At 71.5% G+C, this 57,671-nt stretch carries 49 protein-coding genes and 1 riboswitch (2 of these 50 only partly in view); of the genes, 13 read left to right on the top strand and 36 right to left on the bottom strand.

What is annotated here, in order from left to right; genetic code table 11:
* The 4 genes from ACFFRH_RS02260 to mraZ form a co-directional block, all read right to left on the bottom strand.
* Positions 1 to 445 carry the beginning of a peptidoglycan D,D-transpeptidase FtsI family protein gene (locus ACFFRH_RS02260; protein WP_446697418.1) on the bottom strand. 1,286 nt of this gene lie to the left of the window's left edge, so the window shows 445 of its 1,731 coding nt (coding positions 1-445); its start codon is at positions 443 to 445; the stop codon falls past the left edge of the window.
* Between the two features lie 1,100 nt (positions 446 to 1,545).
* Positions 1,546 to 1,995 carry a cell division protein FtsL gene (ftsL, locus tag ACFFRH_RS02255; RefSeq protein WP_344747385.1) on the bottom strand — a complete coding sequence of 150 codons (450 nt, stop codon included), beginning with the start codon at positions 1,993 to 1,995 and terminating at the stop codon, positions 1,546 to 1,548.
* A gap of 43 nt (positions 1,996 to 2,038) precedes the next feature.
* Positions 2,039 to 3,031, bottom strand: coding sequence for a 16S rRNA (cytosine(1402)-N(4))-methyltransferase RsmH (rsmH, locus tag ACFFRH_RS02250; RefSeq protein ID WP_344747393.1), 993 nt, complete (start codon positions 3,029 to 3,031; stop codon positions 2,039 to 2,041).
* Positions 3,032 to 3,256: 225 nt separating this feature from the next.
* The gene (gene mraZ, locus ACFFRH_RS02245) at positions 3,257 to 3,688 is read right to left on the bottom strand and encodes a division/cell wall cluster transcriptional repressor MraZ (RefSeq protein WP_344747384.1); all 432 of its coding nucleotides are present in this window, start codon (positions 3,686 to 3,688) and stop codon (positions 3,257 to 3,259) included.
* 488 nt (positions 3,689 to 4,176) lie between these two features.
* Between mraZ and ACFFRH_RS02240 the strand changes: the two genes are divergently transcribed.
* Genes ACFFRH_RS02240 through ACFFRH_RS02230 form a run of 3 tightly spaced genes read left to right on the top strand, consistent with a single transcriptional unit; the run spans position 4,177 to position 8,833 of the window.
* Entirely contained in the window at positions 4,177 to 5,154 is a 978-nt protein-coding gene (locus tag ACFFRH_RS02240) for an AAA family ATPase (protein WP_344747382.1), read from the top strand.
* Positions 5,151 to 6,407, top strand: a complete 1,257-nt coding sequence (locus ACFFRH_RS02235) for a DUF58 domain-containing protein (protein WP_344747381.1) — start codon at positions 5,151 to 5,153, stop codon at positions 6,405 to 6,407. The genes ACFFRH_RS02240 and ACFFRH_RS02235 overlap by 4 nt, the downstream gene beginning before the upstream one ends.
* Positions 6,404 to 8,833 carry a transglutaminase TgpA family protein gene (locus ACFFRH_RS02230; protein ID WP_386153693.1) on the top strand — a complete coding sequence of 810 codons (2,430 nt, stop codon included), beginning with the start codon at positions 6,404 to 6,406 and terminating at the stop codon, positions 8,831 to 8,833. The genes ACFFRH_RS02235 and ACFFRH_RS02230 overlap by 4 nt, the downstream gene beginning before the upstream one ends.
* Before the next feature lie 224 nt (positions 8,834 to 9,057).
* Here ACFFRH_RS02230 and ACFFRH_RS02225 read toward each other — a convergent pair whose 3' ends face one another.
* The 7 genes from ACFFRH_RS02225 to ACFFRH_RS02195 all read right to left on the bottom strand — a co-directional run bounded on the left by ACFFRH_RS02225 (position 9,058) and on the right by ACFFRH_RS02195 (position 15,605).
* Positions 9,058 to 9,471, bottom strand: coding sequence for an SCO2097 family morphological protein (locus ACFFRH_RS02225; protein WP_344747391.1), 414 nt, complete (start codon positions 9,469 to 9,471; stop codon positions 9,058 to 9,060).
* Positions 9,472 to 9,618: 147 nt separating this feature from the next.
* Positions 9,619 to 10,857 (bottom strand): DNA polymerase IV, encoded by a 1,239-nt coding sequence (locus ACFFRH_RS02220; protein WP_386153690.1) that lies wholly within the window; start codon positions 10,855 to 10,857, stop codon positions 9,619 to 9,621.
* A 37-nt stretch (positions 10,858 to 10,894) separates the two neighbouring features.
* The gene (locus ACFFRH_RS02215; protein ID WP_344747380.1) at positions 10,895 to 11,653 is read right to left on the bottom strand and encodes a class I SAM-dependent methyltransferase; all 759 of its coding nucleotides are present in this window, start codon (positions 11,651 to 11,653) and stop codon (positions 10,895 to 10,897) included.
* Positions 11,654 to 12,160: 507 nt separating this feature from the next.
* Complete coding sequence (gene nusB / locus ACFFRH_RS02210; protein ID WP_344747379.1) at positions 12,161 to 12,571, bottom strand: transcription antitermination factor NusB; 411 nt, start codon at positions 12,569 to 12,571, stop codon at positions 12,161 to 12,163.
* Positions 12,571 to 13,131: an elongation factor P gene (gene efp, locus ACFFRH_RS02205; RefSeq protein ID WP_344747378.1), complete on the bottom strand. Its 561-nt coding sequence runs from the start codon at positions 13,129 to 13,131 to the stop codon at positions 12,571 to 12,573. Before efp ends, nusB begins: the two co-directional genes overlap by 1 nt.
* A 25-nt stretch (positions 13,132 to 13,156) precedes the next feature.
* Positions 13,157 to 14,293 carry a M24 family metallopeptidase gene (locus ACFFRH_RS02200; protein ID WP_344747377.1) on the bottom strand — a complete coding sequence of 379 codons (1,137 nt, stop codon included), beginning with the start codon at positions 14,291 to 14,293 and terminating at the stop codon, positions 13,157 to 13,159.
* Between the two features lie 271 nt (positions 14,294 to 14,564).
* A complete protein-coding gene (locus tag ACFFRH_RS02195; protein ID WP_344747376.1) occupies positions 14,565 to 15,605 on the bottom strand; it encodes an LLM class F420-dependent oxidoreductase in 1,041 nt (346 codons plus the stop codon).
* 202 nt (positions 15,606 to 15,807) lie between these two features.
* On the opposite strand from ACFFRH_RS02195, the gene ACFFRH_RS02190 reads away from it, so the two are divergent.
* Complete coding sequence (locus ACFFRH_RS02190; protein WP_386153681.1) at positions 15,808 to 16,701, top strand: endonuclease/exonuclease/phosphatase family protein; 894 nt, start codon at positions 15,808 to 15,810, stop codon at positions 16,699 to 16,701.
* Between the two features lie 15 nt (positions 16,702 to 16,716).
* Here ACFFRH_RS02190 and ACFFRH_RS02185 read toward each other — a convergent pair whose 3' ends face one another.
* From ACFFRH_RS02185 to ACFFRH_RS02170, 4 genes are all read right to left on the bottom strand, one after another.
* The gene (locus tag ACFFRH_RS02185) at positions 16,717 to 17,283 is read right to left on the bottom strand and encodes a nucleotidyltransferase family protein (RefSeq protein ID WP_344747390.1); all 567 of its coding nucleotides are present in this window, start codon (positions 17,281 to 17,283) and stop codon (positions 16,717 to 16,719) included.
* A 137-nt stretch (positions 17,284 to 17,420) separates the two neighbouring features.
* Complete coding sequence (locus ACFFRH_RS02180) at positions 17,421 to 18,530, bottom strand: XdhC family protein (protein WP_344747374.1); 1,110 nt, start codon at positions 18,528 to 18,530, stop codon at positions 17,421 to 17,423.
* On the bottom strand, positions 18,523 to 19,794 hold the full coding sequence (locus ACFFRH_RS02175) for a vWA domain-containing protein (protein WP_344747373.1): 1,272 nt from the start codon (positions 19,792 to 19,794) through the stop codon (positions 18,523 to 18,525). Before ACFFRH_RS02175 ends, ACFFRH_RS02180 begins: the two co-directional genes overlap by 8 nt.
* Positions 19,778 to 20,674: an AAA family ATPase gene (locus ACFFRH_RS02170; protein WP_344747371.1), complete on the bottom strand. Its 897-nt coding sequence runs from the start codon at positions 20,672 to 20,674 to the stop codon at positions 19,778 to 19,780. Before ACFFRH_RS02170 ends, ACFFRH_RS02175 begins: the two co-directional genes overlap by 17 nt.
* 319 nt (positions 20,675 to 20,993) lie before the next feature.
* Between ACFFRH_RS02170 and ACFFRH_RS02165 the strand changes: the two genes are divergently transcribed.
* Both ACFFRH_RS02165 and ACFFRH_RS02160 read left to right on the top strand, forming a co-directional pair.
* Positions 20,994 to 22,334, top strand: coding sequence for a TrkH family potassium uptake protein (locus ACFFRH_RS02165; RefSeq protein ID WP_386153677.1), 1,341 nt, complete (start codon positions 20,994 to 20,996; stop codon positions 22,332 to 22,334).
* Entirely contained in the window at positions 22,327 to 22,995 is a 669-nt protein-coding gene (locus tag ACFFRH_RS02160; RefSeq protein WP_344747369.1) for a potassium channel family protein, read from the top strand. The genes ACFFRH_RS02165 and ACFFRH_RS02160 overlap by 8 nt, the downstream gene beginning before the upstream one ends.
* A gap of 268 nt (positions 22,996 to 23,263) precedes the next feature.
* Here the strand turns inward: ACFFRH_RS02160 and ACFFRH_RS02155 are convergent, their stop codons facing one another.
* The 7 genes from ACFFRH_RS02155 to ACFFRH_RS02125 form a co-directional block, all read right to left on the bottom strand.
* Positions 23,264 to 25,522: a glycoside hydrolase family 9 protein gene (locus ACFFRH_RS02155; protein WP_386153673.1), complete on the bottom strand. Its 2,259-nt coding sequence runs from the start codon at positions 25,520 to 25,522 to the stop codon at positions 23,264 to 23,266.
* Positions 25,523 to 25,842: 320 nt separating this feature from the next.
* On the bottom strand, positions 25,843 to 26,301 hold the full coding sequence (locus ACFFRH_RS02150; RefSeq protein ID WP_386153670.1) for a PH domain-containing protein: 459 nt from the start codon (positions 26,299 to 26,301) through the stop codon (positions 25,843 to 25,845).
* Positions 26,302 to 26,434: 133 nt separating this feature from the next.
* On the bottom strand, positions 26,435 to 26,905 hold the full coding sequence (gene ribH / locus ACFFRH_RS02145) for a 6,7-dimethyl-8-ribityllumazine synthase (RefSeq protein WP_386153667.1): 471 nt from the start codon (positions 26,903 to 26,905) through the stop codon (positions 26,435 to 26,437).
* 58 nt (positions 26,906 to 26,963) lie between these two features.
* Positions 26,964 to 28,178 (bottom strand): bifunctional 3,4-dihydroxy-2-butanone-4-phosphate synthase/GTP cyclohydrolase II, encoded by a 1,215-nt coding sequence (locus tag ACFFRH_RS02140; RefSeq protein WP_386153664.1) that lies wholly within the window; start codon positions 28,176 to 28,178, stop codon positions 26,964 to 26,966.
* Between the two features lie 143 nt (positions 28,179 to 28,321).
* A complete protein-coding gene (locus ACFFRH_RS02135; RefSeq protein WP_386153661.1) occupies positions 28,322 to 28,996 on the bottom strand; it encodes a riboflavin synthase in 675 nt (224 codons plus the stop codon).
* A gap of 412 nt (positions 28,997 to 29,408) precedes the next feature.
* A riboswitch (FMN riboswitch) is annotated at positions 29,409 to 29,539 on the bottom strand.
* Positions 29,540 to 29,751: 212 nt separating this feature from the next.
* The gene (locus tag ACFFRH_RS02130) at positions 29,752 to 30,537 is read right to left on the bottom strand and encodes an oxygenase MpaB family protein (protein ID WP_386153658.1); all 786 of its coding nucleotides are present in this window, start codon (positions 30,535 to 30,537) and stop codon (positions 29,752 to 29,754) included.
* A gap of 243 nt (positions 30,538 to 30,780) precedes the next feature.
* Positions 30,781 to 30,927, bottom strand: coding sequence for a hypothetical protein (locus ACFFRH_RS02125; RefSeq protein ID WP_386153655.1), 147 nt, complete (start codon positions 30,925 to 30,927; stop codon positions 30,781 to 30,783).
* Between ACFFRH_RS02125 and ACFFRH_RS02120 the strand changes: the two genes are divergently transcribed.
* The 5 genes from ACFFRH_RS02120 (at position 30,920) to ACFFRH_RS02100 (ending at position 36,909) form a co-directional block, all read left to right on the top strand.
* Positions 30,920 to 31,921: an ABC transporter permease gene (locus tag ACFFRH_RS02120; RefSeq protein WP_386153653.1), complete on the top strand. Its 1,002-nt coding sequence runs from the start codon at positions 30,920 to 30,922 to the stop codon at positions 31,919 to 31,921. The genes ACFFRH_RS02125 and ACFFRH_RS02120 overlap by 8 nt on opposite strands.
* A gap of 18 nt (positions 31,922 to 31,939) precedes the next feature.
* The gene (locus ACFFRH_RS02115) at positions 31,940 to 33,733 is read left to right on the top strand and encodes an ABC transporter substrate-binding protein (protein WP_386153650.1); all 1,794 of its coding nucleotides are present in this window, start codon (positions 31,940 to 31,942) and stop codon (positions 33,731 to 33,733) included.
* 124 nt (positions 33,734 to 33,857) lie between these two features.
* On the top strand, positions 33,858 to 34,838 hold the full coding sequence (locus ACFFRH_RS02110; protein WP_386153647.1) for an ABC transporter permease: 981 nt from the start codon (positions 33,858 to 33,860) through the stop codon (positions 34,836 to 34,838).
* 14 nt (positions 34,839 to 34,852) lie between these two features.
* A complete protein-coding gene (locus ACFFRH_RS02105) occupies positions 34,853 to 35,854 on the top strand; it encodes an ABC transporter ATP-binding protein (RefSeq protein WP_386153644.1) in 1,002 nt (333 codons plus the stop codon).
* On the top strand, positions 35,851 to 36,909 hold the full coding sequence (locus ACFFRH_RS02100; protein ID WP_446697416.1) for an ABC transporter ATP-binding protein: 1,059 nt from the start codon (positions 35,851 to 35,853) through the stop codon (positions 36,907 to 36,909). The genes ACFFRH_RS02105 and ACFFRH_RS02100 overlap by 4 nt, the downstream gene beginning before the upstream one ends.
* A 334-nt stretch (positions 36,910 to 37,243) precedes the next feature.
* On the opposite strand, the gene rpe is transcribed toward ACFFRH_RS02100, so the two are convergent.
* The 10 genes from rpe to ACFFRH_RS02050 all read right to left on the bottom strand — a co-directional run bounded on the left by rpe (position 37,244) and on the right by ACFFRH_RS02050 (position 50,772).
* Positions 37,244 to 37,900 (bottom strand): ribulose-phosphate 3-epimerase, encoded by a 657-nt coding sequence (gene rpe / locus ACFFRH_RS02095; RefSeq protein ID WP_386153641.1) that lies wholly within the window; start codon positions 37,898 to 37,900, stop codon positions 37,244 to 37,246.
* A 23-nt stretch (positions 37,901 to 37,923) separates the two neighbouring features.
* On the bottom strand, positions 37,924 to 38,145 hold the full coding sequence (locus tag ACFFRH_RS02090; RefSeq protein WP_386153639.1) for a twin-arginine translocase TatA/TatE family subunit: 222 nt from the start codon (positions 38,143 to 38,145) through the stop codon (positions 37,924 to 37,926).
* Between the two features lie 96 nt (positions 38,146 to 38,241).
* Positions 38,242 to 40,095 carry an asparagine synthase (glutamine-hydrolyzing) gene (asnB, locus tag ACFFRH_RS02085; RefSeq protein ID WP_386153636.1) on the bottom strand — a complete coding sequence of 618 codons (1,854 nt, stop codon included), beginning with the start codon at positions 40,093 to 40,095 and terminating at the stop codon, positions 38,242 to 38,244.
* A 124-nt stretch (positions 40,096 to 40,219) separates the two neighbouring features.
* The gene (locus ACFFRH_RS02080; protein ID WP_386153633.1) at positions 40,220 to 41,797 is read right to left on the bottom strand and encodes an RsmB/NOP family class I SAM-dependent RNA methyltransferase; all 1,578 of its coding nucleotides are present in this window, start codon (positions 41,795 to 41,797) and stop codon (positions 40,220 to 40,222) included.
* A 5-nt stretch (positions 41,798 to 41,802) separates the two neighbouring features.
* Positions 41,803 to 42,732 carry a methionyl-tRNA formyltransferase gene (fmt, locus tag ACFFRH_RS02075; RefSeq protein ID WP_386153630.1) on the bottom strand — a complete coding sequence of 310 codons (930 nt, stop codon included), beginning with the start codon at positions 42,730 to 42,732 and terminating at the stop codon, positions 41,803 to 41,805.
* Positions 42,733 to 42,737: 5 nt separating this feature from the next.
* Positions 42,738 to 43,286, bottom strand: a complete 549-nt coding sequence (gene def, locus ACFFRH_RS02070; protein WP_386153627.1) for a peptide deformylase — start codon at positions 43,284 to 43,286, stop codon at positions 42,738 to 42,740.
* Positions 43,287 to 43,636: 350 nt separating this feature from the next.
* Entirely contained in the window at positions 43,637 to 45,013 is a 1,377-nt protein-coding gene (locus tag ACFFRH_RS02065) for a hypothetical protein (protein WP_386153624.1), read from the bottom strand.
* A gap of 40 nt (positions 45,014 to 45,053) precedes the next feature.
* Positions 45,054 to 46,712: a hypothetical protein gene (locus tag ACFFRH_RS02060; protein WP_386153621.1), complete on the bottom strand. Its 1,659-nt coding sequence runs from the start codon at positions 46,710 to 46,712 to the stop codon at positions 45,054 to 45,056.
* 49 nt (positions 46,713 to 46,761) lie between these two features.
* Positions 46,762 to 49,002: a primosomal protein N' gene (locus ACFFRH_RS02055; protein ID WP_386153618.1), complete on the bottom strand. Its 2,241-nt coding sequence runs from the start codon at positions 49,000 to 49,002 to the stop codon at positions 46,762 to 46,764.
* Positions 49,003 to 49,308: 306 nt separating this feature from the next.
* Entirely contained in the window at positions 49,309 to 50,772 is a 1,464-nt protein-coding gene (locus ACFFRH_RS02050; protein WP_386153615.1) for an amidohydrolase, read from the bottom strand.
* A gap of 289 nt (positions 50,773 to 51,061) precedes the next feature.
* Between ACFFRH_RS02050 and ACFFRH_RS02045 the strand changes: the two genes are divergently transcribed.
* A complete protein-coding gene (locus tag ACFFRH_RS02045; RefSeq protein WP_386153613.1) occupies positions 51,062 to 53,056 on the top strand; it encodes a hypothetical protein in 1,995 nt (664 codons plus the stop codon).
* Positions 53,057 to 53,064: 8 nt separating this feature from the next.
* Here the strand turns inward: ACFFRH_RS02045 and ACFFRH_RS02040 are convergent, their stop codons facing one another.
* Together ACFFRH_RS02040 and ACFFRH_RS02035 are read right to left on the bottom strand one after the other, a co-directional pair.
* On the bottom strand, positions 53,065 to 53,487 hold the full coding sequence (locus tag ACFFRH_RS02040) for a hypothetical protein (RefSeq protein WP_386153610.1): 423 nt from the start codon (positions 53,485 to 53,487) through the stop codon (positions 53,065 to 53,067).
* A 123-nt stretch (positions 53,488 to 53,610) separates the two neighbouring features.
* Positions 53,611 to 55,182: an NsdA family TPR-like regulatory protein gene (locus ACFFRH_RS02035; protein ID WP_386153608.1), complete on the bottom strand. Its 1,572-nt coding sequence runs from the start codon at positions 55,180 to 55,182 to the stop codon at positions 53,611 to 53,613.
* A 240-nt stretch (positions 55,183 to 55,422) separates the two neighbouring features.
* On the opposite strand from ACFFRH_RS02035, the gene ACFFRH_RS02030 reads away from it, so the two are divergent.
* The gene (locus tag ACFFRH_RS02030; protein WP_386153605.1) at positions 55,423 to 55,899 is read left to right on the top strand and encodes an ATP-binding protein; all 477 of its coding nucleotides are present in this window, start codon (positions 55,423 to 55,425) and stop codon (positions 55,897 to 55,899) included.
* Between the two features lie 295 nt (positions 55,900 to 56,194).
* Here ACFFRH_RS02030 and ACFFRH_RS02025 read toward each other — a convergent pair whose 3' ends face one another.
* Together ACFFRH_RS02025 and ACFFRH_RS02020 are read right to left on the bottom strand one after the other, a co-directional pair.
* Positions 56,195 to 57,112, bottom strand: coding sequence for a TIGR03619 family F420-dependent LLM class oxidoreductase (locus ACFFRH_RS02025; RefSeq protein WP_386153602.1), 918 nt, complete (start codon positions 57,110 to 57,112; stop codon positions 56,195 to 56,197).
* A 412-nt stretch (positions 57,113 to 57,524) separates the two neighbouring features.
* A protein-coding gene (locus ACFFRH_RS02020) for an SDR family oxidoreductase (RefSeq protein ID WP_386153599.1) crosses the window boundary here: on the bottom strand, positions 57,525 to 57,671 show its 3' end. It continues 738 nt past the right edge of the window; 147 of the gene's 885 nt are visible here — the last part of the coding sequence; its start codon lies beyond the right edge, outside the window; the stop codon is at positions 57,525 to 57,527.

Here is a 57,671-nt window from a genome sequence, read left to right as displayed (position 1 = left end):
GGTAGCGGTGCTTGCTGCCGACCCCCTTGAGGTCGTACGCCATGATCCGCTGGGCGAGCGCCGGGTCGACGGCCGCGGCGAGCTGCTGGTAGTGGCTGGTGCTCTGGGCCAGCTTGGCGACGATCGGCTCCTTGGGGGTGCCCAGCTCCTTGGCCAGGATCGTCGCCACCCGGTCGCGTTGCGTGGCGGAGACCTCCGACGGGTCCACGAAGACCTCGCGGGCCTCCAGGGTGAGCGCGAGCTCGTGGCCGTTGACGTCGGTGATCGACCCTCGCCTGGCGGGCAGCTTCTCGCCCTGCACGCGCTGCTTGGCCGCCTCCGCCGTGTAGACCTTCGAGTCGAGGCCCTGGAGCTGGATGAGCCGCCCCGCGAAGATGGACAGCACGAAGGTCATCGCCATCAGGCCGATGCCGATGCGCCTGCGGGGGTTGCCCAGGCGCAGCACCGAGGGCGGGCGCGCCGGAGGCCGCGGCGGCCTGCCACCGCCGCCGCGCGTCACCGTGCGGGTGTGCTCGTGGTCCCCCGGCCGCTCGCCACCACGCCTCGGCACGGACCGCACCCAGCCCAGCGGGTCGGGCGGCTCCTCCGACCGCGAGGACCGCACCGGCCCGCGCGGCGTCTCGGGACCCGGGGACCTGCGCGGCGTGCCGGGCCCCGGAGGCCCGCCCGGCCTGCCCGTCCGGGGACCGGAGGTCCTGCCGGCGGCCCCGGGGGCACCGGTGGAACCGCCCCTGGCGTCCGGCCGTCCGGCCCGGCCCGGCCCGTCGGAGGCGGGCGGTCGCGCGCCGGAACCGGACCTGCCCGCGGGACCCGGCCGGCCCGGGGAACCGGACCTGCCGGACGGGCCCGCGGCCGGCGGCCTCGCCGCGGAGCCCGGCCTGCCCGGCTTAGCCGATTTGTCGTATTTATCAGATTTATCGGATCTGCTGGAGCCTTCCGAGGCCGGTGGCCTGCCGGACGAGCCCGCCCTGCCGGAACCGCCGGAGGCGGACGCCCGGCCGGACCCGCCCTGGGCGGGCGGCCTGCCCGCGGAGCCGGGCCTGCCGGCCCCCCGCCCCCTGCCGGAACCGTCGGCCGGGGACGGCCGTCCCCTGGAGGCACCCGGCCTGGCCGGCCCGTCGCCTCCCTGCCCCCTGGCGGGAGAGCCTCCCCTGCCGGAACCCGCGGACGGCCTGCCCGGGGAGCCCGGCCCGTCGGGGGAACCCGCGCGGCCGGAACCGGGCGGCCGGCCCGGCGAACCGGACCTGCCCGGCCCGTCGGGCTCCCGGGCCCCGCCGGAGGAACCCGCGCGGCCGGAGCCGCCGGAACCGGGTTTCCCCGAGCCGGGAGACCTGCGCGGGGAGGGGGGCACGCCGGGAGCACCGGGAGCACCTGAGGACCCGGCGTCGCCGGAGCCCGGCCTGCCCGGCCTGCCGGGAACGTCCGGGGAGTCGCCGGGCCTGGCCGCACGGCCGGGACCGCCCGGAGAACGGCGGCCCGAACCTCCGGCCGGCCCTCCGGTGGAGCCGCCGCGCCCCTGTCCGGGACCCGGGCCGCCGGTCTCCCTCACCGGCCCGTGCCCGGCACTCGCTCCTGCCCAGCAGGCGTCTGGACGTCGCCGGCGACCCCGACGGCGGGCTTGTCGGGGTCGATGACACGCGCGGTGTCCCAGTCGGGCCCCAGCCCCTGGAGCTCGTTGTTCCTCGCCACCGCCTCGGGCATCTCCTGTCGCATGATGGCGCTCTTCTTGCTCTCCTTCTGGTTGCGCAGGTCGCTGATCTCGTTGCGCAGCCCGTTGGCCCTGAAGGAGTCCTGGGCGAGCACGGCGTTCAGCAGCAGCAGGCTGACCAGGCCGCCGCAGAGCAGGCCGACCACGAGCAGCAGGAAGGGAGTCCTCGGCGGCCGGGCGCGGCGGGGCGCCGCGGGCGCCTTGACCTGCGCGGCCGGAGCGGCGGCGGGTGCGGGCCCGACCGGCCTGGTCCCGTATCCCTGCGGCACCGCGCGGGGGACGCGCACAGGGCGCGCGCCGCGGCTGGGCGCGGCGCGACGGACGTCTGTCTCACTCCTCGTCAACTGCCTCACGGATCCTCTCTGCCGCCCGACACCGGGCGGAGGCCGCCCGCGGGTTGCGGGCCACCTCCTCTTCGCTCGGAAGCTCGGCCCCCCTCGTCAGGAGCGCGAACCGCGGCTGGTGAGCCGGCAGCGGGACCGGCAGGCCCGGAGGGCCGGTGTCCCTGGTCCGCGCGGTGATGACCTGCTTCGTCAGCCGGTCCTCAAGGGAGTGGTACGCGAGCACGACGACGCGCCCGCCCAGCGTCAATGCGTCGAGCGCGGCCGGGAGCGCGCGTTCCAGCGCCGTCAACTCCGCGTTCACCTCGATCCTCAACGCCTGAAAAGTCCTTTTGGCGGGGTTTCCCCCGGTCCTGCGAGTAGCGGCCGGGATCGCCGTCCTGACGATCTCCGCAAGCCGCTTGGTAGACGTTATGGCCTCTCTGGCCCTTTCCTTGATGATTAAGTGCGCGACACGCGGGGCGAATCGTTCTTCTCCGTAATCCCGCAGGATCCGGATCAGCTCGGCGGCCGGGTAGGTGTTGACCACGACCTCGGCCGTCAGCTCCTCGTCGCGGTCCATCCGCATGTCCAGCGGCGCGTCGTAGGAGTAGGCGAAACCCCGCTCGGCCTCGTCCAGTTGCGGGGAGGAGACGCCCAGGTCGAACAGGGCGGCGTCGACGCGGGGGTGCCCCACCTCGGCCAGCACCTCGGGAAGCTCGTCGGAGACCGCGCGGACCAGCGTGGTCCGGCCGGCGTACGGGGCGAGCCTGGCGGTGGAGCGCTCGATGGCGGTGGGGTCGCGGTCGATCCCGATCAGGTGGAGCGCGGGATGCGCGGCGAGCAGCGCCTCGGCGTGGCCGCCGAGGCCGAGGTTGGCGTCGACGAGGACGGGAGCGGGGCGGGCCAGCGCCGGAGCGAGCAACTCCAGCACCCGGTCGAGCATGACGGGGACGTGACCCCCAGGTGCTTGGAGATCATGGTTGTGGTTCTCGGCGCGCATGAAGCGCAACCCCCCTCTTTCCCGCCTCGTCCCGTGGACGCGCGGCGGACGCTCACCGGTGTCTTGAAACTGGCCCCCACCCCCGGGGCCGTCCGGCCAGGTCCCCATCCGCACCCGCGTGTCCGCCCCTCACCTGACACCGGGGAAGGTGCATCAGCTGACGGGCAGGTGGTTGCGGGTGGAGACCTCGCCGAACGACGTTTTACCGATGAGTCGACCGTGGAGTCACAGAATCCCTGGCAGCACCTCCTCCGACAGATCGGCAAAAGCCTGCTCTTGGTCGGCCAGATAGGCGCTCCAGGCGTCCGCGGCCCAGATCTCCAGCCGGGTGTTGGCCCCGATGACCACGCAGTCGCGGCGCAGGCTGGCGTACTCGCGCAGAGCCTGTGGAACGGTGATCCGGCCCTGCTTGTCGGCGACCTCGTCGGAGGCACTGGCGAAGAGGACGCGGCTGTAGTCACGGACCGCCTTGGCGGTGACCGGCGCGGTGCGCAGAGCCTCGGTTATGCGCTGGAACTCCTCTACGGGAAAGACGTAGAGGCAGCGCTCCTGGCCTTTGGTGATCACCAGACCCTCCGCCAGCTCCTCGCGGTACTTCGCCGGCAGGAACAGCCGTCCCTTGTCATCGAGACGCGGGTGGTGGGTGCCGAGGAACACCGGCCTCACCTCCCGTGCCCAGCGGAGCGCCAGGCGTCACAGCCCTGCCCTCCACTGCGCACCACCATACTCCACTTCTCTCCACCGTCAACTGATTCCACGCCTCTTCACGACGGGTTTCACCGCCATTTCCCCAGTTCAAATGGGGTGGTGCGGAGTGGAGGGGGTAAGCGGCCCCTCGTACGCCATGGGCGTGTCGGGCAAGGCCGCCGAATAGGCTAAAGATCATGAAATAAATCGCGGAGCGGTGAAGAATGAGGAAGACGAATCCCCGCCTCGTCACCGGATCGGCACGCCACCCGTACAGGACCGCGACAGCCGGCGCACACACTAGGGCTGTTTACCCGGAATCATCCCTGATGGCCGCATAAAGTCGCCGGGGAACGCACGGCGCCGTAGTGTCGGTAAGCAGAATGAGTAACGGGATCGCAAAGATTCCGCAACGGCAACCCCCCGGCGCGCAACCGCCGCACCCTCATGGAGGCCTGGTGGCAGTAACCCATGACGTCTCACCACAGCTCGATGATCTTGTTGTCACCGCGCACCGGATCCGCCAGTCGATCGAATCGGTGATCGAGGGCAAGAGCGACGTCGTCCGCCTGACCTTGACCGTACTCCTCGCCGAGGGGCACCTCCTCATCGAGGACGTGCCCGGAGTCGGCAAGACCATGCTCGCCAAGGCGCTGGCGCGGTCCATCGACTGCCCGGTGCGGCGCGTGCAGTTCACCCCCGACCTGCTGCCGAGCGACATCACCGGAGTGAGCGCCTACAACCAGCAGACCAGGGAGTTCGAGTTCAAGCCCGGCCCGGTCTTCGCCAACATCGTGGTGGGCGACGAGATCAACCGGGCGTCGCCGAAGACCCAGTCGGCGTTGCTGGAGTGCATGGAGGAGCACCAGGTCACCGTCGACGGCGCGACCTACCGGCTCGACTCCCCCTTCATGGTGATCGCGACGCAGAACCCGATCGAGATGGAGGGCACCTACCCCCTTCCCGAGGCGCAGCGCGACCGGTTCACCGCCCGGATCGCGATGGGCTACCCCGCGCCCTCCGCGGAGCTGGAGATGCTCGACGTGCACGGCGCCGCCTCCCCGCTGGACAAGCTGGAGCCGGTGGCCACCACCGAGGAGGTGAAGGCGCTGATCGAGGCGGTGCGCGGGGTCTACGTCTCCCAGCCGATCAAGAAGTACGCCATCGACCTGGTGACCGCCACCCGCCAGTCCCCCGACCTGCGGCTGGGCGCCTCCCCCCGGTCGACCCTGCAGCTGGTCAGGGCCGCTCGGGCGCACGCCGCGCTCGCGGGCCGCGACTACGTCATCCCCGACGACCTGCAGGAGCTGTGCGTCCCCGTCCTGGCGCACCGGCTGCTGCCCAGCATCGAGGCCCAGGGGCAGCGCCGCCCGCCCGAGCAGGTGATCGCCGACCTGGTCCGCCGGGTGCCCGTGCCCGAGGCCCAGGCCCGGTGACCTCCGGCCTCAAGGCGCTCACCGCCCGCGGCCGGTCCTTCATCGCGTCCGGCGTCGCGGCGCTGCTGTGCGCCTTCATCCTCGGCGAGCACGACCTGCTCAGGATCAGCGTGCTGATCATCTCGCTGCCGCTGCTGGCGGCCATGGTGGTCGCCCGCACCCGATACCGGCTGAGCTGCGCCCGGCGCCTGGACCCGCCCAGGGCCGAGGTGGGCAGCGAGGCCACCGTGACACTGCGGCTGGAGAACGTCACCCGGCTGCCGACCGGCCTGCTGATGATCGAGGACACCGTTCCCTACGCCCTCGGCGCCCGGCCCAGGTTCGTCCTGGACCGGGTGGAGGCGCAGGGGATCCGGGAGATCGACTACCGGGTCCGCTCCGACCTGCGCGGGCGCTTCACCATCGGCCCGCTCTCCATCCGCATCAGCGACCCCTTCGGCCTGGTCGAGCTGACCAGGTCGTTCACCATCAGCGACACGCTGATGGTCACACCCCAGGTGGTGGCCCTGCCCCACGTCCGCCTGGCCGGTGAGTGGACGGGCGGGGGCGACAGCCGTACGAGGAGCGTGGCGGCGGCCGGGGACGACGACGTCGCGCCTCGCGAGTACCGCCAGGGCGACGACCTGCGGCGGGTGCACTGGCGCTCGACCGCCAGGCACGGCGAGCTGATGGTGCGGCGCGAGGAACAGCAGTGGCAGAGCAGGGGCGCGCTGCTGCTGGACACCCGGCGCTACGCCCACCGGGGCGAGGGCCCGCGCTCGTCGTTCGAGGCGGCGGTCTCGGCCGCGGCCTCCATCGGCGTGCACCTCGCCCACGAGGGTCTCGGCCTGCGCCTGGTCACCGACCAGGGGGCCGAGCACCTCACCGACAGCGGGCTCAGCCTGTCGCTGCTGGACACCCTGGCCGTCGTACGGGCCAGCACGGCGCGGTCGCTGGAGTACGGCGTCGGCGCGCTGCGGCAGGGCGGCGGCGACGGCCTGATCGTGGCCGTGCTCGGCAAGATGGACCTCGACCAGGCTCAGGAGCTGTCCAGGGTCAGGCACGGCAACATGACCGGCGTGGCCGTGATGCTGGACGTGGAGGCGTGGGAGCATCCCGAGCTGGGCGAGGACGAGGAGTTCCAGGCGGCGCGGTCGGTGCTCACCGGGACGGGCTGGCGCGTCGTGCGGCTGCCCGCCGGCGCCTCCGTCGCGAGCGTGTGGCAGGACGTCGCGCAGCGCGGACGGTTCGCGGCGAGCAGGGGTGGCTCATGAGACTTTCCATCGCGTCGGGCGTGGCCACCGGGGCGGTCGCGATCGCGCTCTACCCGCTCTTCCAGGGCGGCGCCTGGTTCTGGTCGAGCGTGGGCGCCATCCTGGTCGTGACCGGGATCGGCGTGCTGGCCGGCCACTACACGCTGCCCGGCTGGCTCGCGCCGCCCGCGCAGGCGCTGGCCGTGTTGATCTACCTGACGGCGGTGTTCGCCGGTGACGAGGCGTGGGCGAGGGTGGTCCCCACCTGGGAGTCGATCGCCAGGCTCGACAAGCTGCTGACGACGGGCTTCGCCGACATCCAGCGGTTCGCCGCCCCGGTGCCCGACAGCGCCGGCATCGTCCTGCTCACCTGCGGCGGCGTCGGCCTGATCGCCGTCCTGGTGGACCTGCTGGCCGCCCGGCTGCGCAGGGCGGCCCTCACCGGGCTGCCGCTGCTGGCGCTGTTCGTGGTCCCGGCGGCGGTGATCGCCGAGCCGATCAGCTGGCCGGCGTTCATCATCGGGGCCCTGGGCTACCTGGGCATCCTCGTCGCCGACGGGCGGGAGCGGGTCAGCCACTGGGGCCGCGCGGTGCTGGTGCGCCGCACGTCGTCCTTCACCGTCACCCGGCCCACGCCCTCCGAGAGCGGGGCCCTGCGGCTCTCCGGCAGGCGCATCGGCTTCACCGCGATCGCGCTCGCCGTCCTGCTGCCCGCGCTGCTGCCCACCATGGAGCCCAACCCGCTGTTCGGCTTCGGCGTGGGCAACGGCAGGGGCGGCGGCAACTCGATCAGCATCCCCAACCCCATGGTCAACCTGCGCGGCCAGCTGTCGCTGCCGGAGAACTCCACCGTCCTGACCTACAAGGCCAGCGACAGCACGCCGCGCTACCTGAGGATGTACTCGCTCGACATCTTCGACGGCGAGCAGTGGACGATGTCGGAGCCCAGGGGCCGTCCCGAGGACCGGACCTCCGACTCGCCGATGCCCGCGCCCCCCGGCCAGAGCACGAGCGTGCCCGTCACGCCCGCGAATCTCACCGTCACGGTGAGCGACCAGGTCAGGAGACTGAGCTTCCTTCCCCTGCCCTATCCGGTGTCCAAGGTCACGGTGGCGGGCGACTGGCGGCCCGACCGCGACACGCTCATGGTCTTCTCCACGCGGAACACCGCGGGGGGCCTGACGTACCAGGCCGTCACCGCCGAGCCCGAGCCCACGGCGGACCGGCTGAAGAGCGCCGCCCCGCCCGCGACGGCGATCAGGGAACGTTACCTGGCGCTGCCGGAGGACCTGCCGGAGGAGATCAGGCAGCTCGCCCTCCAGCAGACCGAGCGGGGTTCCAGCGCATACGAGCAGGCGATCCAGCTGCAGGAGTTCTTCACCGACAGCGGCGGGTTCACCTACAGCCTGGCCACCCAGGGGCACAACGGCCCCGCGCTGACGGACTTCCTGATCCGCAACAGGACCGGCTACTGCGAGCAGTTCGCCGCCTCCATGGCCGTGCTGGCGCGTGTCCTGGGCATCCCCTCCCGGGTCGCCATCGGCTACACCGGGGGCAGCGTCACCTCCGGCGGGTGGCAGGTGCGCACCCACGACTCGCACGCCTGGCCCGAGCTGTACTTCGAGGGCACCGGGTGGCTCCGCTTCGAGCCCACCCCGGCGGGCGGGGCGGGCCAGGGCAGCGCGACGGTGCCGTCCTACACGCTGCCCGAGGTGGCACCGGACACCCCCGACGAGCCGAGCTCGGCGCCGTCGTCGGACCCCACCGGCTCCGACTCGCCGACCGGATCGGCGAACGACCGCCGCGGCGAGATCCTCGACAGGGAGTTCGGCGGCGCGCTGACCCCGCTGGACGAGGGGATGCCGCTCGCCGCGAAGATCGGGATCGGGGTCGCGATCGCGCTGCTGGTCGCGCTGATCCCCGCGCTGGTCCGCTGGCAGCTGCGGCTCCGCCGCGACAGGGCCTACACGCGGCGGGCCGCGGAGCCGGATCCCGGCGACTCCGCCTCGCGCGCGGCGGCCGGGGTGGTCGTCAGGGAGGTCCGGCGGGAGCCGGCGGTGACGGCCGCGTGGACCGAGCTCGACGACGTCCTGTGCGACTACGGGATGTCCCGGCAGGCGAGCGAGAGCCCTCGCGCGCTGGCCGGGCGGCTGGCGGCGCAGTACCGGTTCGAGCCGGAGGCCGCCGCCGCGCTGGCGAGGATCGCCTCGGCGGTGGAGCGGACGCTCTACGCCAGGACCCCGGGCGAGATCGGCACCCTCCGCGAGGACGTGCGGAGCGTGCGGCGGGCGCTGGCGGCCACCGTGACCCGCGGCAGGCGGATCAGGGCGGTGCTGCTGCCGCCCTCCACGCTCCTGCGGATGCGGGCATTGGGCGGGCGGGTGCTGGACGGTTTCGACCGCCTGGAGAACATCCGGCTCCGCAGGCCGGCCAGGAAGGGCGCCTAGCGCCCTCGGTGATCGGGACGTGGTCGCGCGTCCCGATCACCGAGGGGACGGCGGTCGGGGGCGCGGGCCGGGATGCTCGGCCGCAGGGAGGTACGGAACAGTAACCTTCAGGACGGGGTGGCGGACCCGGCCGGATGACGCGGGCCGCTCCCGCACCGGGAGTGACCCTCGTCGTCACGGGGATCGGTCAGGGAGGGCCGCCGGGGACGGCGGGCCCCGCCGGGCTAGCGTTCGTCGTGGCGACGGCGCCAGCGCTCCTCCATCCGCTCCATGAAGCTCTGGCGGGAGCCGGCACGGCGCCCGCCCTTGCCTCGCGGTTGATCGGCGGGTGTGGCCGCGTTGGCCTCACCGAAACCGTTCATGCGCTTCCAGCTGGACAGACCCCACAGGCATGCGGCGAGCATGACCACGAAACCGCCGACGCCGAGCGGGATGCCGAGCGGGACGTTGTTGATCACTACGCCGACCATCAGCAGGACGACGCCCAGGATGAAGCCGATGAAGGCCTTCACCAGGCGGCGCCTGTAGTGGCTGCGGGGATCACTGATCCTGACGGTATTGGCCCACTTCGGGTCCTCGGCGTAGAGGGCCTGCTCGATCTGGTCGAGCAAGCGCTGCTCGTGCTCAGAGAGCGGCACGGCGCCTCCCAAGGACAGCCCCAGGACGGGGAAGACGGTGACGGACGACACGGGGTGTCCGAACCTCGCGGTCGGTTATCCCCAGAATACGAGGCTGTAGACGTAGACGAAAGAAAACGTCCAACGTAGTCCAAACCGGAGGCGTAATCATGGATCTATTCCATCAAACGGAGGGCGAACAAGGGAGGCCGGGAGGACGGCGTCGTTGCCGAATCTGCGGACCGCCCTGTCCATCGCCTGCTCGGCCTCCCGCCAGCCCGTCTCGCGCTCTCCGAGGCCGAGCTGCCGGGTCGCCCCGGCGGCCGGGCTGAGGTTCTCCACCCGCACGCCGACCAGCCTCAGATGGACGTTCTCCAGGCCGGAGGCGGTGTAGAGGGCGCAGGAGACGTCGTACAGGATCTTGGCGACGTCGGTGGGCTCGCGCAGGCTCCGCGACCGGGAGAGGGTGGTGAAGTCGGCCCGGCGGAGCTTCACGCTGACCGTGCGGCCGACGCTGCCGCCCCTCCTGAGCCTGGCGGCGACCCGCTCCGAGAGCCGGAGCAGCTCCCTGCGGATCTCCGCGGGGTCGGCGATGTCTGTGGCGAAAGTCTCTTCCGCGCCGATGCTCTTGTCGGGGACGTCCGGGGTCACCGGGCGCTCGTCGCGCCCCCAGGCGAGCGCCGCCAGGTGCGCGCCCGCCGCCTGGCCCAGCTCCCGCTGGAGGGTGTCCAGCGGGACCCGGGCGAGGTCGCCGACGGTCTTGATGCCGAGGCGGGCCAGTGACTGCTCGGTGCGCTCCCCGACGCCCCACAGGGCCGCCACGGGGAGCGGGTGCAGGAAGTCGACCACCCGGTCGGCGGGCACCACGAACAGGCCGTCGGGCTTGCAGTGCTGGGAGGCGAGCTTCGCCACGAACTTGCTGCTGGCGACCCCGACGGAGCAGGTGATGCCCTGCTCGCGCTCGACCTGCTCACGGATCATCCGGGCGATCTCGGCCGGTGGGCCGAGACGCTTGCGGGCCCCGCCGACATCGAGGAACGCCTCGTCGGAGGCGATCGGCTCGACCTCGGGGGTGAAGGTCTGGAAGATCTCCATGACGCGCCGGGAGACCTCTGTGTATTTGCCCCGGCTGGGCGGGATGATCACCGCCTGGGGGCAGAGCCGCCGGGCCCGGGTCATGGGCATGGCCGAGTGCACCCCGAACCTCCGGGCCTCGTAGGTGGCGCTGAGCACCACCCCGCGCGCCCCGGGCGCGCCGATGATGACGGGGGTGCCCCGGAGCTCTGGACGGTCGCGCAGCTCGACGCCCGCGTAGAAGGCGTCCATGTCGACGTGGAGGATCGGGCAGCCGGTGTCGTCCGCCCCCAGATCGGAGCCCGGACGCGGTATCTGCTGCTTTCTCGACACAGCGTCATCCTACGGGAACAGGCGTTCGACGCGGCGTTCACCGGTGGCCAAGGACGTGCAGTTGGGTCGCGATGTCGCGGAGCACCGGGTGCACCGCGGCCGCCTGCTCCAGGGCGACCAGGGCGCGGGCGGCTCCGGGCTCGCCGTCGAGCAGCCTGCTGGGCACCAGGTCGGCGAAGACCCGCACGCCGTGGACCTCGCCGGGCGCGAAGCCCGTCACCGAGAGAAGCCGCTCCAGGGCCTCGCGGGTGAAACGCCTGGGCGTGGGGTCGCGGTCGCCCCACCGGCCCTCGGGGTCGTCCAGGACCTGGCGGGCCTCGTCGAACCTGCCGGCGATGGAGCGGTGGAGCGCGGCGGCGAGCGGGTTGGCGGCGAGGACGCTGATCACGCCGCCCTCGCGCAGCAGGCCGGCCATGGCCTTCACCGCGCCGGCCGGATCCTCCACGTACTCCAGCACGCTGTGGCAGAGCACCAGGTCGGCGCCGCCGGCCGGGAGCAGCTCCTGAAGGTCCGCGGCGTCACCCTGCAGGGCGCGGACCTCCACCCCCGCCTCCGCCGCGCGGCGCTCCAGCGCGGCGAGCGAGTCGGGGCTGGGGTCGACGACCGTCACGGCGTGCCCGAGGTCGGCGAGGGGAACGGCGAAACCCCCCGTGCCGCCTCCGGCGTCGACGATGTCGAGCCGCTCACGGCCTGTCGCGGCCACCCGCTCGGCCAGCACGGCACTCAGGACGTCCCATACGACCGCCGTGCGGACCGCGGGAGTGCCCGCCTGCCGTGAGATGCCTACGGCGTGCAACTTCAGATCGCCTCCTCGTACGTTGACGTCCTCCGCGGCTCAGAGCCCCGGATTTCAGCACCCGACCGCCGGTCGGGTCTGTCGGTTCGCGGTTCGACGGCCCGGGTCACCCCGAAGCCTCCCCGCGCAGACACGGCACGCCCTGCCGCGTTCGAAAACCACAGGTCCCGCTTGGCTGTCGCGGGACACCCCAACCCTAACGGGTTGAACCGACAGGGCGAGAAGGCTTTCCTTCTTGCCCAAAGGACAGGGTGTTCGCCCTGAATGTCCAATGACAAACCCAGCCTACGTCGCGCGTCCCCCGGCGCGGCCCAAGGAGCATCCATACTCGCGCTTGATCGAGTCTTTTTCCGGGCGCGGACCGGTCCCGCGGGCAAGCCAGGAGGAAAGGGGACCGGTCGCCCGGGTAAGCCCGGCCGGGGAGGGGGCGCCCGGGGCGGAGGCCGCCGGGGCCGCCGGGGCGGGGAGCCGGGGCCCTCAGGGCCCCCGGGCTCCCCGTGGCGGCGGCTAGAGCGCCAGGGACGGCTTGAGCTGCTTGAAACGGGCCATCAGGCCGTTGACGAACTGCGGCGACTCGTCGGTCGACAGCTCGGAGGCCAGGCTCACCCACTCGCTGATGACGACGCCCTCGGGGACGTCGGGCATCCACAGCAGCTCGTAGGTGCCGCCGCGCAGGAGGTTGCGGTCGACCGCCGGCATGCGGTCGAGCGTCCAGCCCTCGGAGTAGGTGGTGATCAGCTCGTCGATGCGCGCCCGGTGCCTGCACACGCCCTCGACGATCGTCGTGGTGTACTCGTTCACGGGCGGCTCGGCCCGCTGGAGACGCTCGGCGAGGACACTGAGCGGGTCCTCGCCTCGCGCCTCGGCCTCGAAGAGGATGTCCAGCGCGCGCCTGCGCGCCTTACCTCGTGCCGACATCAGGCGCGGCCGAGATAATCGCCGGTGCGGGTGTCGACCTTGACCTTCTCGCCGGTGGTGATGAAGAGCGGCACCTTGATCTCGGCGCCGGTCTCCAGCGTGGCGGGCTTGGTGCCGCCGGTGGAGCGGTCGCCCTGGAGGCCGGGCTCGGTCTCGGCGACGATCAGCTCGACGGCCGCGGGCAGGTCGACGTAGAGGACGTTGCCCTCGTTGATCGCCACGGTGGCCAGCATGTTCTCCAGCAGGTAGTTGGCCGAGTCGCCGACCGCCACCCTGGTGACGTGGAGCATGTCGTAGTTCTCGGTGTCCATGAAGACGTAGTCGTCGCCGTCCATGTAGGAGAACTGCATCTCGCGCTTGTCGACGTTGGCCACCTCGACCTTGACGCCCGCGTTGAAGGTCTTGTCGACGACCTTGCCCGATAGCACGTTCTTGAGCTTGGTGCGGACGAACGCGCCGCCCTTGCCGGGCTTGACGTGCTGGAACTCCACGACGGCCCAGAGCTCACCGCCGTCGAGCTTGAGCACCAGGCCGTTCTTGAGGTCGTTCGTCGTCGCCACTAGTCTCTCCTGCGTACGGCCGCTCTTAAAGGACGAGCAGCTCTTTGGTCGTCCGTGTGAGAAGTTCCGGCCCGCCATCGCGCACCACGAGCGTGTCCTCGATGCGGACGCCGCCCCTGCCGGGAAGGTAAACCCCAGGTTCAACGGTTACCGGAACTCGATCCTCTAGTCTAGCGTGCTCATGGTCGCGCTCCGGCTCTCCTGAAGATCGTTCCGGCTCCGGGAGGTCTTCCGGCCTTCCCGGGGTGTCCTCCGGCTTTCTCGGCGACAGGAACGGCTCCTCGTGGATCTGCAGCCCGACGCCGTGGCCGAGGCCGTGCTTGAAGAACTCCCCGTACCCCGCCTCCTTGATCAGGTCCCGGGCCGCGGCGTCCACCTCGTGGAGCGCGGCGCCGGCCCGCGCGGCCAGGCGGCCGGCCCGCTGGGCGGCGCGGACCAGGTCGTACAGCTCGCGCTGCCATCCCGCGGGCTCGCCGATCGCCACGGTCCTGGTCATGTCGGCGTGGTAGCCCCGGTAGAGGGCCCCGAAGTCCATGGTGACCAGGTCCCCGCGCTCCAGCGGCCGGTCCGAGGGCGAGTGGTGCGGGATCGCGCCGTTGGGCCCGCTCGCGACGATCGAGTCGAAGGCGAGGCCGTCCGCGCCCAGCTCGATCATGCGGCGCTCCAGTGCCCTGGCGACCTCCTTCTCGGTGAGCCCGGGACGCAGCTCGGGCAGGACCTCGGCGAAGGCGCGGTCGGTGAGCTCGCACGCGGTACGGATGAGGTCGAGCTCGGAGTCGTCCTTGACCACGCGCACCGACTCCACCACCTTGGACAGGCGCAGGTGCTCGCCGCCCAGCCGGAAGTAGTCGGCGACGGACATGTGGTCGGCCTCGACGCCCGTCCGGCCGCTCTCCGGCAGCAGGGCCCCGGCGACGTCGGACTCCTCGACCACCTCGATGTCGGCGCAGACGCGCCGGGCGGCCCCGATGTAGCGGGAGTCGGTGGCGAGCGTGGCGCTGGCGTCGGCCCTGACCAGGACGGCCGCGTTGGAGCTGGCCAGGCCGGTCAGGTAGCGCACGTTCACGCCGCCGGTGACCAGGATCGCGTCCGCCTCGTGAGCGGGCAGCAGGGCCGCGAGGTTCGCGCGGCGACGGGTGTGGGTGGCGGTCATGGCACGCATGCTATTAACCGCTTTGACCGGATGTCGCCACGGTGACCGTGCTGCCCGGTCCCGCCGCCCTCCCGCTTGGCCGCGTACGCGCTCGTCCACGTGCTCGTCGTGGTCGTGTACCCGCCGTGGCCGTGTCGTGTACCCGCCCTGGTCCGTGCGCCCGTCCTGACCGCGTCCACGTTGGCCGCGTTGGTCACGTTGGCCGCGGACCGTTCCCGGCCGCGGCCGCGTTGGCCGCGTTGGCCGCGGGCCCGTTCGGCGGCGGGGCGGGAGAGGCGGGTCAGGAGGCGAGTTCCCTGACCTTCTCGATGAGCCGGACGCGCTCCTCGTGCGTGCCGGCCAGCGGGGCGACGTTGACGGTCGTGACGCCCGACTCGCGCATGGCCTGCAGGCGCTCGCGGACGTGCCCCTCGGGGCCGATGAGGGACATCTTCTCCAGCAGCTCGTGCGGCACGAGCGCGGCGGCCTCGTCCTTCTTGCCGTCCAGGTAGAGGTTCTGGATCTGCTCGGCCTCCTTCTCGTAGCCGTACCTGCGGGCGAGGTCGTTGTAGAAGTTCTTGCCCTTGGCGCCCATGCCGCCGATGTAGAGGGCCGCCATCGGGCGGCCCAGCTCCAGCCAGCCCGAGACGTCGTCGCCGATGGCGAGCGAGGCCTGGGCGATCACGTCCAGCTCGCCCAGCGCCGGGTCCCGTCTGGCCTTGCCCGCCGCCAGGGAGGCGCCCCACACGTCGGCGGCCTTCTCCGGCACGTAGAAGATCGGCTCCCAGCCCTCGGCCAGCTCGGCGGAGAGCTCGACGTTCTTGGGCCCGATGGCGGCGATCACGACGGGGATGCGCTCGCGGACCGGGTGGTTGATGAGCTTCAGCGGCTTGCCCAGGCCGGTCCCCTGGCCCGGGGGGAGCGGGACGGTGTAGTGCCTGCCCTCGTAGGTCAGGCGCTCGCGCCGCCAGACCTGGCGGCAGATCTCGATGACCTCGCGGGTGCGGCCGAGCGGCGCGGTGTACGGGACGCCGTGGAAGCCCTCGATGACCTGCGGGCCCGAGGCGCCCAGGCCGAGGGTGAAGCGGCCGTCGGAGACGTAGTCGAGGCCCGCGGCGGTCATGGCCAGCAGGGCGGGGGTGCGGGAGTAGATCGGCAGGATGCCGGAGGCGATCTGCAGCCTCTCGGTCCTGGCGGCGATGTAGCCCAGCTGGCTCACCGCGTCGAAGCTGTATGCCTCGGCGACGAAGACGATGTCGAGACCGGCCTTCTCGTAGTCGGCCAGCTCGGCCACCGTCTCCTTGAAGCCCCCCGAGTAGTTCAGGGCCATACCGATGCGCATCGTGAGATCGTCCTTCCGCGGTGCCGACGAAACCGAATGTTGTTCCGTTGTCTCGGCAACAAAGGTTATCGACTCACCGCCGAAGCACCAAGCCCCGCGCCGTCGCCACCGGGCCGGTAGCCTACGCATTCCGGGGTAGGGGACCCCGGAGGGGCGGACGTTCCGGGGGCAGGTGACCCCCGGAGGGTGGACGAGGAGCGGTGTGCTGAGGCAGTCGATCGTCGTGACGGCGGGAACGCTGGCCCTGATTCTCGGGGGGCACCGGCTCCTGCCTGAGCTGGGTGGTTTCACACCCGTGCTGGAGAGCCTGCTTCCCTGGCTCGGGGTCGCCGTACCGGTCCTGCTGGTCTGCGCGCTGGCCACCCGCTCGTGGCAGGTGATCCTCGCCGCGCTGGTCCCGGCGACCGTGTGGGGCCTCATGTTCGGCCCGACGCTGCTGCGCAGCCCGCCTGGCGGGCCCAGCGACCTGTCGGTCGCCACGCTCAACGTCGGCGCGACCAACGCCGACTCGGCCGACGCCATACGGTCCGTCTCCAAGGACCGCGACCTGGTCGCGGTGCAGGAGCTGACCGCCGGCGGCCCGGCGGCGAAGGTCCTCAACGACCGTTTCCCCTACCGCTACCGGATCGCCACGGTCGGCCTGTGGAGCCGCTTCCCGATCGCCGAGGCCCGCAAGGCCGACATCGGCCTCGACTGGGCGCGGGCGCTGCGCGCGGTGGTCGTCACCCCCAAGGGCAGGCTCACCGTGTACGTCATGCACCTCGCCTCCGCCCGTCCCGGTCAGACCGCCCAGCGCGACGAGACCCTCGCCTACGCCCGCAGGATGATCGACAAGGACGACAGCGAGCGCCTGCTGCTGCTCGGCGACCTCAACACCGCCACCACCGACCGCAAGCGCTCCGGCCTGGTGCCGCCGCTGTCGGACGCCCAGCAGGAGGCCGGTACGGGCTTCGGCTTCACCTGGCCCGCGTCCTTCCCCGTCACCCGGCCCGACCACATCCTCTACCGCGGCATGGTCGCCACCAGGGCGGGCGTCGAGCGGGCCGCGGGCAGCGACCACCGCGCCGCCGTCGCCTCACTGCGCCTGGCCGCCTAGGGACCCGGCCGCCCGTCAGACGGCGAGGTCCGGGCGGGCCCGGAGCGCGGACAGGTCGGCCGGGGTGTCGATGTCCGCGGGGTCGGCCACGTCGTCGCAGGGGACCGCGACCACCAGTTCGGGGTGGGCCCGCAGGAAGGGGCGGGCACCGGCGTCGCCGGTCGCGAGCCGGGCGACCTCCTCGAAGTGCTCCCTGGCGATCAGCACCGGATTCCGCCGCGCGCCGCCGTAGGTGGCGACGGCGACCGAGGCGCCCTCCGCCGCCGCGTCGACGAGCCGCCGCACCGCCCGCGGGCCGACGAACGGCTGGTCCACCAGGGCGATCACCACATGATCGGCGGTCTCGGGGATCGCGTCCAGACCGGCCCTGAGCGAGGAGCCCATCCCCGAGTCCCAGCGCGGGTTGTGGACGGTCACCGCTCCCCGCACCCGGACCGAGGCCGCGCCGAGCACCACGACCACGGGACGGCACCCTCCGTCGTGGAGCGCCCTGACCCCCCGGTCCACCAGCCGCTCCCCGCGGAACTCCACCAGCGCCTTGGGAGTGCCGAGCCGCGAGCCCGACCCGGCGGCCAGCAGCAGCCCGGCGCTCGCCGGGCGCCCGCCCGCCGATCCCCCGGGCTCCCCTGCCGCATCCCCTTCGGCGCCTCCGGAAAAGGCCCCGGGCGGGGCCCCCGGCGGGGCCTTTTCCGGAGGCGCCGAGGTTTCCGAGTCCTCGTTCACGCGCCGCCCGGTCCCTCACCGTGGATCCTGCCGGAACCGTCGGTCAGCGGCCGGCCGGACCCGCCCCAGCGCAGCTGGATCAGTTCGGCGGCGATGGAGATCGCCGTCTCCTCGGGCGTACGCGCGCCCAGGTCCAGCCCGATCGGCGAGCGGAGCCGCTTCAGCTCGGCCTCCCCCAGCCCGGCTTGGGCGAGCCGGGCCAGCCGGTCCTCGTGCGTGCGGCGCGAGCCCATCGCGCCGACGTAGCCCGCCGAGGTGCGCAGGGCGACCTCGAGAAGAGGGACGTCGAACTTGGGGTCGTGGGTGAGTACGCAGATCGCGGTGCGCTCGTCCACGACGGTCGAGGTGAGATAGTCGTGCGGCCACTTGACGATCACCTCGTCGGCCTCGGGGAAGCGCTTGGCCGTGGTGAACACCGGCCGGGCGTCGCACACGACCACGTGGTAGCCGAGGAACTTGCCGACCCTGGCGACCGCGGCGGCGAAGTCGATCGCGCCGAAGACCAGCATGCGGGGCGGCGGCGCGAAGGACTGCACGAAGACCGACAGCTCGTCGAGCCGCCGCTGCCCTCGGGCCCCGTACCTGCGGACGCCCGTCAGCCCCTGCGCCAGCATGCCCCGGACGTCGTCGTCCACCGCGTCGTCCAGCCGGGTCACGCCCAGGGAGCCGGAGGAGCGGTCCGGCCAGATGACCCTGCGGGTGCCGATCACACCCGGCCCCGACAGGACGGTCGCCACCGCCACCGGCTCGCGCCGCAGCACCGAGGCGGCGACCGCCCCCAGCTCGGGGAATGTCTCCTTCGAGACGGGCTCGACGAGGATGTCAAGGATGCCGCCGCAGGTCAGGCCGACGGAGAAGGCGTCGTCGTCGCTCACTCCGTACCTCTGCAGGACGGGTGTGCCCGAGGAGACCACCTCCCTGGCCAGCTCGTAGACGGCGCCCTCGACGCAGCCGCCGGAGACGCTGCCCTCGGCCTCCTCGCCGAGCACCGCCATGGACGCCCCCGGCGGGCGGGGCGCGCTGCGGAAGGTGTCGACCACGGTGGCGAGGCCGAACGTCTCTCCCGCCTCCCACCACCTCAGGATCTGTGACAACACGTCACGCATGCGTGCCTCCCAGCAGCGTCGCGAGTTTCTCGAACGCGGCCAGGCTGTGCCCGGCCACGAAGTCGTCGATGTGGGGAAGCGCGGCCCGCATCCCGGCGGTGAGCGGCTCGTAGCCCTCCCTGCCCTTGTGCGGGTTCACCCAGATCACCCGGTGGGCCGTCCTGGACAGCCTGGCCATCTCCGCCCCCAGCGGCGAGACGTCGCCGCGCTCCCAGCCGTCGGAGGCGATCACCACCACCGCTCCCGCCGCGTCGTTCAGCGCCAGGAACCGCCGGAGCTCCTCCCCCAGCCGGGTGCCGCCGCTCCAGTCGGGGATGGCCCGGGAGACGGCGGCCATCGCGGTCGCCGGGTCCCGGTGGCGCAGCTCGGAGGTGAGCCGGGTGAGCCGGGTGCCCACGCTGAACACCTCCGTGGCCCTCGGCTCCGACCTGACCAGCGCGTGGGCGAGCCGGAGCAGCGTGTCCGCGTACGGGGTCATGGAACCGCTCACGTCGATCAGCAGCACGACCCGGCGGGGCCTGGTCCGGTGCGCGCGGTAGCGCAGCCCGGCGGTCTCCCCGCCCCTGCGCAGGGTCTCACGGACGGTCGCCCTGCCGTCCAGCCGCCCCCGGCGCGAGGGCCGGAAACGCCGCGACGCGCGCCGCTGCCTGCCCGTCCGCAGCAGGGCGAGCAGCCGGTGCGCCTCGGCGAGCTCCGCGGCCGTCATCCCGGCCACGTCGCGGGTGCGCAGCACCTCCGTCGCGCTCGCGGTCGCCGCGAGGGCCGGGGGCTCGCCGCCCTCCCCCCGGTCGGGGCCTGCCCCCGGCCGTGCCGCGGCGGGCCGGGTGACGGTGATCGCCGCCGCTCTCGCGCGGCCCGCGCGCAGCCCCCCGAAGTAGGCCCGGAAGACCCGGTCGTAGCGGGGCAGGTCGTCGGCCGAGGCGCACAGCGTGGTACGGCCCGCCCAGTAGACGTCGTCGGGGTTGGAGGCGTCCAGGTGGGAGAGCGCTCGCAGCAGGTTCTGGGTCCGCTCGTGGTCGGCGGGCACCCCGGCGGCGCGCAGGGTCCTGGCGAAACCGGTCATGACCGCCACCAGGTCCGTCCCGGTGGCGGTCTCGGTCCCGGTCCCGGTCTCGGTGGCGGTCCCGGTCCCGGGCGGGGAGGTCGGGGAGGTCGGGGAGGTCGGGGAGGTCGGGGAGGTCGGAGACGGAACCCCGGTCGCGGGAGAACCCCCCGCGCCGGGGGGAACCGCCGCGTGGGGCGGGCCGTCAGCGCCGGGAGGCACCGAAGAATCCGTTCCCGAGCACCGTCTCGTGGTCCTCCCTGTGCTTGAGCAGGGCGCCCAGCGAGGCGGCCGCCAGGTCGGGGTCGAGCTCGCGGGCGCCGAGGGCGAGGAGCGCCTCGGTCCAGTCGAGGGTCTCGGCGATCCCCGGCGGCTTGATCAGGTCGGCCTGGCGGAGCCGTCCCGTCGCCGTGGCCACCTGCTCGGCCAGGCTTCCCGAGCACTCGGGGAGCCGCCTGCGCAGGATCGCCACCTCCCTGTCGAAGGAGGGGTGCTCCAGCCAGTGGTAGAGGCAGCGCCGCTTCAGCGCGTCGTGCACCTCGCGGGTGCGGTTGGAGGTGAGCACGACCACCGGCGGCCGCGCGGCGCGGATGGTGCCGAGCTCGGGAACGGAGATCGCGAAGTCCGAGAGCACCTCCAGCAGGATCGCCTCGAACTCCACGTCGGCCCGGTCGACCTCGTCGATGAGCAGCACCGCGGGCTGGGTCTCGATCGCCTTCAGCAGCGGCCTGGCGATCAGGAACCTCCGGTCGTAGACCTCGCCCTCCAGCCGGGCGGCGTCGGTGACACCGCCCGCCTCCGCCGCCTTCAGGTGCAGGAGCTGGCGGGCGAAGTCCCAGTCGTAGAGCGCCTGGGAGGCGTCGAGCCCCTCGTAGCACTGCAGGCGGATCAGCGGCGCCCCGAGCACCTCGGCCAGGGTCCTGGCCAGCTCGGTCTTGCCGACCCCCGCCTCGCCTTCGAGCAGCAGCGGGCGGCCCATCCGCAGCGCGAGGAAGGCCGCCGTGACGAGCCCCGCACCGGCCAGGTACGACCGCTCGTCGAGCAGCTCCGCCAGCTGCGCGGGCGACTCCACATGAGATGCCTCGATTGTCCGCCTCACCACCACCTCAGGCTACGCCCGGCGGCCGGGTCCTCGTGATCACACCCCTCCCGGATCCGGCGCTCCACGGAACCCGGTGGCGTGCCGGGCACGCCAGGCACGCGCCGGGCACAGGTCAGCACGCGCCGGGCACGCCGGTGACGGCCTCGCGGCGGGCGGGGGCTTCACGGGGGCGGGCGGGGGCTCACGGGAGGCGGGCGGGCGGCTCACGGAGACCGGAGGAGGGCCCACGGAGACCGGAGGACGGCTCACGGAGGCTTCGGCGACCGGTGAGCAGGCGGACATACTGCCGTTCTCCCGGGAAGAAGTATTGTCACCCCCTGTGAAGAACCTGCTCGACCAGATCAACACCCCGTCCAGAGCCGTCGTGGTGGCGTTCCTGGCGGTGGTCCTCACCGGTACAGGGCTGCTGTCGCTGCCGGTCGCGGTCGCGGGGGGCGAGAGTGCCTCGTGGACGTCGGCCCTGTTCACCGCCACCTCCGCGGTGTGCGTGACCGGGCTCGCCGTGCACGACACCGCGGCACACTGGTCGTTCTTCGGCGAGATCGTGCTCCTGGTGCTGATGCAGATCGGCGGCTTCGGGATCATGACGCTCTCCTCGATCCTCGCGGTGGTCGTCTCCGGCAAGCTCGGCCTGCGCGCCCGCCTCAACACCCAGGCCGAGACCAAGACCCTCGGTCCCGGCGACGTGCGGCGGGTGATCGTGGGGGTCGCCAAGGTCACGCTGGTCGCCGAGGCGCTGACCGCCACGGTGCTCGCCGCCCGCTTCGTGATCGGGTACGGGGAACCGGTCGGCCGCGCCGCCTATTACGGGATTTTTCATGCGATCTCGGCATTCACCAATGCCGGGTTCGCGCTCTGGCCCGACAGCATGATGAGGTTCGTCACCGACCCGTGGATCTGCCTCCCGCTCATCTCGGCGGTGGTCGCCGGAGGTCTCGGCTTCCCCGTCTACGCCGTACTGCGGCAGAACTGGCGCCGCCCGGCCCGCTGGACGCTGCACGCCAAGATCACGCTGGGGATGACCGCCGTCCTGCTGTTCGGCGGGGCGGTGGCCGTCACCGTCACCGAGTGGAACAACCCCGGCACGATGGGCGGCCTCTCCCCCGGACTGCGGATCATGGCCGGGTTCTTCCACAGCGCGATGACCCGGAGCGGCGGCCTGAACTCCGTGGACACCTCCCAGATGAGCGAGAGCTCCTGGCTGATCAGCGACGTGCTGATGTTCATCGGAGCGGGCAGCGCGAGCACCGGCGGCGGCATCAAGGTGACGACGTTCGCGCTCCTCGGGTTCGTGATCCTCGCCGAGCTGCGCGGCGAGCCCGACGTCTCGGCGGGCCGCCGCCGCATTCCCGAGCAGCTGCAGCGGCAGGCGCTGACGATCGCCCTGCTGAGTGTGGCGTCGGTCGCCGTGGGCACGTTCGCGATGATGACGGTGACCCCGTTCAAGCTGGACCGCGTACTGTTCGAGGTGATCTCGGCCTTCGGCACGGTGGGGCTGTCGACCGGGATCACCGCCGACGTCGGCCCCCTGGGACACCTGATCCTGACCCTCCTGATGTTCGTCGGGCGGCTCGGCCCGGTGACCCTCGGCGCCGCGCTGGCGCTGCACGTCCAGACCCGTCGGTTCCGATACCCGGAGGAGCGTCCCCTCGTTGGTTGACAAGAGAGACCGCGGCGACGCGGTCGTGGTGATCGGTCTCGGCCGGTTCGGCGGCGCCCTCGCGGTGGAGCTGGTGGGCCGCGACGTCGAGGTGCTCGGCGTCGACAGCGACGCCAAGAACGTGCAGCAGTTCTCCGGGCGGCTCACCCACGTGGTGTGCGCCGACTCCACCGATCCCGACGCGCTCGACCAGCTGGGCATCAGCGAGTTCGGCCGGGCGGTGGTCGGCATCGGCACCGACATCGAGGCGAGCATCCTGACCACCTCGATCCTGGCCGACCTCGGGGTGGCCGACATCTGGGCCAAGTCGATCAGCCTGCAGCACAGCCGGATCCTGCAGCGGGTCGGCGCGCACCACGTGGTGCAGCCCGAGCACGACATGGGCGAGCGGGTCGCGCACCTCGTCACCGGGCGGATGCTCGACTACGTGGAGGTCGACGAGGACTACGCCATGATCAAGACCATGGCGCCCCGGTGGGCGGACGGCAAGAGCCTGGGCTCCCTGGGCGTCCGCAGCAAGTACGGGGTCACCGTGGTCGGGGTGAAGAAACCCGGTGGCAGGTTCACGTACGCCACCTCCGACACGGTGATCCACAGTGGCGACACCCTGCTCGTGGCGGGCGAGACCGACAACGCGGAGCGGTTCGCCGAGGAGACCTGAGCGCGGGCCCCCGAGCCCTCGCAGGGGTGCGGCGGTACTCGCGGAGAATCGGGCGGACACGGCTCTGCGGCCTGGAGCCGGGTGCCGTGGCGTTGCCGACGTCACCGGCGTCGCCGGGTCCCGGTCGTCCTGGCGGGGGACAACGCCTCGGGGAAGGCGTTCGCCGTCCCGGGCGCCGGAGCCCGGGACGGCCTCACGGGGTGGGGACCGCGCCGGTGCGGACCGGAACTCGGCTCCGTCGCGCACCGGCGGGTTCCCGCCGCGCCGCCTACCGGGCTGTGCAGGTCACCACGGCGGGGGCGGTGTTGGCCCCGGACCAGGTGCCGTTGAAGCCGAAGGAGGTGGTGGCGCCGGAAGACAGCGCGCCGTTCCAGGACAGGTTGGCCACGGTGACGGCCGAACCGCTCGCGGTGTGCGAGCCGCTCCACAGCTGGGTGATGGTCTGGCCGCTGGGGAAGGTCCACGCGACGGTCCAGCCGGTGAGCGCGGTGGTGCCGGTGTTCTTCACCTCGACATTGGCTCCGAAGCCGTCGCCCCACTGGTTGGTGACGGTGTAGGTCGCGGCGCAGGCCTTTCCGATCGGCGTCGGGGTCGGCGTCGGAGTCGGGGTGGGCGTCGGAGTCGGAGTCGGGGTGGGCGTCGGGGTGGGCGTCGGGGTCGGAGTGGGAGTGGGAGTGGGCGTCGGAGTCGGGCCGCTGGTGCCGGCCTTCTCGGCCGTCCAGGCGCTGACCCAGGCCAGGACCGCGTTCCAGTTGACGGCGACCTCGTTCACCGACCAGGCGTCGATGTCGTCCAGGTAGCACTTCTGCGGCCGGCAGCCGCTGAGACGCTGCTGGGCGACAGGGTCCTCCAGGCCGCTGTTGGGGCCGCCGGCCAGGGCGCCGGCCGGTGCGATGGGCAGGGAGGAGTTGAGCTGGTTGGCCCAGAACCGGTGGTGGACGTTGCGGGAGGGCTTGTCGCCGTAGCCGGTGACGTAGGAGTAGCCCGTCGGGTTGCGGCCGAGCTGGTACGCCATCGTCTCGAACACCCCGGTGCGGAACCGCTCGGCGCCGGTGAAGTCGTGGGCCAGGGCCAGCAGGACGGTGTTGTTGAGGATCAGGTTGTTGGACCCCCAGATGTAGCCGCCGCCGGACGGCTGGAAGGGCACCGGGTAGCCCTGGCCGCGCATCACGTTCAGCAGGCCGTCGGCGGCCGAGACGAAGGAGGCCCGCAGCTGCTGGCCGATGGAGGAGGTCAGGCCGTTGGGCACCAGCGCCAGGGTGATGTCGCCCAGGCTGCCGACCTCCGCCCACAGGGCGCCCTCGTTCGTGAAACTGCGCCCGTAGTACAGCGAGGAGGAGGTCAGGTCGGTGCGGTAGGCCTGCTTGCCGGTGGTGGCGTACAGCTCGGCGGCGGCCCAGTAGAACTCGTCGGTCACCTTGCCGTCGGCGTAGGAGCCGCCGCCGGTGTCGTCGGAGGCCGGGGCGAGCCGCGAGGGGTTGGCCTTGGCCGCGGCGTAGGCCTTCTCGGCCGCGGTCAGGCAGCGGGCGGAGAACGCGGAGTCGATGGACGCCCACACCCGGGCGCACTGGGCGGCCGCGGCGGCCAGGTTCAGGGTGGCGGCGGTGCTGGGCGCCGACAGCACCCGGGCCTGGGGGTCTTGGGCGGGCAGCAGCGGCAGCCCGGTCCAGTTGGCGTCGTGGATCTTGTGGTGGGCCATCCCGGCCAGCGGGCGGCCGTCGGGGACCTGCATCTTCAGCAGGAAGTCGATCTCCCAGCGGGCCTCGTCCAGGATGTCGGGCACGCCGTTGCCGCGCTCGGGGATGGACATGGTGCCGTCGGCGAAGGCGCCGGTGTCGGCGCCGGGGATGTTCCTGGCCCGCTCGTAGGCGTTGACCAGCTGCCAGGCGGACATGCCGCCGTTGACCACGTACTTGCCGTGGTCGCCTGCGTCGTACCAGCCGCCGCGCACGTCCAGCCGGTAGCCGCAGTCGCTGCGGCACGGCACGTTGTTGTCGCCCTGGTTGGGGGAGACGTTCAGGTGGCCGGCGGCGCGGGCGTACTGGTTGCCGCCGGCGTACTGGGAGGTGATCGCGATGCCGCTGCGCTGGTGGTAGAAGAACGCCAGCGCGTCGTAGGGCAGCTTCTTCCAGGCGGCGGTGCCGATGTCGAAGGGGTGGCTGGACTCGTTGTTCACGGTGAGCACGTAGTTGGTGCCGGTCCCGGTGTAGGACGAGAAGTCGATCTTGTGGACGGAGTCGCCGGAGCGGGAGTCGGCGCCGAAGACGGTCGTGGTGCCGCCGGCCACCACCTGGTCGGAACCGTCCAGCAGGCTCCAGGCCAGCGGCGATCCCGAGTTGCTGATCACGGTCGCCTGCTTGGCCGCGCCGGGCGCGTAGGCGACCTGGTTGACCTTGATGTTCTGGCCGAGCGCCGGTCGGACAAGGGCGTTGGCGGTTCCTGTGGTGACGACCGCGGTGATCGATGCCGCGGCCAGGGCCGCGGCCAGCGCCGCCGCCGATAACCGGATCCGGCCTGACGTTTTCACGTGGAGTCCTCTCGACCTGTGCTGCGTGGGCTTCGCATCTTGGAACCCTCAGGCCGAAAAAGGACAGCCGCCGCCGTTGAGGAGAGCATCTCGTGCAGCTCACGGCGATACTTACGGCGAACGACCATGTAACTTTCAGGGGTTTCAGCGGTTCGCGGAATCTCGGCGTGACCGCTTCCCCCGGTGACCCGCACGCGTCCGCGCGTCCCCGGGTCCCCGCCAGGAGGTCACGCTCGCGCACATCGCCACGTCGGCCCGCGCCAGGGCTCCCGGGCCTCCGCGGAGGCCCGGCCGAAGGCCCTGAACCCCCGTACGGCGGCTCAGCGGGTCTCCGACGCCTCTCCGCGCTCCCTGATGAGGGCGGCGAGCTCGCGGACCTGGCGGACCGTACGGTCCTTCTCCGAGCCCTGCAGCCCCATCGCGCCGACCGTGGCCCCGTCGGTGAAGTCGATCTTCGCCCAGGGCTCGTGGTCGACCAGGGTGACCCCGAGCACCTCGGGCCACTCGTAGCGGTGCACCCGCAGCGGGTTGACGACGGTGACCCCCTCCTCGTCGGCCTCCACCCGGACCCGTCCCAGCAGGTGCAGAACCCAGGCGACCACCCCGCCCAGCCCGACCATCGCGAGCCTGTCGGCCAGGGTGAACGGCTCGGACAGGAAGACCGCCATCAGCACCGCGCCGAGCATGATCAGGCCCGCGAAGCCGTAGGCCGCGATCCGCCCCTTCTTGGGCCGCCACACGACGGGCAGCGGGGGCGGGGAGACGCTCTCCGGGCTCACTCTCAGATCACGATCCTTTGGAAAACCACCGGTCGGAACGGCTGTGACGGCTGGTCACGGTGCCGAGGGAAACCTACCGCACGGCCCCGCCGGGCCGATCACGAGGCACGGCGGGGCGGGTCCGCGGAACGGGCTAGGAGCGGAGTTCCCGCAGCAGCAGCGCCGTCTCCAGGGCGGCGACGGTGGCCTCGTAGCCCTTGTCCTCGTGGCTGCCGGGCAGTCCCGCCCGGTCGAGGGCCTGGTCGAGGGACTCGCAGGTCAGCACGCCGTTGCCGACCGGGACCTCCTCGTCGAGGGAGACCCGGGTCAGGCCCGAGGTGACGGAGTCGCACACGTAGTCGAAGTGGGGGGTCTCACCGCGGATCACGACGCCGAGGGCGACGACCGCGTCGTACTTCCTGGCCAGGACCTGCGCCACGACCGGGATCTCCAGCGATCCGGCCACCCGCACCACGGTCACCTCCGCGCCGCTGTCGCTGCCGGCCCGCTCGGCCCGCGCCACGAGCTGATCGGTGATCTTCTCGTGCCAGCGGGCCGCGACGACGCCGACGGTGAGCCCGCTCGCCTCGACGGCCTCGGCCACCGGCCGCCCCTCGCCGCTCACGCGATCACCCCGCGCCCGCTCGCGCGGCCGTCCCGCTCCGCCTGGCCTGCTCGTTCGCTCATGCTTCTTCCCTGGGAATCTCGTGGCCGAGGCGGTCGCGCTTGGCCGACAGGTATTTCTCGTTGTACGGGTTCATCGCCACCGGCATGGGCTCGCGGCCGAGCACCTTGATGCCGTAGCCGTCCATGCCGCGCAGCTTGGCCGGGTTGTTGGTGAGCAGCCGGACCGACTTCACGCCCAGGTCGGCGAGCATCTGCCCGGCGTTGGAGAACTCCCGGGCGTCCACCGGCAGCCCGAGCTCCAGGTTGGCGTCGACGGTGTCGCTGCCACCGTCCTGGAGGCTGTACGCCCGGAGCTTGGCCAGCAGCCCGATCCCGCGCCCCTCGTGCCCGCGCAGGTAGACGACCACCCCCCGCCCCTCGGCGGCGATCCGCGACATGGCGTGGTCGAGCTGCACCCCGCAGTCGCACCGCAGCGACCCGAGCACGTCGCCGGTGAGGCACTCGGAGTGCGCCCGGACCATGACGTTCTCGCCGTCCTCGATGTCGCCGAGGACGAGGGCCAGGTGCTCGCCGCCGTCCAGCGAGCTCGCGAAGCCGTAGGCCCGCCACTCGCCGTACCTGTTCGGCAGCCGCGTCTCGGCGACCCTGGTCACCATCCGCTCGGTCCTGCGCCTGAACTCCACCAGCTGCTCGATCGAGACGAGCGCCAGGTCGTGCTCGTCGCAGAAGTCGCGCAGCTCCGGGAGCCGCATCATGGTGCCGTCGTCGTTGACGACCTCGGCGAGCACGCCCGCCTCGCTCAGCCCGGCGAGCCTGGCCAGGTCCACGGACGCCTCGGTGTGGCCGCGCCGGGCCAGGACGCCGCCCTCCCGGTAGCGGAGCGGGAAGACGTGCCCCGGCCGTACCAGCTCGGACGGCTCGGTCGCCGAGTCGGCCAGGGCGCGGATCGTGCGGGCCCTGTCGGCGGCGGAGATGCCGGTGCTCACCCCGTCCCTCGCGTCCACGCTGATCGTGTACGCGGTGCGCAGGCGCTCCTTGTTGTCGTACACCATCAGCGGCAGGCCGAGCCGGTCGAGGTCCTCGCCGCGCATCGGCACGCATACCACGCCGCTGCTGTGCCGGATGGTGAAGGCGAGCAGTTCCGGGGTGGCCTTGGACGCGGCGAAGATGATGTCGCCCTCGTTCTCGCGGTCCTCGTCGTCGACGACCACGACGGCCCTGCCCTCGCGGATGTCGGCGATCGCCCGCTCGACCGGGTCCAGCTTGATCACAGGGTCTCCTCGGTGACGAGCACGGCCCTCGACCGGTACTCCTTGAGCCAGTTGACGAATCCGGCCGGTGCTTCCGGCGCTTCCGATCGGGTCTCTCCGGAGGCTCCCGGTCCCGGCGGTCTCGGGTTCCGTTTCGAGGTGGGTCACGGCCTTTCCACCTGCTCTGTCTGCTCTGTCGTCTGCTCTGTCTGCTCTGTCGCGGTGTCCCTGGCCGGCCCACCGGCCGGGGCGTACGCGCCGACGAGTTTCTCCACGTGCTTGGCGATCACGTCGACCTCGAGGTTCACCGGGTCTCCCGGCCGCTTCGCGCCGAGGGTGGTCAGGCTGAGGGTGGTGGGGATCAGACTGACCGCGAAGCCGCCCGAGCCCACGCTCATGACGGTCAGGCTGATGCCGTCGACCGCGATCGAGCCCTTCTCGACCACGTAGCGGTCGAGCTCCGCCGGCAGGGAGATCCGGACGACCTCCCAGTGCTCGGCGGGCTCCCGCGACAGCAGGACACCCGTCCCGTCCACGTGGCCCTGCACGATGTGCCCGCCCAGCCGCTGGTCGGCGCGGACCGCGCGCTCCAGGTTGACCGGGGAGCCCGGGCCCAGCGCGCCGAGGGAGCTGCGGTCGAGGGTCTCCTTCATCACGTCGGCGGTGAACACCTCGCCCTCGACGTCCACCACGGTCAGGCAGACGCCGTTGACGGCGATCGAGTCACCGTGCCCGGCGTCCGCGGTGACCGTCTTGCCGCGGATCGACAGCCGGGCCGCGTCGCTCAGCGGCTCGATCCCGGCGATCTCTCCCAGTTCTTCGACGATTCCGGTGAACATTCACAGCTCCTTCTGGGGGACCGCCCGGACGACCGGGCACGGGGAGATCGTCAGGGGTCCGGAGGTACGGGGGCCGGTGGTGCGCCCGGACATGCGGGGCTCGGACATGCGGAGCCCGGGCACGTGGGGCCGGGAAGGGCGTGCGTCCGGAAGGCGGAGCGCGCCGGAAAAGAGGGATACGTCGCCACGCCCGGACCGGGCACGGCCGGACGGGGAACACGAACGACACGAAAAATGGTGGGGGCCGACGGCGCCGCGCCCGTGAGGGGCGCGCCCGACCGCTTGGCGCGTCCGCGCCGGATCAGTCACCCGAGGTCTCCTACTCGCCAGTAGCTTTTTGCCACGGCGGGCCCCGGGGGATCAACGGGTGCATACACCCGATCAGCGGAGGGTGCCCGAAGACACTCTCCGCTCGCGCGCTTCCTCCCATCCGGACTTTAACCGTCGGTCCTGGAGTTTCACCAGGTCAACCGGTCGATGGCTTCGACCGGGTCGCGGACTGTAACCGCCGGCTCGGAATTTCACCGACCCCGGAGCACGCTGCTCTGCTTCTCTCGTTCTCGCGGAGGGCGCACCGCGGACGATTCACCCTCCATTACCACTACCAGTGTGCCATGTCCGGAAAACCGGACGGTACGCCTTCCATGATGTGGGACAAGCGGGCACTTGGTGCGCTCACGCCGCCGTGGCCACGCACTCCGGTCACCTCGCCGCGCTCACCCCGCCATGGTTACGCCGCCGCGGTTACGCGGTGGTCACGCGGCGCGCTCGGCGACCGCCTTGCGCGCCCTTCGCGCGTCCGGGGAGTAGCGCACCGGCTCGGGCACCAGGCCGATCCCGGTCTGCAGGGCCCGCAGCGAGGCCGTCGCCCACAGGTCGCCCAGCGGGGTCGCGGGCAGGCCGTACAGCCTGCGGGCCCAGCGCGGCAGGGTCGCGAAGGCGAGCCCGGTGAGCATGGGGAACATCGGCTTGAGCGGGATGAGGCGGGCCGGGAGCGGCGCGTTGAGCGACCGCAGGAGCGGGTGGGCCACCTCGGGGACGAAGTAGAGGCCGGGACGGCAGGCCCGGATGTAGTCGTCCATCTCGCCGACCGAGCCGGGCACGTCCTCGGCGCGCAGGCCGACCACCTCGGCCGCGCGGCGCCACTCGGCGACGAACCTGTCGGCCTCCTCGTCCGTCAGCCGCACCCCGGCGCGCCGGGCGACCGACAGGTAGGAGTCGACCTCGCCGACGTGGACCCAGAGCAGCGCGTCGGGGTCGTCGAGGCGGAACCGCTCGCCGGTGTCGAGGTCGAGGGCGGTGAGGCTCGCGTGGATCTTCCTCACCCTGGCCCCGGCGCGGGCGACCTCCTCGGTCGTGCCGTAGACGCGCACCCGGACGAACTCGGTGGTGCGCACGAAGCGGGACCAGGCCTCGGCCGGGTCCATCAGCGCGGAGTTCTGCGCGACCCCGCGCATCGCCCGGGGGTGCAGGCCCTGCATGAGCAGGGCACGGAAGCCCGCGACGAGCAGGATCCGCTCGCCCATCACCTTCCAGGTCACCGAATCGGGTCCAAACAGGCCGTGATCCATGCTCTACCTCCCGACCTCGCGGCGAGAGGAGGCCCTACCCCTCGAAGCGGTCCGGCACACCTCATGTATTGAGCCTGTAACACTGTATCGGGCTTGTGACACAAGCCAGGTCAGACCCGGACAAAGCCGTCACGGCCACGTCATGAATGTGTCACAAATCCGTGAAAACCGGCTTTCGGGAGCTCTATCCTCCCACGTCGCCCCCTATCCACGTCAACGGAATTGCAGCCACAAACAGGTGGACGTTATACAACAAAAAAATGAGTAATGACTAGCCCATTGATTGTCATGGACTGTTTTGCAATGGTTCCAGAGATCCCGCTCAGCCATGCTCGTTGGGAGCCTCCGCACGATGACCATCCCTGCACCAGCCACGACCACGACCGGGGAGGCACTGGCGGCGAAGACACCGGAGACGGTGGGCCGCTCACCCGGACAGCTGATGTGGCTGCGCTTCCGGCGCGACCGTACCGGCATCGTCTCGGCCGTGGTGGTGATCTTCTTCTTCCTGGTCGCGCTCCTCGCGCCGGTCATCGCCTGGCTGTACGGCAAGGACCCCTACGCCCTGTACGGCCAGGACACGCCGGGCCTGCTGAACGACTACGGCTACCCGATCCTGCCCAACGGCGGCATCAGCTCGGAGTTCTGGTTCGGCATCGAGCCCGGCCTGGGCCGTGACGTGTTCACCCAGCTCGTCTACGGGATCAGGACCTCCCTGTCGATCGCGGTGACCGCGACGGTCATCGCGACGGCGATCGGCATCGTGATGGGCATCGTCGCCGGGTACGCCGGGGGCAAGACCGACTACTTCATCGGCCGCCTGATCGACATCGTCCTGTCGTTCCCCTCGGTGCTCTTCATCATCGCGTTCATGCCGGTCGTGGAGAACCTGTTCGTCAGGCCGGACGAGGAGACGCCGATCTGGCTGCGAGCGGTCACCCTCGTGATCGCGCTGACGGTGTTCCAGTGGGCCGGCCTCGCCCGTCTGCTGCGCGGCCAGGTGCTCTCCCTGCGCGAGCGGGAGTTCGTCGAGGCCGCGAAGGTCACCGGAGCCTCTCCCGCCAGGATCGTCTTCAAGGAGCTGCTGCCGAACCTCTGGACCCCGATCCTGATCCAGTCGACGCTGCTGCTCCCCGCGCTGGTGACGGCCGAGGCGGCGCTGTCCTTCCTGGGCGTCGGAATGATCGAGCCCATCCCCGACTGGGGCCGCATGTTCCGCCGCGGCACCGAGATCTATCAGAACGACATCACCTATCTGATCTTCCCCGGTGTCGCCCTTCTGATCTTCGTGATCGCGTTCAACCTCCTGGGTGACTCGGTTCGCGATGCCTTCGACCCCAAGCTCAAGCGCTAGATCGGAAATAGGAGAAAGATGAAAGTCCGTACGCGGTCAGCGATGGCCGTACTCGCCATAGGCGCGCTCGCACTCACCGGTGCCTGCGCCCAGGGCAACCAGGGCGCGCCCGCCGCCCCCAGCGGCTCTGCGTCCGGCGAGCCCGGCGCGCCGGCCCCCGCGGCGTCCTACAAGCCGCCGACGATCACCGTCGGCACGGCCGACGACTCCAAGGGCCCGGCCATCGAGCCCGAGGGCGTCGTCAAGGGCGGCACCGTCACGATGATCGACCGTGACGACATCGGCCACCTCGACCCCGCTCAGGTCTACGTCAACACGATGTCGAACTTCGGCCTGCTCATCGGCCGTACCCTGACCGGCTACAAGCGCGTCGGCCCCGGCGACTACAAGCTGGTCGGCGACCTCGCCACCGACTCGGGCACCTCCTCCGAGGGCGGCAAGACCTGGACCTTCACCCTCAAGGACGGCGTGAAGTGGGAGGACGGCACCCCGATCACGTCCGAGGACGTGAAGTGGAGCATGGAGCGGACGTTCGCCGCGTTCGTCACCCAGGGCCCGACCTACATCCAGCAGTGGCTGACCGACGTCGACTACAAGAAGGCCTACCAGGGCCCGTACGACGGCAAGCGCCTTGACAGCATCGAGACGCCGGACGACAAGACGATCGTCTACAAGTTCAAGTCCCCGCACGCCGACGCCAACTACGCCTTCGCCATGGGCGGCTACGGCATCGTGCCCAAGGAGAAGGACACCAAGGAGGCGTACGACAAGAAGCCCGTCTCCAGCGGCCCGTACATCATCAAGAGCCACGTCGTCGACAAGTCGATGGACCTGGAGCGCAACCCGAACTGGGACCCGGCCACCGACCCGATCCGCGGCGCCTACCCCGACAAGTGGCGCCTGGAGTTCGGCCAGGAGAACCTGCAGATCACCGACCGCCTGATGGCGGACGCGGGCGCGGACCAGACCGCGTTCACCTTCTACGCGACCGTCCCGCCGGAGCGTCTGCAGCAGGTCCTCGGCGACGCCAGCCTGGCCCCCCGCCTGATGAAGAGCCCCTCGCCGTACGGCAACTACTACTACTTCAACCTCGACCGGGTGAAGGACGTCAAGATCCGCCAGGCCATCAACCACGCCTGGCCGTCCAAGCAGATCCAGCAGGTCTACGGTGGCCCGGCCGCGGCGGCGCTGCCCACCACGATCCTGAACGAGAACACCACGGTCGGCTACGAGTCCTACGACCTGTTCGGCAAGGAGACCAAGCCCGAGGGTGACGTCGAGAAGGCCAAGCAGCTGCTCGCCGAGTCGAGCAACCCGACGCCGACCATCGTCTACGCCTACAACCAGACGCCGCTCCAGGAGCAGATCACCGTTGTGATCAAGAACGCCCTGGAGAAGGCCGGCATCAAGGTCGTGGCCAAGCCCCTGGACCGTAAGACCTACTACGACTCCATCGGCAAGGTGAAGAACGACTTCGACCTCTACTGGGGTGGCTGGGGCGCCGACTGGCCGTCCGGCACGACGGTCCTGCCCGTCATCTTCGGCCCGATCGCCGACGGTGCGCCGAACTACTCGCACCTGAAGGACGAGGCCATCACCAAGGAGATGGACGAGATCACCGCCCTGACCGACATCGACGCCCAGAACAAGGCGTGGATGGCGCTGGACAAGAAGATCCAGGAGACGATCACCCCGCTGGTCGTCGCCGAGAACCGGATCGCCAACACCCTCCACGGCTCCAAGGTCGGTGGCGCCGAGATCGACCCGCAGTCGTGGGTCGTCTCGCCCAACACCATCTTCGTGAAGCAGTAACGGCTCTCACGAAACCGTAGGAGAACCGGCGGCCGTGGCCTCGCGGGGATGACGACATCCCCGTGAGGCCACGGCCAGGGGCCTCCCCGGCCCAACGGTCCCAGCCACCTCGGGAAAACAGGCAATGCTTCCATTCATCACTCGCCGCACGCTCGGCGCCGTGGTCACACTTGTGATCATCTCCGCGGTCACGTTCTTCCTCTTCTTCGCCGTGCCCGCCGACCCGGCGAGACTCGCCTGCGGCAAGGTCTGCCCGCCGGAGCTGCTGGAGCAGGCGCGGCACAACCTGGGACTGGATCAGCCCCTGTTCGTCCAGTTCGTGGCCTGGCTGGCCGGAATCTTCGTCGGCCGCGACTACGAGGGGCTGGGCGCCTGCCCCGCCCCCTGCCTCGGCTACTCCTTCGTCAACCGCGCGCCGGTGTTCGAGACGATCCTGGACCGGCTCCCGCTGACCATCTCGCTCACCATCGGCGCGGCGGCCGTCTTCCTCACCTTCGGCGTGGCCACCGGCATCATCGCGGCGCTGCGCCAGGGCAGGCCGCTCGACAAGATCGCCAGTGTGTCGTCCCTCATCGGCGCCTCCGTGCAGATCTACTTCATCGGCACCCTGGCCATGTACTTCCTCGTCTACCAGAACCAGATCCTCTGGCGGCCCAGGTACGTGGAGTTCAGCCAGGACCCCATCGGCTGGGCGCAGGGCCTGTTACTGCCGTGGCTGGTGCTGGCGATCATCTTCACCGCCAACTACACCCGCATGACCCGCTCGACGATGGTGGAACAGCTCAGCGAGGACTACGTCCGCACCGCGCGGGCCAAGGGCATGTCCGGCCGCAGCGTCGTGATGCGTTTCGCGATGCGCGGCACGCTGACGCCCATCATCACGATCTTCGGTGTGGACCTCGGCGCGCTGATCGGCGGCGCGATCATCACCGAGCAGACCTTCGGCCTCCAGGGGCTCGGCCAGCTGTCGGTGAGGGCGGTCACCTACTCCGACCTGCCTATGCTGATGGCGACGGTGCTCGTCGCGGCCGCCGCGATCGTCGTCTTCAACATCATCGTCGACGTCCTGTACGCCTTCATCGACCCCCGCGTGCGGCTGAGCTAGGAGCTTTGAAGAAAGTGTCAACTCCGTTCCTCTCGGTCCGTGACCTGACCGTCGACTTCCACACCGAGGACGGCGTCGTCCACGCGGTGGACGGGCTCTCCTTCGACGTGGAGAAGGGCACCACGCTGGGCATCGTCGGCGAGTCCGGATCGGGCAAGTCGGTGACCAACCTGACCGTGCTCGGCCTGCACAACCCGGAGACCACCAAGATCGGCGGAGAGATCCGGCTGGACGGCGAGGAGCTGATCGGCGCCTCCCGGTCCACCATGGAGAAGCTCCGCGGCAACAAGGTCGCGATGATCTTCCAGGACCCGCTGACCTCGCTCTCCCCGTACCACACCATCGGCAAGCAGATCTCCGAGGTCTACCGCAAGCACACCGGCGCGAGCCGCGCCGAGGCCAGGGACCGCGCGATCGAGATGCTGACGCGGGTCGGCATCCCCCAGCCGAAGACCAGGGTGGACGACTATCCCCACCAGTTCTCCGGCGGCATGCGGCAGCGCGCGATGATCGCGATGGCACTGGTGTGCGACCCGGACCTGCTGATCGCCGACGAGCCCACCACCGCCCTGGACGTGACCGTGCAGGCCCAGATCCTGGACCTGCTCAAGGAGCTCCAGGACCAGACCGGGGCCTCGATCATCCTGATCACCCACGACCTCGGCGTGGTCGCCAACACCGCGCACGACGTGCTGGTGATGTACGCCGGGCGGGCGGTGGAGCGCGGGACCGTCAGGGAGGTCCTCCACGAGCCCCGCCACCCCTACACCTGGGGTCTGCTCGCCTCCATGCCCCGCCTGACCGCCTCGGTGGACGTGCCGCTGCGGCCGGTCCGCGGCACCCCGCCCAGCCTGATCAACGTCCCGCCCGGCTGCCCCTTCCACCCCCGGTGCGACTACATGGAGCTGGCCGGTCCCGGGCTGTGCCGCTCCGAGCGGCCCGAACTGTCCCCGCACCGCGGCCACGGCGACGCGTGCTACCTGACCCTCGCCCAGAAGAGGGAGATCCAAAAGTGAGCGAGACAACCGGTGAACCCCGCGGCGAGGCGCTGCTGGAGCTGTCCGGCCTGAAGAAGCACTTCCCGGTGATGGGCGGTGTCATCTTCAAGCACCAGGTCGGCAAGGTCCACGCGGTGGACGGCATCGACCTGACCGTGCACGCCGGTGAGACGCTCGGCCTGGTCGGCGAGTCCGGCTGCGGCAAGTCCACCGCCGGGCGGCTGGCGTCCCGGCTGCTGGAGCCCACCGCGGGCAGCATCAAGTACGCCGGACGGGAGATCGGCCACGCCAAGCGCAGGGAGCTGAAGCCGATCCGGGCCGAGATCCAGATGATCTTCCAGGACCCGTACTCGTCGCTGAACCCCCGGCACACGGTGGGCACCATCGTCGGCGGCCCGATGGAGATCAACGGCATCAACCCCCCGGGCGGCAGGGACAACCGGGTGCGGGAGCTCCTGGAGATCGTCGGACTCAACCCCGAGCACTTCAACCGCTTCCCGCACGAGTTCTCCGGCGGTCAGCGGCAGCGCATCGGGGTGGCCCGCGCGCTCTCCCTGAACCCCAAGCTGATCATCGCGGACGAGCCGGTCTCCGCCCTCGACGTCTCCATCCAGGCGCAGGTCGTCAACCTGCTCCAGCAGCTCCAACGGGACATGGGCATCGCGTTCCTGTTCATCGCGCACGACCTCGCGATCGTGCGGCACTTCTCCCAGCGGGTCGCGGTCATGTATCTCGGCAAGATCGTCGAGGTCGCCGACCGCGCCTCCCTGTACGAGCGCCCCCGCCACCCCTACACCCACGCGCTGCTGTCGGCGGTGCCCGAGGTGCTGGAGGACTCCGAGCCGCGCGAGCGCATCCGCCTGGCCGGGGACGTGCCCTCCCCGATCAACCCGCCGTCCGGCTGCCGCTTCCGCACCCGCTGCTGGAAGGCCCAGGACAAGTGCGCGACCGAGGAGCCCCCGCTGGTCAGGCTGGAGGGGAACAAGGAGGGTCACCTGACCGCCTGCCACTTCCCCGAGCAGCCGACCGTGCACGGCCAGGACGTGGTGCTGGACCCGGCCCTGCAGGGCTGACCGCGCCGCCCCTGCCCGGGCCTGCCCGGCCCTGCCCCCACCGTCCCCCGCCCTCCCCCGCCGCCGTCGAAGGTCGCGGCGGGCCCGAGGGTCAGGGTGGGTCTCAGTGGGTCTCAGTGGGTCTCAGACGATGAAGGGCGGGCCCGTCCGGGCCCGCCCTTCGCCGTCGGACGGCTCGTCCTTCAACCGGACGACCGATCTTTCAACCGGACGACCGGTCTTCCGGTCAGTCGGCTGACCTCCCGGTCGGGTCGTCTCCCGACCGATCCAGTGGTCTCCCGGCCGGGTGGTCTCCGGGCCGGTCGGGGGGTCTTCCTGCCGGGTGGTCTCCCGGTCAGCCCTTGGCGGCCAGGGCGCGCAGGTTGTCGACCGCGCGGGCCGGGTCCTCGGCGCCGTAGACGGCGTTGCCCGCCACGAAGACGTCGGCGCCCGCCTCCGCGCAGCGCTCGATCGTCGCGTCGGAGACGCCGCCGTCCACCTGGAGCCACACCTGGCCGCCGTGCCGGTCGACGAGCTCGCGGGTCCTGCGGATCTTGGGCAGCACCATGTCGAGGAACCTCTGCCCGCCGAAACCGGGGTCGACGGTCATCAGCAGCAGCATGTCGAGCTCGCCGAGCAGGTCCTCGTACGGCTCGACGGGGGTGGCGGGGTTCAGTGCCAGGCCCGCCCGGGCGCCCGCCCGGCGGATCTGGCGCAGCGTGCGGACCGGGGCCTTGGCCGCCTCCACGTGGATGGTGACGCTCCCGGCCCCGGCCTCGGCGTACGAGGGGGCCCAGCGATCCGGGTCTTCGATCATGAGGTGGCAGTCGAGTGGCGTCGAGGTCGCCTTGAGCAGGGACTCGACGACCGGCAGCCCGAGGGTCAGGTTGGGCACGAAGTGGTTGTCCATGACGTCCACGTGCAGCCAGTCGGCGTTGGGCACCGCCGCGGCCGCCTCGGCGAGGCGGGCGAAGTCGGCGGACAGGATGCTGGGCGAGATCTGTACGGCCATGATTGGCCGATTCTAGCGGCGGCTCAGGACCGCGCGACGGGAGGCGGCCTCCCCTCGTCCGGCCCGCCGGTCCCATCGGCCTCACCGGGAGGCGGCGGCACGTCGTCCGGCCGGTTCACCTCGGTCTTGAAGACGCGCAGGGAGCGGCCCACCGACCTGGCCGCGTCGGGCAGCTTCGCGGAACCGAACAGCAGGATGAACACCGCCACGATGATGAGCAACTCGGGCAGTCCCAGGTCGGCCATGAGACGACCTCCTTCCGATGGGATGTCCCCCCGGGGCGGGGGTTCGGCGCGGTGCCGCCGCGGGCGGGCGGCACCGGGGCGCGGGTCGGACGCCGGTCAGATGTCGACCCGGACGCGGTACCTCTCCAGCCAGGCGTTGAACTGGAGCAGCCCCTCCAGCGACGCCCGGCCGCCCGAAGGGCCACCGGCCACCTCGGGCCGGTCGATCACGGCCCGTACCTTCTCCGGGTCGATCAGCGACGCGGCGGCCATGTTCCCCTCGCCGAGCAGCCGGGAGGCCTCCGCGCGCACGGCCTCCTCGTAGGAGGGGTCCTGTGTCGAGGGGTAGGGGCTCTTGCGGCGCCCGACGACCGAGGGCGGCAGGACGTCCGCGGCGGCGGCGCGCAGCAGGCTCTTCTCCTGCCCGTCGAAGGTCTTCATCGCCCAGGGGGCGTTGAAGACGTACTCCACCAGCCGGTGGTCGCAGAACGGCACCCGGACCTCCAGCCCGACGGCCATGCTCATGCGGTCCTTGCGATCCAGCAGGATCTGCACGAACCGGGTGAGGTGCAGGTAGGAGATCTCCCGCATGCGCCGCTCCAGCCCCTCCTCCCCCGGCAGCCGGGGCACCTCGTCGAGTGCCTGCCGGTAGCTGTCCGCGCGGTAGCCGGGAATGTCCAGCTTGTGGGTCAGGTCCTCGTCGAGGAGGGCTCCCACCCCGGCGAACCGCCCGAACCCCGGGGACACCAGCCACGGGAAGGTGTCGGCGGAGACCGCCTCGGGGTCGAAGAACCACCGGTAGCCGCCGAAGACCTCGTCGGCGGACTCGCCGGACAGCGCCACCGTGGAACGGCCCCGGATGGCGCGGAAGAGCAGGTAGAGGGAGGTGTCCATGTCGCCGATGCCGATCGGCAGGTCACGCGCCCTCAGGACCGCGGCGCGCACCGCGGGGTCCATGAGGTCGGAGGAGTCCAGGACGATGTCGGTGTGGTCGGCGCCGATGTGCCGCACGACGTCGTGCACGTACGGCGTGTCGGGAGTGTCGCGCATCTCGTCGGGCTTGAAGTTCTCGCTGTACCCGGTGAAGTCGACGGAGAACGACCGGACCCTCCCGGCCCCCTGCCCCTCCAGGCCGAGCGCGGCGAGCGCCGTGACGGCGCTGGAGTCGAGGCCGCCGGAGAGCAGGGTGCACAGCGGCACGTCGGAGATGAGCTGGCGGGTGACGATGTCGTCCAGCAGCTCGCGCACCGTCCCGACGGTGGTGGCGAGGTCGTCGGGGTGCTCGTGGGACTCCAGGCGCCAGTAGGGGCGGCGGCACAGGAAGTCGCGGGTCACCCGGACGGTGTGGCCGGGGCGGACCTCGTACATGCCCTGGTAGACGGCGCGTTCCGGGGTCTTGACGAAGGCGATCAGCTCGCGCAGGCCGTCCGCGTCGACCGTGGGTGTCCTGATGAGGGGGTTGGCGAGGATCGCCTTGGGCTCGGAGCCGAACAGCACGCCGCTCGGCAGCGGGTAGTAGTACAGCGGCTTGATGCCCATCCGGTCCCGGACGAGCAGCAGCTCCTCACGGCGGGCGTCCCAGATCCCGAAGGCGAACATGCCGTTCAGCCGTTCGGCGAGGCCCTCGCCCCATTCGAGATAGGCCCGCAGGAGGACCTCGGTGTCGCTTTGGGTGAGGAATCGGTGACCGTGGGCGGCCAGTTCCGCGCGTAACTCGACGAAGTTGTAGATCTCACCGCTGTAGGTGAGGACGGCGATCGGTTGCCCGTCCTCGTCGGCGATCATCGGCTGGCGCCCGCCCTCGATGTCGATGACCGCCAGACGCCGGTGACCCATCGCGGCGTGCGGGGCGAGCCACAGCCCCTCGTCGTCGGGTCCGCGGCAGGCCATGGTTTCGGTCATGGCCTGCGCGGTGGCCCGTGACTCCCGGAGATCGCGCTCGAAATCCACCCATCCACAGATTCCGCACATCTGGACACCCCCGCGTCCCGTCGGAAGCAGCTATACCCAGTCGAACAGCGCGCGGCGCCCATATATGCCCAGCTCATACACCCTGAGCTGCGACGATACCCCCCGGGACTCCCGGGCGCCCCGGTCAGCGGCGGCGCAGCAGGGCCAGGAACATGGCGTCGGTGCCGTGCCGGTGCGGCCAGAACAGCGCGTACGGCCCTTCGCCCAGCCCCTCCACCTCGGGGAGGTACTGGCGTGCGTCCAGCGCCTCGACGTCGTCGCGGCGGCGCAGGAGGTCGCCCACCACGGTGACGGTCTCGGCCAGGTGCGGCGAGCAGGTCACGTACGCGACGACGCCACCGGGCCGGACCGCGTCGACCGCCGAGTCGAGCAGGGCTCGCTGGAGCCTGCCCAGCTCGGGAAGGCTCCGGGGGTCGCGTCGCCAGCGGGCCTCCGGGCGGCGGCGCAGCGCGCCCAGGCCGGTGCAGGGGGCGTCGAGCATGACCCGGTCGAAGGCCCCCGGCCGCCAGGCGGGCGCGGTGCCGTCCGCGGTGACCACCGCGGCCTGCCGGGTCGTCTGCCACACCAGCCGCGCCCGGTGGTACTGCAGCTCGGCGGCGAGCAGGCGCGCCCCGCCGGGGAAGGCCACCGGCCCGGCCCCCGGACCGGAACCCGCGACCGGGACCGCGCCCGGACCCGCGTTCGAAGCCGTGCCCGCGGCCGGGGCGGGCTCCCCGGCGCCGGGGCCGCCCAGGCCCGCCTCGTCACCGCGGGTCGCGATGGCGTCGAGCAGGCCCGCCTTGCCGCCGGGACCCGCGCACAGGTCGAGCCAGCGGGAGTCGGAGCCCTCCACCGGGACCCGCGTCAGGGCGAGCGCGACGAGCTGGCTCGCCTCGTCCTGGACGGCCGCGCGCGACTCGGCCACGGCGAGGACCGCACCGGGGTCGCCCTCGGGCAGGTAGGCCGCGTACGGGGAGTATCTGGCGGGTTCGGCGCCCGCGTCGAGGAGCTCCTTCACCGACGAGCGGCCGGGACGGGCGACCAGGGTCACCTTGGGACGCTCGTTGTCGGCCGCGAGCAGGGCGGCCGTCTCGTCGAAGTCGCCGCCCACGGCGTCGCGCAGGGCGTCGACGATCCACCTGGGGTGGCTGTGCGCCACCGCCAGATGCCCCACCGGGTCGGTGACCGGGTCGGGCGCCACGATCGGGATCCACTGCTCCAGCGAGCGGGTGGAGACCTTGCGCAGCACGGCGTTGGCGTACTTGGAGGCGCCGATGCCCACCCGCAGCCGTACCAGGTCGACCGTGGTGCCGACGGCGGCGTGCGGGGGGACCCGCGTCTTGAGCAGCTGGTGCACGCCCAGGCGGACGGCGTCGAGCAGCGGCGGGTCGACGTCCTCCGGCGCCCGGTCGCTGCAGGCCGCGATGATCTCGTCGTAGGTGCCGAGGCCGCGCAGGGTGCCGTAGGCCAGCTCGGTGGCCAGGCCCGCGTCGCGCCCCGACAGGCGGCGCTCGCGCAGCAGCGCGGGCATCAGCAGGTTGGCGTAGGCGTCCCGCTCGTCGACGGCGCGCATCAGGTCGTACGCGGCGTTGCGCGCCTCGTCGCGGACCGGCTTGGGCGGGCGCCCGCCCCTGCCCCCACCCCTGCCCGCGGCGCCGCGTGAGCGGCCCGACGGGCCGTGATCCCCGCCGCGCGGGACGTTACGGCCGTTACCACTGCTCATGATCTTCAGGCCAGCCGATCCTCGTCGGTGGGCCGCACGCCGCGGGCCCACTCCCCCGCGCCCATCAGGCGCTTGCCCTGCGGCTGCACCTCGCCCAGCTCGACCGGGTAGGTGGCGGTGCCCACCAGGACGGAGTTCTTGGACGCCGCGATCTGGCCGGGGGCCAGGCCGGAGGCGTCGGGAGCCGGTCGCACCGGACCGATCTTGACGCGCTGGCCGCGGAACTCGGTCCACGCCCCCGGGGCGGGAGTGCAGGCGCGGATCAGGCGGTCGACCCGCATGGCGGGCGCGGCCCAGTCGACCCTGGCGTCGTCGACGCCGATCTTCGGGGCGAGACTCACCCCCTCCGCGGGCTGCGGGACGGCCTCCAGCTTGCCGTCCTCGATCCCGTCGAGGGTGGCGGTGAGCAGCCCGGCCCCGGACTCGGCGAGCCGGGCGAGCAGTTCCCCGCTGGTGTCGGCGGGGCGGATCTCCTCGGTGACCACGCCGTAGACCGGGCCCGCGTCCAGCTCCTTGACGATCTGGAAGGTGGCCGCGCCGGTGATCGCGTCACCGTGGAGCACGGCGTGCTGCACCGGTGCCGCGCCGCGCCAGGCTGGCAGCAGCGAGAAGTGCAGGTTGACCCAGCCGTACCGGGGGATGTCCAGGGCGGCCTGCGGCAGGAGCGCGCCGTAGGCGACCACCGGGCAGCAGTCGGGGGCGAGCTCCCTGAGCCGGTCGAGGAAGTCCGGGTCACCCGCCTTGGGCGGCCTGAGCACCTCGATGCCCGCCTCCTCGGCGAGCTCGGCGACGGGGCTCGGATGGACCTTGCGGCCCCGGCCCGACTGGGCGTCCGGGCGCGTGACGACGGCGACGACGTCGTGGCGAGACGAGTCGATCAGTGCCCGCAGCGAGGGCAGGGCGGTGTCCGGGGTTCCGGCGAAGACCAGGCGCAAGGTTCCTACAGAGCCTTCCCTTGGGTGGCGTGCGGGGAGATCTTGAACGCGGGGGCCGACAGTCCGTTCCAGTCGGCCTCGCGGATCGCCTTCATGGCGAGTTTGCGCTGCTTGAGATCCATCCGGTCGATGAACAGCACGCCGTCCAGGTGGTCGGTCTCGTGCTGGAAGCAGCGGGCCATCAGGTCGGTGCCCTCAAGGGTCACCGGCTCGCCGTGCATGGTGAAACCGGTCGCCACGGCCCGGATCGACCGGGGCGTCGGAAAGGACAGGCCGGGGAACGACAGGCAGCCCTCCTCCCCCTCCTCGTCCTTGTCGTCGGACAGGTCGAGGTTGGGGTTGATCAGGTGCCCGAGCTGGTCGTCCACGTAGTAGGTGAAGACCCGCAGCCCGACTCCGATCTGCGGCGCCGCCAGACCGGCTCCCGGCGCGTCCATCATCGTGTCCGTGAGGTCTTTGACGAGCTTGCGCAGCTCCTTGTCGAAGTCCTTGACCGGCTCGGCCGGAGTGCGCAGCACCGGGTCGCCGAAAAGGCGGATCGGCTGAATGGCCAACAGGGATCTCCTCACGCTTCAGGGGATTGCCCCAGTGTAAGGGCGACGGCCGCCTCCCCCGGGCCGTCGCCCCCGACCGATCCCGGGCTTCTCCTCCGACCGGCCCGGGGCTTTCTCCGGCTTCTCCCCCGACCGACCCCGGGCTCTCCCCCGACCGATCCCGGGCTTCGCCTCCGGCCGACCCCGGGCATCTCCCCCGATCGACCCCGGGCATCTCCCCCGGCCGACCCCAGACGCCTCCCTCGACCGCCCCCGGGCTTCACCCCCGGCCGACCCCGGGCCTTCGCCCCCGGGCCGGTCCCAGGCGTCTCCCTCGACCGCCCCGGGCCTTCTCCCGGACCGGACGCGGGTCAGCGGGAGCGGGCCTTCATCGCGGCCTTGCGGGCGGCCTTGGCCACCGCCGCGTCGCCGTGGCGGGAACCCAGCAGGTCCAGGACGGCGAAGGTGTCGGGGTGGTCCACCAGGGCCATCTCCTCGATCACGCGGACGAGGTCCTCGCCGGGCTCCAGCGCGTCGAACTCGCAGACCGCCTCGGAGGCGTCGCCGCGCTCGAGGAGCGAGGCGAGCGAGTCGATCGCGAGCCAGGTGTTGTCGGCGGGCGTGAGGGCGGGTGCGGGCAGGTCGCGGATGTGCAGCCAGGAAGCCGCGTAGCGCCACATGGCGGGCTCGGAGAGCGCCTCCCTGAGCGGGGCCTCGGCCTCGGGGCCGAGCTCCTCCAGGATCGTTCCGGCCGCCCCGCGACGGCCGGCCGTGCCCGAGGCGGCGACCTTGACCAGCTCGCGGGCGGCGGCCTCGGGGTGGCGGGACTCCAGCCACACGGTGACGGCGCTGGGCGCGGCGGAGCCCGCCATGATCGCCTCGACCAGCTCGGCCGCGCCGAGGTCGGTGAAGACGGCGACCTCGGCGCCCGTCGGCGCGTCGTGGCCCTCCCGCATCAGGTCCTGGCGGACGGCCCACATGCCGAGCGGGGTGAGCCGGGGCCGGCCCGCCCGCGAGGTCTCGACGAGCCCGCAGTAGTCCAGGAGCGACAGGGCCGACTCCAGCCGGGCCGGGAGCTCGCGGGCCAGCACCCGCATCTCCGCCTGGCGGGCCCCGCAGGCCACCTGGTGCGACTGCAGGATGCCCTTCACCAGGGTCGCGGTGGACAGCCCCTCGCGCACGGCGTACAGCGTGGCGAGCATCTCGGCGAGATGGTCGTCGATCACCGGGGACCCGGTCAGGTCGTCGTCGGCGCGGTCGAGGACGTCCATGACCACGCCGTCCCAGAACCCCAGCAGCGCCCGGGGCGGCAGGTCGGGGGAGAGCACGAGCGGGCCGGGCGTCACCTGGCCGCGGGAGATGCGGAGCATGCCGGTGTTGACGGCGACCACCCAGAGCAGGTGCAGCCGGCCGGGGCCCGGCAGGTCGAGCTCGGCGCACGGCGCGAACGGGTCGGGCAGCAGGCCCTCGGGGGTCACCTGGCGGGCGCCGGTCCAGGCGGCCAGGCGCTGGGCGTCGATCACCAGCGGCACGTACGGCACGTACGCGGCCAGCTCGGCGTCGGCGGCGAGGTCGACAGGGGGGAAGCTCAGCGCGTCGCCGCGCGGGGGGCAGGCGCGGCCCGTGGCGGTGACGGACTCCCCCAGGACGGCCGCCCGCAGCTCGCGTGGTGCCGTTCCCAGCTCGTCGACCAGCCTGCGCAGTTCGCCGATGTCGAAGACGTTCCCACTGTTCCCGCTCTTTGCCACCCGTGAAACTTACTGCACTCACGCCTCACGCATACACGGCTCAGCCGATGGCGCGGGAACGTGCCTTGAAAGCCGCCTTGCGGGCCGCCTTGGCCGCTCCGTGATCTCTCAGGGAGCGTCCGAGCAGCTCAAGGACGTCGACGACCTCGGGATGGTCGACCCGCCACATCTCCTCGATCACGTGTGACGGGGGGCCTGAGGCGGACATGTTCTCGGCGAACGTCTCCGGATCCTCCTCGGCGGCGGGCATGGCCAGGGCGAGCATGTCCACGCTCATCCAGAGCACCTCCTCCTGGGTGAGCGCGGGGGCCGCCAGGCCTCGCGTGCTCAGCCAGTGGATGGCGTGCGGGCGCAGCTCCGGCTCCTCCAGGAAGGCGCGCACCGCCTCCTCGGCGTCGGGGCCGAGGCGGTCGACGATCGTCACCGCGACGCCCCTCGCGACCGAGGGCGCGCCGGAGACGGAGCCGAGGAGCTCGGTCACCGCCTGCGCCGGGGTCCTGTTCTGCAGCCAGCCCCCGATGTCGGCCTCGGCCATCTCGGCGGGCATGCCGGAGAGCAGCCCCTCGATGAGCTCTGGCGCGTCGGCGGTGGTCAGGTCGGGCGCCTCGGGCGCCTCCATGCCCAGGCCGGTGTAGAGCTCGCGCAGCCCCCACAGGGCCAGCGGGGTGAGCTCCAGCAGCTCGTCGCCGGGCTCGGCCATCCCGCAGTAGGCGAGCCGCCTGACGGCCTCGGGGATGTCGATCTCGCCCTCCTCGACGAGGCCGATCTCCTCCAGGTACTCCCTGACGAGGGGGATCGGCACGGGCGCCTGGAGGCGGTAGAGCATGTCGCACAGGCCGTAGAGCTCCTCGTCGAGGGAGACGTCGCCCGTCACGGCGCCGCCGGTCTCCTTCTCGACGACGAACTCGACCGTCGCGGCCCAGATGTCGAGCGGGTCGAAGTCCTCGCCGTCGAAGATCGCGGTGCCCTCGACCGTGACCAGGCCGGTGTGCACCGCGAGCTCCCACAGCAGGCCGGGGTCGGTCACCGAGAGCTGGGCGGTCGCCTCGGCGGCGTCGCGGACCCTGAGCCGGCCCTTCACGGTCGGGGTGCGGCCCCCGGCGAGCATCCACTGGACCAGCCTGCGCGCGTCGGTGAGCAGCGGCACCTGGAGGGCGCTCCTGGTGAGCGCCTCGCGGGGCGCCAGGCGCACGGCGGGAAGGGGCGAGCAGCCGGGGCAGTCGCAGTGCTCGACGGCGGGTTCCTCCTGCACCGCGGAGACGGAGAGGATGGCGCTCCCGGCGTCCTGCTCCAGGGAGTCGGCGCCCATCGCGCTGAAGAGGCTCTTGGCCATGCCGAAGCGGGAGGTGTCGGCGAGGGCGATGGGCATCTCGGGCTCGATGCGGTCGAGGACGCTCCTCATCCTGACCGCCATCTTGCCGCCGATCTCCTCGGTGGCGAGCAGGAAGTCGACCAGGGTGCGGGCGGCGGCGACGGTCTCCGGGGCGCTCTCCGGGGGGGCGATGACCTTGCGCGGGTAGATGTTGAGCAGCAGCTCCTCGAAGGCGACCGGGGTGAAGTCGCCCAGCTCGTTCACGTCCAGATAGTCACTCGCGTAGTCGCAGAGCAGCCGCACCTCGTCCACGTCAACGTCCAGGCCGTGCGCACGCCCCCACGCGCGCAGGTCGTCTACGGCCCGATTCACCCATTCGATCGACACAGGGGAAAATTAACGGCTTACTGCCAGCACCGCGAATCGGGGAAACAACTCAAATCACATCGAGGGGGTCAATGCATACCTTGACCACCTCCGGAGCCTTGCGCGCGGAGCGTACTCCGGCGGCCCCTTTCAGTACCGCGGCCAGCACCGATCCGGAGCCCCGCGCGATCCGCACCATGGCGCGTTCCCGCACTTGGTCCCCCTTGGGAGCGGCCACGGGGACGGGACCGAGCACCTGGGCCTCGGGGGGAAGGATCATCTCGCCGAGCATTTCCCGTACCGCGGCCGGGGATCCGGTGAGCGTCGCCATTTTCACCGCCGGGGGGAAACCGAGTTCTGTCCTCTCAGCTAGTTCCCTCTCGGCATGGGTGACCGGATCCCAGCGCAGCAGAGCCTGCACGGCGGCCAGCGAGGAGTCGGCCAGCACGACCAGCTCGGCCGAGGGCCGCAGCAGGGCCGCCGCGTTCATCCACCGGCGCAGCGTCTCCTCGGCGGCGCGCAGGTCGGGCCGGCCGAGCAGCGCCCAGCCGTCCAGCAGCACCGCCGCCGCGTACCCCCCCTCGGGCACCGGCTCGGCCCCCGGGGTCGCCACCACCAGGGCGCGGCCCGCGCCGACCGTGGCGAGCACCCCGTCCCTGCCCGACGTCCTGACCGGCACCGAGGGGAAGGCCCGGCCCAGCTCCTCGGCCGTGCGCCGGGCGCCGATCACCAGGGCCCGCACCCGGGCACCGCCGCAGGACGGGCAGCGCCACTCGCCCGCGATCCGGCCGCACCAGCGGCAGTACGGGGCCACATGGCCGGCGCGCAGCGCGAACGGCCCGCCGCAGTGCCCGCAGCGGGCGGGCGCCCGGCAGTTCTGGCAGGCCAGCGCGGGCAGGTAGCCCCGCCGGGGGACCTGCACCAGCACGGGGCCGCTCTCCAGCCCGGCGCGCAGGGTCCGCCAGGCGAGGCTGGGCAGCCGGGCGGCCCTGGCGGCCTCGTCCCTGGCCAGCTCCGCGTCCTCCCCCGCCGGGCGGACCCTCGGCGCCCTGGCCCTGACCGTCCCGCGGGCCGCGACGATGGGCCCGGCCCAGCCCGCCGCGATGAGCTGGGTGGCCTCCGCCGTGCGGGCGTACCCCCCGATGAGCAGGCCCGCCCGCGCCTGGTGGGCGCGCAGGGCGAGGACCTCCCTGGCGTGCGGGTAGGGGGCGAGCCGCTCGGAGTGCAGGTCGTCGCCGTCGTCCCAGATGACCGCGAGCCCGAGGTCCCTGACCGGGGCGAACGCCGCGCCCCTGGTCCCGGCCGCGACCCGTACCTGTCCCCTGGCCACCCGCAGCCACCGCCGGTAGCGCTCGGCGGGCCCGAGGTCGGCCGTGAGCGCCACGTGCGCGCCGGGCTCCAGGACGGCGCTCAGGGCCGCGTCGAGCAGGGCCACGTCCTTGCCGTCGGGAAGCACCACGAGGGCGCCCCTGCCCCCGCGCAGGGTCTCCCGTACGGCAACCGCGACCGCCTCCGGCCACCCCGGCCCGCTCTCCCCGGTGCCCGGCAGGGCGGTCCACACCGCGCGGGGGGAGCCTCCCTTCGCCAGGGCGGCGAGGAACGCCTCCCCTTCCGGATAGTCCGCCCACGGTCCCGCGTCCCCCTGCGGCGGCCCCGGGGAGGCCGGGGCGGAGTCCGAAGCCGGGGCGGGAGCGGGGGCCTGAACGGGGGCCGGAGCCGGAGTCGGCGTCTCGGCCTCGACCCTGGCGTGGCGGGGTGGGACGGCCAGGCGCAGGACGTCGGCCAGGGTCCCGGCGTAGTGGTCGGCCACGGCGCGGGCCAGCGTGACGATCTCCGGGGTGAGCACGGGCTCCGCGGAGACGACCCGCTCCAGGCGGGTCAGCCTGCCCTCGTGCTCGGTGCCCTCCGCCCGTTCCAGCAGGAAGCCGTCGACGAGCTTGCCCGCGAACCGGACGCGGACCCGGACCCCCGGCACCGCGGCGGCGTCCAGGGTCGCGGGGACGAGATAGTCGAACAGCCGGTCGAGGTGCGGCAGCGGCGTGTCGACGACGATCCGGGCGACCGGCAGCTCGGCCGCCGGCTCCGGCACCCCCCTGACGGGCTCGGCGACCCCGGCCGCCCTCGCCGTCCCGGCGGCCCTGACGACCCCGCCGGTCCTGGCGGTCCTGGCGGTCCTGGTGGCCCCGGCGGTCCTGGTGGCCCCGGTGGCGCCGCCCCGCGCCCTCGCCGGACCGCCGGGCGCGGGCCGCTCACGGACGGCGTCGAGCGGCAGCAGGGCGTCGTCGTCCGGCGAGGGGCTGGCGTGGGTCACCCACCTGTCCTACCAGACCCGGGCACCCGCCCAGACGACGGCGGGGAAGGTGAGCCACTCCGGGCCGGGAAGACGGGAGGCGGGCGGGGCGGGGTCACCTCCGGAACGGACCAGACGGATCGGGCGTGGATCGAGGAGGCGTTCGCGGCGCCCGGTGACGACGGAACCACCACGGGGGCCGACCGGACGGGTCAGACGGATCGATGGTGGGCCCGGACGACGAGATCACCGCCAGGGCCGGTCGGGGAGATCGAACAGAGCCGCAGCGGGCCCGGACGAGATCACCGCCGGGACCGGCCGGACGGATCAGATGGAGCGGCGGTGGGTCCAGCGGCCGCCGAGCAGGGTGCCGAGGATCGGCATGTGGCGCAGGCCGTCCCCGTCCAGCCCGGCCGGGTCGTACTCGGTGATCACCAGGTCGGCGGGGTCGCCGGGACGCACCCCGGCTCGTCCCCTGGCCGCCGCCGCGAGCGCCGCCGCCAGCGGGATCGCCTGCTCCGGGTGCCACGGCGGACGCTCGTCGTCGGTCCTGGCCACCGCCGAGGCGATCCCGTCCCACGGGTCGAGCGGCGCCACCGGGGCGTCGGAGCCCAGCTCGATGACGGCTCCGGCCGCGAGCAGGTCGGCGTAGGCGAAGGCCCTGCCGGTCCGCCCCGACCAGTGCAGGTCGGCCACGTCGCGGTCGTCGGGCGCGTGGGCGGGCTGCACGCCCGCGACCAGTCCGGGCCTGGCGAACCTGGCGAAGTCCTCCGGGCTGACCAGCTGCGCGTGCTCGATCCTGCCCGGGCAGCCGGTCCGCTCGAACGCGTCCAGCGCGATGTCCACCGCCAGGTCGCCGATCGCGTGCACCGCCGGGTCGATCCCGTGCGCGGCGGCCAGGGCCATCACGCCGTACAGCTCCTCGGGCGCCGTCTCCAGCAACCCGCGCGTGTCGCCACCGGGGTACGGGTCCTCGCAGTAGGCGGTCCTGGTGTTCAGCGACCCGTCCACGAACGTCTTGACCGGCCCGACCTCCAGCAGGCCCCCCGCACCGGCGACGGGCTCACCGGTGCGCAGCCCGCGGCCGATCGCCTCCTCCAGCCGGTTCACCGGGATCGAGCAGCCGACCCGGACGTCGATCCGCTCCGACCGGACCCGCCGGGTCCAGTCGGTGACGTTGTCGGCGAACTCGAAGTCCAGTACGCCGACGACGCCCCTGGCCGCGGCGGCGGTGGTGGCCTCGGCCACCCAGCGGTCCAGCTCGTCCCGGGGCGGCGGCATCTCCGCCATCGCGTCGTAGCAGTCGCGCTCGCGCAGCACCCCCGTCGGGTGCTCGCCCCGGCCGACCGCCGCCAGCGCGGCCGGGCTGAACCAGGCGGTGTGCAGATCATTGCTGACCAGGACGATCGGACGTCCGGGCGCCACCGCCTGGAGCAGCGACTTGTGCGGCGCGTCCGGCCACAGGCCGTCGCGGAAGCCGTATCCGACCGTGAACCCGGCGGCGCCGGACGCGCCGGAGCCGGACGCGACGAGATCGGCCGCCTCCCGCGCCGACCGCGCCGAGGTCAGGTCGATCCTGCGCCGGGCCTGCGCCCACTGCGCGGAGTGCACGTGCGCGTCCCACAGGCCCGGCAGGAGGGTGCCTCCCCCGGCGTCGACCGACTCGTCGCAGGGAGGCGGCTCCGCGGCCACCTCCGCGACCCGGCCGCCGACGATCAGGACGTGGCGGAGCGGGCCACCGGGACCCAGCCGCGCGTTGCGCAGCAGCAGGCGAGAAGACGGTGAGGGCATAGGGCAGAGATTAGGCGGAAAACCGACGTGTGCTCCCCTGGGTACCGAATTCTTCCCGGCCACCGTTCTTCCCCGCATCGTCACGTACCGCGTCCGCCGCCCGCATGAGAGGCCAGAACCGGTGGCCCACGCTCCCGGGCGATCGAACTCCTGTCAGGCTGCGATCCGGGTGCTTAAAGTGAACGTGAATCACCTTCGGCAGGAGACTTTCGATATGGGGCCGACATCGCCCGCGTCATCGGAAAACGGGTCATCTTCGGATGAATACTCGGGAATCAACCCGGAATTGATGGAACGATTCATCGCGTCGCTGGAGCAGGCGCGGAAGACACTGGGCGAGCAACTCCCGAAAATCCTCAGCGCACTCTCCTCCGTGGACGCCGACCGATCCGCGGCCCTGCCGATCCGCGAGATCGAAGGCTGGCTGGACCAGGAGATTCCGCGACTACGCAGGCGCAACCAGCTGATCCAGGAGCCCGACCTCCTGAAGGACTGGGGCGCGGGCCCGGCAGGGCCGGGTCCGCTGGGACTCGCACCGGGGCCCGGGGGCGGAGGGTTCACGGCCTTCGACGAGAAGGCCCTCACTGCAAGCACTCTCGCCACCGACGAGGGCGGGAAGCTCGCGGAGACTCTCGCCGCTTCGGGACACCCGACCCCGTACTCCTCGGAGAACGTCTACGACGGGATCTTCGACCGGCTCGCCGGCAGGCGGAAGGACGCCGACTTCACCGCGGGATTCTTCGCCGCCCTCGGCCCGAAGGGCGCTGCCGCCGCGCTCCGGAAGCTGAATCACTATCACGGAGAATCCGCTCAGAAGCACTGGAAGACCATGGGCGAGGCCCTCGCCACGGCGGTGGCCCGGCGGCCGAAGACGCTCGGCCCGTCCTGGGAGGCGAAGAACCTCGGGAAGATGCAGGGGGCCGACCTGGGGTTGGTGCTCGGCCACGGAAGGTTCCCCTCCGGTTGGTTCACCGAGGTGATCCGTCCTCGCGTCCAGAAAGCCTCCGAGGGCAGGGTTCCGGCACGCTGGACCGCCGACCTGAGCCACTTCCTGTCCGCTCTGGCCAACAATCCGGAAACGGCCAGGACGCTGTTCGACGACCTGCCTCCCGGAGATCTCAGGGAGCTGTTCTCCGGGCTCAACGAGCAGGTCTCGCTCTACCCCGACGAGCATGACGCGATCGCCTTCGACCTGGAGAAGGAGTTCGGCCGGATGCTCGCCGCCGGAGCCGGTGTCTTCGAGAACCGCTCCCCCGGCCCCGAGGCGGTGCGATTCGCCTTCAACACCATGACGACCATGGGCGACCTCCGGACCGAAGCGGACTTCCGCAATCCGGAGGGGCAGCCGATGGAGGTGGCGAAGGGCGCGAGAATCTTCATGTCGATGCTCGCGGGCGCCTACGCCGCCGAGATCATCGAGGGAGCCGATGCGGGGGACGCCAACCGGACGAAGGACAGCGCGTTCGAGAAAACCGCCGCGCTCACCGCCGGCCTGCATCCGAAGTTTCGCCTCAGCCCCGGCGACACCTACCGTTTCATCAAGACCTTCGCCGACTCGGTGGAGCGGATGAAACCGTTCGACGCGGGAATGGGCCGGTTCTCCAGGTACCTCATGGACGAGGCGGGGGCCAAGGATCGCGGGGCGGGCATCAAACACCTCGGAAGGACCTTCGCGAGCCTGGGTTACGTCTCCGGCATGCAGTTCGCCGCGGCGAACGAGGTCCAGGGAAAAATGGACGAGTACGACCAGGAGGTGAGGGATCGACTCTTCCTCCTGCTGGGATTGGGGGTCGACTTCATGGGATTCGGCGTCTCGCAGTGGGCCGCCGCGACGCTGGACGCCTCGGGCGCGAGCATGGCGTTCGACCCGGCCGGCGAGCTGATCTGGTTGCTGATCGGCAAGTCCGCGAGCGAGACCGTCGACTCGTACAAGGACTCCGACAAGACCCGCGTGGACGCTCTCAAGGAGCGTAATCGCCTGGCCACCCTCGGGCGTGAATACTGGATCTTTCACGAGTTGAAGCGCTACGGGTTCTCCTACTCGGTGCCCCCGAACGATCCGGCCTTCGGCCAACCTCCCATCACCGGGAAGGACGGCAACCTGCTCCCCTTCGACAAGCTGGCCAAGGACCCGAAGGCGCTGAGGAACCTCGCCGACTGGATGATCCGTAACGGCTCCGGGGGCGGCGACCTGAGCACCGCCGGAGAAGCGGCGACGCTGCTCGACATCTCCTTTGGAGGCGCCAAGGACAAGACCCAGAACACACCCGTCCCGTTCGGATGAGACCGACATCAACTTATCCTCAGGCATTCCGTTTCCCCTGAAAGCAGGAAATCGTTTTCACGGGAAGATGTAGCCACTATTTTGACGTACGCCTCCTTCTTCACCAGCTCATCTCTCGGCGCGCTCCAGTCAACGGAAGAAACCTTGTAGCCCCGCCTGCCCAGGCCGCCGGCCAGCATGTTGAGCGTGTTGACCGAACCGTCTATTCCAGAAGTATTGACGCCGGTAACGGCATAGGTTCTCTTCGCCTTTCCTTCCCCGCAGGGGATGTCCCTTCCCCCCGCATCCTTCACTTTGACGTCTTTCGCATGAAGCAGCTTCATCAGCCAGTCGACGTCGGTCTTCAACGTCGCCTCCGCCTGAGCCGTCGTCGGCCCCGGCGGATCAGATGAACACGCGCCCAGAGTCAGCATCCCCAAGACGGCGATCACGACTGATCCGACTCGAGCGGAAGCAAGATGCATCATGGAACTCTCCGTTCACGTCGGCCGACCCCGCCTAGGTTCAATGATGTCCGATAATCAAGCGACCACCAGGAAAAGTGCCTGAATACGTCAAAAAGGGATTGACAGCGACCGCAACCGTTCGTCCAGATCCCGGACGTGCTTGTTGCCCTCCCACGGTTGAAGCCGAGCGCGAGTCTGCCGCACGGAGTGCACCAGACGGGCGGAACTGTGCCCCACGACGAACTGCGCAGCCTTGTCGATCATGAAGGTGGCGGCCGGAATTTCCCGTTTTTCGATCAGAGCGGTCGCGCATTCGAGCTGAAGCATGCTTTTTCCCAGGACGAAACCGGACCTCGTCTTCGCGAGTCTTTGCTCCACTTCGGCTATGGCCCGATCGAACTGCCCGGCTTTGATGAAGCAGAACACGGCGTGACGGGCGATACGATCCGCTTCGAGCCAGAAAAGGTGCCGGAGTTCCGCTCCGCTACGGCTTCCGTCCGCCAGCCTGACGGCACGATCGAGCATCCGAAGCCCTTCTCCGTCCCGTCGCGTATTCGAGAGCACCCGGGCGACGATGGAGAAGGTCGCCGCCTGCTGCAGGCCGTTACCACTGTGCTTGGCCCATCCCTCGGCCGCGAAAGCATGGTCCATTGCCATGGTCGGCTTGGCTTGGAAGATCGCCATGTCAGCCATCAGCCCGTGCAGGTGGGCCAAGAGCGCGGGATCACCCAGTTCATGACCCGCCGCCAGCCCCTCTTCGTAGCGACGGGCGGCACTCGCGTAGTCCATCAGGTCGTAGTGGCACCAGCCCGTCATGTGGCTCAGGCTCCAGTAGACACGGAGCAGCCGCTCCCGCAGGGCCGGGGTGAGGGAGCCCCGCTTGAGGAGGTCGTCGACCATGGCGCGCTTGGCCTCGGCGACCGGCAGGACCCGCCGGGGGCCCGTTGATTCGTCCATGGCCCACAGGCGGGCGGTGAGCCGTTCCAGCACGTCGAGGGTGGCCGCGTCGATCGGGCCCTGGTGCCGGGCGGCCGCGGCCAGGCGTTCCCGTTCCGGCGGGGTGAGGTGGCGCAGCAGACCCAGGGCCGGTGTCCCGCCCAGCAGCAGGGCCAGTTCGAAGAGCAGCTCGCGGCGTTTCACGTCGGCCTCCTCTGCGCCGACCGCGCGCAGCAGGTCGGCGCAGCGGGCGGGCGCGGGCGCGGGAACGAGTGGGGGAAGTGCCTTCGTTCCCTTGGTTCCCGGGACGGCCGGTGCGGACACCTCGCGGCAGTGGTGCGCGTCGAGGTGACGGTGATCCGTCTGGTCGATCAGGTCTCGGTCACGCACCCCGTAGGAGACGTAGACCTCGTCGGTGACCAGGCGGCGGGCGGTGGTCTGATAGATGCGGGCGAAGATGGCGATCGCCCCGGCGCCGGGACGCCGCCCGGCCTGCGGCCACGCCTCGTAGTCGTAGAAGCGCGCGGCACGCAGGGTGGCGGTGCCCGCCGGGTCGAGGCCGTTGTAGGCGGCCACCACGTCACCCGCCGTGCGACCGTGGGCGTAGCGGTACAGGCGCAGCGGGCTGACCTCGTGGTCGAGGGCGAACACACCGGCGATCTGGTCGAATGTGAGGCGGCAGGCCCGCAGCGCCTCGCTGCGCCGTCTGCATCCCAGCAGGATCCGGTATCCCTCTCCGGGCATCCTCAACTCCCCTCTTCGAACCTCCTCGAACACACACGGATCGTATGCGTGCGATCACGGAGAATGACAGCCGGTGGGGAAAGTGGGGATCCTCGGCCGTTGGATGCGGCGTTCTCGCAGGTCAGAGGCGCTGTGCGCGGAGTATCTGGCCGTCGGCGTCCCGGAGGGCTACCGCACGGAAACCCCGGGCCACTGTTCTGCTGACGATTTTCCCCTGACCAGGAGACCAGGAGAGCGCGCATGACCACCACCCACGACGGCGTGGCCCCGGAGCTGATCGAGGCGATGGTACGGCTCCGCCCCGGCGGCATGACCTGGCGGCGGACCTTTCCCGGCCGCCCCTCTCAGGTCCCCGAGGCTCGACGCTTCGTCCGGTTTCTCCTGGTCGACTCCCCTTTCGGCCAGGACGCGGAGCAGGTCGTCGCCGAGCTCGCCGCCAACGCGGTCCGCCACACCGCGAGCGGACGACCGTACGGCACGTTCGTCGTCGAGGTCGTCCGTAAACCCGAGTTCACCCGCGTGACGGTCTACGACTCGGGCCAGGGCGCCGTCCCCGCCCTCCTTCACCCCGCCCTCCTCGGCGAGGGCGGCCGAGGCCTCCCCCTGGTCGTCGCCCTCGCCTCCAGGGTCGGCTGCCATGGCACCCAGTCCCACGGCCACGCCGTCTGGGCCCAGTTCAGCGGCGAGAAGCACCCCGCATCCCCCGAGTGCTCATGACGAGCGGGCCGTCATGAGCACTGGGGCCTGCTCGGAGTTCGGATCTTCAGCTGGCCGGAGGCTCCGGACTCACAGGGCGGGCCGCGCGGACGGAGTTCTGCCGGCTGGTGGGCCGTCACACAACCTTCTGGGGAAACCAGACCTGAAGAGAGCCGGTCACCCGGTCGTGATACCCGGTCAACGTTCGGAGACGGACCGCCAGCTCTCCGGCGTCTTGTCGAAAACGGCCTGACAAGGAAGGGACGCGGATGTGCCTGCGGTGCCACGACGCCGAGCGTGGGCTGGGCGCGCGAGCTCAGCCGGCGTGCAGCCTGGTGATGAGCTCGTGCGCGACGTCCATGAACTGATCGCGCGAGGACGTCGTCGTCTGCAGGTCGACGAATGCCTCGTGGGCACCGGCCTGGGCGAGGGTCAGCAGGTAGTCACCGATCTGCCGCACGGTTCCGACGTGCGGTACCTGGTCGTCGGGCGCGGGAGAATCGGTGATCTTCGGATTGACGCGCACCACCATTCGCAGGGCCGACGGGTCCCGGTCGACGCGTGCCGCGGTCTGCAGCGCCATATCCCACAGGGAGGTCAGATAGGGCATGGGTATCGCCGCGCTCAGCCAGCCGTCGGCTCGCCTGCCGATCCTCTCCATGGACGAGGGCGTGTAACCGGCGAGCAGGATCGGGGGGCGCGGCCGCTGGAAGGGCTTGAGGTCGATGTGCGACGGCGGCACGGTCCACAGCGCACCCTTGTGCTCGACGACCTCACTGCTCCAGGCGGCCTCCATCACGTCGAGCGTCTCTTCGAGCCGGGCTCCCCTCCCCTGCCAGGGCACCCCGGTCGCGGTGTATTCGTCACGCAGCCATCCGAGACCGATGCCGACGTCCAACCGTCCGTGGCTGAGCAGGTCGAGCGAGGTCAGCATGCGGGCGAGCAGGACCGGCGGTTGCCACAGCGCGTTGAGCGTGCTGGTTCCCAGCCGGACCTCCCGAGTGCTGACGGCGGCGAGTGTCAACGCGGTCAGCGGGTCGAAGAACGTCGCGAAGGCCGGAGGGATCTCGCCGTCTCCTCCCGGGTAGGGGTCGCTGGGTTCGAGCGGCAACATGATCCGATCACCCGCCCACAGGCTGCTGTAACCCATGGCCTCCAGATCCGCGCTGGCCTGCCGGATGAAATCCGGGTCGGCGAAGGCGCCGTACTGCGGGACTGTATATCCGATCTGCATGAGCTGCTCCTTGATACTTCGCCATGGAAAGCCGGGAGGAACTGAGGTGCATATTGCGTACGCGTCTCGATACCCGGACGCTCCCGGTCTAACGTCCAGGGAGACGTTAGGCGACACCCCTTGGACATGATTTGCAATCGGGTTGGAGTGTGGCCTCCGGGCCCTAAAAGCCCACTTAAGACCTTGATGTGATGTCCCCTCGAGGCAGCACGACCGGGGCGTTCCTTGGCCTTCTGGTGGCCCGTCACGCAACCTTGGTTGGGTAACTGGTCCAGCTGCGGATGAGTGAGCTGGCGGCGAAGTTCGTCTTGGGCTGGGCTCGGGCGTTGCGCCGGCGCACGTAGGTACCGATCGCCGCGTTCTGCTGCCGGCCGATCAGGACCGGGCAGGAGTGACCGGCGAAGCTGCGGGCTCAGCTCTTGAAGTAGTGTCCCGCGTTCAGATCGGCGATGAGCCCAGGTAGGCCGGGACGCCAGTTCAGCAGCTTCTGGGTCAGGGCGGAGGAGGCCGGCATGTCCAGCGTGACGAAGGAGGCCAGCCAGCCGAAGTGCTCGCCCGC

This window comes from Streptosporangium vulgare (genome assembly GCF_042428775.1).
GTDB lineage: Bacteria > Actinomycetota > Actinomycetes > Streptosporangiales > Streptosporangiaceae > Streptosporangium > Streptosporangium vulgare.
The sequence above is the reverse complement of the archived record's forward strand: the minus strand, read 5'-3'. Positions and strand labels throughout refer to the sequence as shown.

Bases quoted from the DNA above. Each gene is read 5' to 3' on its own strand.
- ACFFRH_RS02200 (WP_344747377.1), bottom strand. From the start codon at position 14,293: ATGCGTGCCATGACCGCCACCCACACCCGTCGCCGCGCGAACCTCGCG.
- ACFFRH_RS02125 (WP_386153655.1), bottom strand. From the start codon at position 30,927: ATGGTCATCGTGCGGAGGCTCCCAACGAGCATGGCTGAGCGGGATCTC.
- ACFFRH_RS02115 (WP_386153650.1), top strand. From the start codon at position 31,940: ATGAAAGTCCGTACGCGGTCAGCGATGGCCGTACTCGCCATAGGCGCG.
- rpe (WP_386153641.1), bottom strand. From the start codon at position 37,900: ATGGCCGTACAGATCTCGCCCAGCATCCTGTCCGCCGACTTCGCCCGC.
- ACFFRH_RS02230 (WP_386153693.1), top strand. From the start codon at position 6,404: ATGAGACTTTCCATCGCGTCGGGCGTGGCCACCGGGGCGGTCGCGATC.
- ACFFRH_RS02030 (WP_386153605.1), top strand. From the start codon at position 55,423: ATGACCACCACCCACGACGGCGTGGCCCCGGAGCTGATCGAGGCGATG.
- ACFFRH_RS02090 (WP_386153639.1), bottom strand. From the start codon at position 38,145: ATGGCCGACCTGGGACTGCCCGAGTTGCTCATCATCGTGGCGGTGTTC.
- ACFFRH_RS02045 (WP_386153613.1), top strand. From the start codon at position 51,062: ATGGAACGATTCATCGCGTCGCTGGAGCAGGCGCGGAAGACACTGGGC.
- ACFFRH_RS02195 (WP_344747376.1), bottom strand. From the start codon at position 15,605: ATGCGCATCGGTATGGCCCTGAACTACTCGGGGGGCTTCAAGGAGACG.
- ACFFRH_RS02180 (WP_344747374.1), bottom strand. From the start codon at position 18,530: ATGCGTGACGTGTTGTCACAGATCCTGAGGTGGTGGGAGGCGGGAGAG.
- ACFFRH_RS02035 (WP_386153608.1), bottom strand. From the start codon at position 55,182: ATGCCCGGAGAGGGATACCGGATCCTGCTGGGATGCAGACGGCGCAGC.
- nusB (WP_344747379.1), bottom strand. From the start codon at position 12,571: ATGTCGGCACGAGGTAAGGCGCGCAGGCGCGCGCTGGACATCCTCTTC.
- ACFFRH_RS02050 (WP_386153615.1), bottom strand. From the start codon at position 50,772: ATGCCCTCACCGTCTTCTCGCCTGCTGCTGCGCAACGCGCGGCTGGGT.
- ACFFRH_RS02135 (WP_386153661.1), bottom strand. From the start codon at position 28,996: ATGTTCACCGGAATCGTCGAAGAACTGGGAGAGATCGCCGGGATCGAG.
- ACFFRH_RS02080 (WP_386153633.1), bottom strand. From the start codon at position 41,797: ATGAGCAGTGGTAACGGCCGTAACGTCCCGCGCGGCGGGGATCACGGC.
- ACFFRH_RS02120 (WP_386153653.1), top strand. From the start codon at position 30,920: ATGACCATCCCTGCACCAGCCACGACCACGACCGGGGAGGCACTGGCG.
- ACFFRH_RS02025 (WP_386153602.1), bottom strand. From the start codon at position 57,112: ATGCAGATCGGATATACAGTCCCGCAGTACGGCGCCTTCGCCGACCCG.
- rsmH (WP_344747393.1), bottom strand. From the start codon at position 3,031: ATGCGCGCCGAGAACCACAACCATGATCTCCAAGCACCTGGGGGTCAC.
- ACFFRH_RS02110 (WP_386153647.1), top strand. From the start codon at position 33,858: ATGCTTCCATTCATCACTCGCCGCACGCTCGGCGCCGTGGTCACACTT.
- asnB (WP_386153636.1), bottom strand. From the start codon at position 40,095: ATGTGCGGAATCTGTGGATGGGTGGATTTCGAGCGCGATCTCCGGGAG.